Annotated in this window: 63 protein-coding genes, 1 pseudogene and 1 riboswitch (2 of these 65 cut by a window edge); of the genes and pseudogenes, 54 read left to right on the forward strand and 10 right to left on the reverse strand. The window is 35.5% G+C overall.

The genetic code is table 11. The annotated features are described in order from the left end of the window. From CD112_RS04975 to CD112_RS05015, 9 genes are all read left to right on the forward strand, one after another. Positions 1 to 706, forward strand: partial view of an ABC transporter ATP-binding protein gene (locus CD112_RS04975; protein ID WP_103363950.1) — the 3' end only. It extends 1,025 nt beyond the left edge of the window; 706 of the gene's 1,731 nt are visible here — the last part of the coding sequence; its start codon lies off the left edge, out of view; it ends in the stop codon at positions 704 to 706. Positions 707 to 1,010: 304 nt separating this feature from the next. Further along, on the forward strand, positions 1,011 to 2,240 hold the full coding sequence (locus tag CD112_RS04980; RefSeq protein ID WP_061054882.1) for a NupC/NupG family nucleoside CNT transporter: 1,230 nt from the start codon (positions 1,011 to 1,013) through the stop codon (positions 2,238 to 2,240). 411 nt (positions 2,241 to 2,651) lie between these two features. Continuing rightward, a complete protein-coding gene (locus tag CD112_RS04985; RefSeq protein WP_002481429.1) occupies positions 2,652 to 3,488 on the forward strand; it encodes a YitT family protein in 837 nt (278 codons plus the stop codon). A 293-nt stretch (positions 3,489 to 3,781) separates the two neighbouring features. Beyond that, positions 3,782 to 4,588, forward strand: coding sequence for an ABC transporter ATP-binding protein (locus tag CD112_RS04990; protein WP_023015441.1), 807 nt, complete (start codon positions 3,782 to 3,784; stop codon positions 4,586 to 4,588). A 10-nt stretch (positions 4,589 to 4,598) separates the two neighbouring features. Then, a complete protein-coding gene (locus CD112_RS04995; protein ID WP_061054881.1) occupies positions 4,599 to 5,597 on the forward strand; it encodes a FecCD family ABC transporter permease in 999 nt (332 codons plus the stop codon). Then, complete coding sequence (locus tag CD112_RS05000; RefSeq protein ID WP_061054880.1) at positions 5,594 to 6,610, forward strand: FecCD family ABC transporter permease; 1,017 nt, start codon at positions 5,594 to 5,596, stop codon at positions 6,608 to 6,610. Before CD112_RS04995 ends, CD112_RS05000 begins: the two co-directional genes overlap by 4 nt. 115 nt (positions 6,611 to 6,725) lie before the next feature. Beyond that, positions 6,726 to 7,226, forward strand: a complete 501-nt coding sequence (locus CD112_RS05005) for a hypothetical protein (RefSeq protein WP_002481433.1) — start codon at positions 6,726 to 6,728, stop codon at positions 7,224 to 7,226. Positions 7,227 to 7,552: 326 nt separating this feature from the next. Continuing rightward, positions 7,553 to 8,620, forward strand: a complete 1,068-nt coding sequence (locus tag CD112_RS05010) for a YkvI family membrane protein (protein ID WP_023015440.1) — start codon at positions 7,553 to 7,555, stop codon at positions 8,618 to 8,620. A gap of 228 nt (positions 8,621 to 8,848) precedes the next feature. After that, positions 8,849 to 9,877, forward strand: a complete 1,029-nt coding sequence (locus CD112_RS05015; RefSeq protein ID WP_103363951.1) for an alpha/beta hydrolase — start codon at positions 8,849 to 8,851, stop codon at positions 9,875 to 9,877. 156 nt (positions 9,878 to 10,033) lie between these two features. Here CD112_RS05015 and CD112_RS05020 read toward each other — a convergent pair whose 3' ends face one another. After that, positions 10,034 to 10,540: a GNAT family N-acetyltransferase gene (locus tag CD112_RS05020; protein WP_002481436.1), complete on the reverse strand. Its 507-nt coding sequence runs from the start codon at positions 10,538 to 10,540 to the stop codon at positions 10,034 to 10,036. Positions 10,541 to 10,747: 207 nt separating this feature from the next. On the opposite strand from CD112_RS05020, the gene CD112_RS05025 reads away from it, so the two are divergent. The 6 genes from CD112_RS05025 (at position 10,748) to CD112_RS05050 (ending at position 17,231) form a co-directional block, all read left to right on the forward strand. Further along, complete coding sequence (locus CD112_RS05025; RefSeq protein ID WP_002481437.1) at positions 10,748 to 11,428, forward strand: response regulator transcription factor; 681 nt, start codon at positions 10,748 to 10,750, stop codon at positions 11,426 to 11,428. Next, on the forward strand, positions 11,415 to 12,458 hold the full coding sequence (locus tag CD112_RS05030; protein WP_002481438.1) for a sensor histidine kinase: 1,044 nt from the start codon (positions 11,415 to 11,417) through the stop codon (positions 12,456 to 12,458). The genes CD112_RS05025 and CD112_RS05030 overlap by 14 nt, the downstream gene beginning before the upstream one ends. A 90-nt stretch (positions 12,459 to 12,548) precedes the next feature. Beyond that, on the forward strand, positions 12,549 to 13,310 hold the full coding sequence (locus tag CD112_RS05035) for an ABC transporter ATP-binding protein (protein ID WP_002481439.1): 762 nt from the start codon (positions 12,549 to 12,551) through the stop codon (positions 13,308 to 13,310). Next, positions 13,300 to 15,198: an FtsX-like permease family protein gene (locus tag CD112_RS05040; RefSeq protein ID WP_103363952.1), complete on the forward strand. Its 1,899-nt coding sequence runs from the start codon at positions 13,300 to 13,302 to the stop codon at positions 15,196 to 15,198. The genes CD112_RS05035 and CD112_RS05040 overlap by 11 nt, the downstream gene beginning before the upstream one ends. Before the next feature lie 394 nt (positions 15,199 to 15,592). Next, on the forward strand, positions 15,593 to 16,210 hold the full coding sequence (locus CD112_RS05045) for a DUF47 domain-containing protein (protein ID WP_002481441.1): 618 nt from the start codon (positions 15,593 to 15,595) through the stop codon (positions 16,208 to 16,210). Between the two features lie 13 nt (positions 16,211 to 16,223). Next, positions 16,224 to 17,231: an inorganic phosphate transporter gene (locus CD112_RS05050; protein ID WP_002481442.1), complete on the forward strand. Its 1,008-nt coding sequence runs from the start codon at positions 16,224 to 16,226 to the stop codon at positions 17,229 to 17,231. A 216-nt stretch (positions 17,232 to 17,447) separates the two neighbouring features. Here the strand turns inward: CD112_RS05050 and CD112_RS05055 are convergent, their stop codons facing one another. Further along, the gene (locus CD112_RS05055) at positions 17,448 to 18,242 is read right to left on the reverse strand and encodes a CHAP domain-containing protein (RefSeq protein ID WP_061054879.1); all 795 of its coding nucleotides are present in this window, start codon (positions 18,240 to 18,242) and stop codon (positions 17,448 to 17,450) included. Positions 18,243 to 18,600: 358 nt separating this feature from the next. On the opposite strand from CD112_RS05055, the gene CD112_RS05060 reads away from it, so the two are divergent. From CD112_RS05060 to CD112_RS05165, 22 genes and pseudogenes are all read left to right on the forward strand, one after another. Further along, positions 18,601 to 19,248: a Bax inhibitor-1/YccA family protein gene (locus CD112_RS05060; protein WP_051035999.1), complete on the forward strand. Its 648-nt coding sequence runs from the start codon at positions 18,601 to 18,603 to the stop codon at positions 19,246 to 19,248. Between the two features lie 277 nt (positions 19,249 to 19,525). Next, positions 19,526 to 21,700, forward strand: coding sequence for a helix-turn-helix domain-containing protein (locus CD112_RS05065; protein WP_002481445.1), 2,175 nt, complete (start codon positions 19,526 to 19,528; stop codon positions 21,698 to 21,700). A 155-nt stretch (positions 21,701 to 21,855) separates the two neighbouring features. Then, a complete protein-coding gene (locus tag CD112_RS05070) occupies positions 21,856 to 22,212 on the forward strand; it encodes a transcriptional regulator, SarA/Rot family (RefSeq protein ID WP_002481446.1) in 357 nt (118 codons plus the stop codon). A gap of 195 nt (positions 22,213 to 22,407) precedes the next feature. After that, positions 22,408 to 23,124 carry a YebC/PmpR family DNA-binding transcriptional regulator gene (locus CD112_RS05075; protein WP_002481447.1) on the forward strand — a complete coding sequence of 239 codons (717 nt, stop codon included), beginning with the start codon at positions 22,408 to 22,410 and terminating at the stop codon, positions 23,122 to 23,124. A gap of 3 nt (positions 23,125 to 23,127) precedes the next feature. Then, complete coding sequence (locus CD112_RS05080) at positions 23,128 to 23,619, forward strand: cupin domain-containing protein (protein ID WP_002481448.1); 492 nt, start codon at positions 23,128 to 23,130, stop codon at positions 23,617 to 23,619. 384 nt (positions 23,620 to 24,003) lie between these two features. Next, on the forward strand, positions 24,004 to 24,483 hold the full coding sequence (locus CD112_RS05085; RefSeq protein ID WP_002481449.1) for a hypothetical protein: 480 nt from the start codon (positions 24,004 to 24,006) through the stop codon (positions 24,481 to 24,483). A gap of 30 nt (positions 24,484 to 24,513) precedes the next feature. After that, on the forward strand, positions 24,514 to 24,966 hold the full coding sequence (locus tag CD112_RS05090; protein ID WP_002481450.1) for a hypothetical protein: 453 nt from the start codon (positions 24,514 to 24,516) through the stop codon (positions 24,964 to 24,966). 391 nt (positions 24,967 to 25,357) lie between these two features. Further along, entirely contained in the window at positions 25,358 to 25,846 is a 489-nt protein-coding gene (gene gvpQ / locus CD112_RS05095; protein ID WP_002481451.1) for a gas vesicle protein GvpQ, read from the forward strand. 60 nt (positions 25,847 to 25,906) lie between these two features. Then, positions 25,907 to 26,257, forward strand: coding sequence for a gas vesicle protein GvpJ (gene gvpJ / locus CD112_RS13760; protein WP_002481452.1), 351 nt, complete (start codon positions 25,907 to 25,909; stop codon positions 26,255 to 26,257). Positions 26,258 to 26,332: 75 nt separating this feature from the next. Further along, positions 26,333 to 26,602 (forward strand): gas vesicle protein GvpO, encoded by a 270-nt coding sequence (gene gvpO, locus CD112_RS05105; protein ID WP_002481453.1) that lies wholly within the window; start codon positions 26,333 to 26,335, stop codon positions 26,600 to 26,602. Positions 26,603 to 26,659: 57 nt separating this feature from the next. Continuing rightward, positions 26,660 to 27,424: a GvpL/GvpF family gas vesicle protein gene (locus CD112_RS05110; protein WP_070724559.1), complete on the forward strand. Its 765-nt coding sequence runs from the start codon at positions 26,660 to 26,662 to the stop codon at positions 27,422 to 27,424. Position 27,425: 1 nt separating this feature from the next. Beyond that, the gene (locus tag CD112_RS05115) at positions 27,426 to 27,662 is read left to right on the forward strand and encodes a gas vesicle protein GvpG (RefSeq protein ID WP_103363953.1); all 237 of its coding nucleotides are present in this window, start codon (positions 27,426 to 27,428) and stop codon (positions 27,660 to 27,662) included. 21 nt (positions 27,663 to 27,683) lie between these two features. After that, positions 27,684 to 28,493: a GvpL/GvpF family gas vesicle protein gene (locus CD112_RS05120; RefSeq protein ID WP_002481456.1), complete on the forward strand. Its 810-nt coding sequence runs from the start codon at positions 27,684 to 27,686 to the stop codon at positions 28,491 to 28,493. A gap of 17 nt (positions 28,494 to 28,510) precedes the next feature. Beyond that, positions 28,511 to 28,774, forward strand: a complete 264-nt coding sequence (locus CD112_RS05125; protein ID WP_002481457.1) for a gas vesicle protein — start codon at positions 28,511 to 28,513, stop codon at positions 28,772 to 28,774. Next, positions 28,758 to 29,042 carry a gas vesicle protein K gene (locus CD112_RS05130; RefSeq protein ID WP_231911548.1) on the forward strand — a complete coding sequence of 95 codons (285 nt, stop codon included), beginning with the start codon at positions 28,758 to 28,760 and terminating at the stop codon, positions 29,040 to 29,042. The genes CD112_RS05125 and CD112_RS05130 overlap by 17 nt, the downstream gene beginning before the upstream one ends. 40 nt (positions 29,043 to 29,082) lie before the next feature. Beyond that, positions 29,083 to 29,403, forward strand: a pseudogene (locus CD112_RS05135) (gas vesicle protein); the annotation flags it as partial. A gap of 91 nt (positions 29,404 to 29,494) precedes the next feature. Further along, positions 29,495 to 31,630: a YtxH domain-containing protein gene (locus CD112_RS05140; RefSeq protein ID WP_002481460.1), complete on the forward strand. Its 2,136-nt coding sequence runs from the start codon at positions 29,495 to 29,497 to the stop codon at positions 31,628 to 31,630. A 21-nt stretch (positions 31,631 to 31,651) separates the two neighbouring features. Beyond that, positions 31,652 to 32,038 (forward strand): gas vesicle accessory protein GvpU, encoded by a 387-nt coding sequence (gene gvpU / locus CD112_RS05145; RefSeq protein WP_002481461.1) that lies wholly within the window; start codon positions 31,652 to 31,654, stop codon positions 32,036 to 32,038. Between the two features lie 237 nt (positions 32,039 to 32,275). After that, positions 32,276 to 32,848, forward strand: a complete 573-nt coding sequence (locus tag CD112_RS05150; RefSeq protein WP_002481462.1) for a ribonuclease FAU-1 family protein — start codon at positions 32,276 to 32,278, stop codon at positions 32,846 to 32,848. A gap of 132 nt (positions 32,849 to 32,980) precedes the next feature. Beyond that, the gene (locus tag CD112_RS05155; protein WP_023015426.1) at positions 32,981 to 33,850 is read left to right on the forward strand and encodes a LysR family transcriptional regulator; all 870 of its coding nucleotides are present in this window, start codon (positions 32,981 to 32,983) and stop codon (positions 33,848 to 33,850) included. A 185-nt stretch (positions 33,851 to 34,035) separates the two neighbouring features. Continuing rightward, positions 34,036 to 35,232, forward strand: coding sequence for a sugar efflux transporter (locus tag CD112_RS05160; protein ID WP_002481464.1), 1,197 nt, complete (start codon positions 34,036 to 34,038; stop codon positions 35,230 to 35,232). Between the two features lie 14 nt (positions 35,233 to 35,246). Further along, the gene (locus tag CD112_RS05165; protein ID WP_002481465.1) at positions 35,247 to 35,735 is read left to right on the forward strand and encodes a DUF456 domain-containing protein; all 489 of its coding nucleotides are present in this window, start codon (positions 35,247 to 35,249) and stop codon (positions 35,733 to 35,735) included. A gap of 77 nt (positions 35,736 to 35,812) precedes the next feature. On the opposite strand, the gene CD112_RS05170 is transcribed toward CD112_RS05165, so the two are convergent. After that, positions 35,813 to 36,499, reverse strand: a complete 687-nt coding sequence (locus CD112_RS05170) for a DUF1129 family protein (protein ID WP_103363954.1) — start codon at positions 36,497 to 36,499, stop codon at positions 35,813 to 35,815. 204 nt (positions 36,500 to 36,703) lie between these two features. Here CD112_RS05170 and CD112_RS05175 point away from each other — a divergent pair, with 204 nt between their 5' ends. From CD112_RS05175 to CD112_RS05185, 3 genes are all read left to right on the forward strand, one after another. Then, positions 36,704 to 37,084, forward strand: coding sequence for an SA0632 family lipoprotein (locus tag CD112_RS05175; protein ID WP_002481467.1), 381 nt, complete (start codon positions 36,704 to 36,706; stop codon positions 37,082 to 37,084). A gap of 71 nt (positions 37,085 to 37,155) precedes the next feature. Continuing rightward, entirely contained in the window at positions 37,156 to 37,467 is a 312-nt protein-coding gene (locus CD112_RS05180) for a hypothetical protein (RefSeq protein ID WP_023015425.1), read from the forward strand. A gap of 178 nt (positions 37,468 to 37,645) precedes the next feature. Next, on the forward strand, positions 37,646 to 38,191 hold the full coding sequence (locus CD112_RS05185) for a GNAT family N-acetyltransferase (RefSeq protein WP_002481469.1): 546 nt from the start codon (positions 37,646 to 37,648) through the stop codon (positions 38,189 to 38,191). Between the two features lie 74 nt (positions 38,192 to 38,265). On the opposite strand, the gene CD112_RS05190 is transcribed toward CD112_RS05185, so the two are convergent. The 4 genes from CD112_RS05190 to CD112_RS05205 form a co-directional block, all read right to left on the reverse strand. Then, on the reverse strand, positions 38,266 to 38,841 hold the full coding sequence (locus tag CD112_RS05190; protein WP_002481470.1) for an LOG family protein: 576 nt from the start codon (positions 38,839 to 38,841) through the stop codon (positions 38,266 to 38,268). Positions 38,842 to 38,853: 12 nt separating this feature from the next. Then, complete coding sequence (locus tag CD112_RS05195) at positions 38,854 to 39,306, reverse strand: YaiI/YqxD family protein (protein ID WP_002481471.1); 453 nt, start codon at positions 39,304 to 39,306, stop codon at positions 38,854 to 38,856. After that, positions 39,307 to 40,008 (reverse strand): hypothetical protein, encoded by a 702-nt coding sequence (locus tag CD112_RS05200; protein WP_061054871.1) that lies wholly within the window; start codon positions 40,006 to 40,008, stop codon positions 39,307 to 39,309. Positions 40,009 to 40,174: 166 nt separating this feature from the next. Further along, positions 40,175 to 41,074 (reverse strand): undecaprenyl-diphosphate phosphatase, encoded by a 900-nt coding sequence (locus tag CD112_RS05205; protein ID WP_002481473.1) that lies wholly within the window; start codon positions 41,072 to 41,074, stop codon positions 40,175 to 40,177. 419 nt (positions 41,075 to 41,493) lie between these two features. Here CD112_RS05205 and CD112_RS05210 point away from each other — a divergent pair, with 419 nt between their 5' ends. Both CD112_RS05210 and cydC read left to right on the forward strand, forming a co-directional pair. Then, positions 41,494 to 43,134 (forward strand): ABC transporter ATP-binding protein/permease, encoded by a 1,641-nt coding sequence (locus CD112_RS05210; protein WP_061054870.1) that lies wholly within the window; start codon positions 41,494 to 41,496, stop codon positions 43,132 to 43,134. Beyond that, complete coding sequence (gene cydC / locus CD112_RS05215) at positions 43,131 to 44,798, forward strand: thiol reductant ABC exporter subunit CydC (RefSeq protein ID WP_061054869.1); 1,668 nt, start codon at positions 43,131 to 43,133, stop codon at positions 44,796 to 44,798. The genes CD112_RS05210 and cydC overlap by 4 nt, the downstream gene beginning before the upstream one ends. Before the next feature lie 180 nt (positions 44,799 to 44,978). Here cydC and CD112_RS05220 read toward each other — a convergent pair whose 3' ends face one another. Then, positions 44,979 to 45,419: a MarR family winged helix-turn-helix transcriptional regulator gene (locus CD112_RS05220; protein ID WP_023015420.1), complete on the reverse strand. Its 441-nt coding sequence runs from the start codon at positions 45,417 to 45,419 to the stop codon at positions 44,979 to 44,981. Between the two features lie 248 nt (positions 45,420 to 45,667). On the opposite strand from CD112_RS05220, the gene CD112_RS05225 reads away from it, so the two are divergent. The 5 genes from CD112_RS05225 to CD112_RS05245 all read left to right on the forward strand — a co-directional run bounded on the left by CD112_RS05225 (position 45,668) and on the right by CD112_RS05245 (position 50,961). Further along, the gene (locus tag CD112_RS05225; protein ID WP_103363955.1) at positions 45,668 to 46,597 is read left to right on the forward strand and encodes a CobW family GTP-binding protein; all 930 of its coding nucleotides are present in this window, start codon (positions 45,668 to 45,670) and stop codon (positions 46,595 to 46,597) included. Positions 46,598 to 46,793: 196 nt separating this feature from the next. Beyond that, positions 46,794 to 47,702: an aldo/keto reductase gene (locus tag CD112_RS05230; RefSeq protein ID WP_103363956.1), complete on the forward strand. Its 909-nt coding sequence runs from the start codon at positions 46,794 to 46,796 to the stop codon at positions 47,700 to 47,702. Positions 47,703 to 47,727: 25 nt separating this feature from the next. Beyond that, complete coding sequence (locus tag CD112_RS05235) at positions 47,728 to 48,015, forward strand: hypothetical protein (RefSeq protein ID WP_002481480.1); 288 nt, start codon at positions 47,728 to 47,730, stop codon at positions 48,013 to 48,015. A 190-nt stretch (positions 48,016 to 48,205) separates the two neighbouring features. Beyond that, positions 48,206 to 49,144 carry a malate dehydrogenase gene (gene mdh / locus CD112_RS05240; protein ID WP_002481481.1) on the forward strand — a complete coding sequence of 313 codons (939 nt, stop codon included), beginning with the start codon at positions 48,206 to 48,208 and terminating at the stop codon, positions 49,142 to 49,144. Positions 49,145 to 49,425: 281 nt separating this feature from the next. Then, positions 49,426 to 50,961 (forward strand): SLC13 family permease, encoded by a 1,536-nt coding sequence (locus CD112_RS05245; protein ID WP_103363957.1) that lies wholly within the window; start codon positions 49,426 to 49,428, stop codon positions 50,959 to 50,961. Between the two features lie 76 nt (positions 50,962 to 51,037). On the opposite strand, the gene CD112_RS05250 is transcribed toward CD112_RS05245, so the two are convergent. Both CD112_RS05250 and CD112_RS05255 read right to left on the reverse strand, forming a co-directional pair. Then, entirely contained in the window at positions 51,038 to 51,313 is a 276-nt protein-coding gene (locus CD112_RS05250) for a hypothetical protein (RefSeq protein ID WP_023015416.1), read from the reverse strand. Then, complete coding sequence (locus tag CD112_RS05255) at positions 51,310 to 51,927, reverse strand: DUF1361 domain-containing protein (protein WP_070625983.1); 618 nt, start codon at positions 51,925 to 51,927, stop codon at positions 51,310 to 51,312. Before CD112_RS05255 ends, CD112_RS05250 begins: the two co-directional genes overlap by 4 nt. A gap of 286 nt (positions 51,928 to 52,213) precedes the next feature. Here CD112_RS05255 and norA point away from each other — a divergent pair, with 286 nt between their 5' ends. The 7 genes from norA to pfkB all read left to right on the forward strand — a co-directional run. Further along, the gene (norA, locus tag CD112_RS05260; protein WP_023015415.1) at positions 52,214 to 53,383 is read left to right on the forward strand and encodes a multidrug efflux MFS transporter NorA; all 1,170 of its coding nucleotides are present in this window, start codon (positions 52,214 to 52,216) and stop codon (positions 53,381 to 53,383) included. Between the two features lie 133 nt (positions 53,384 to 53,516). Continuing rightward, positions 53,517 to 53,622, forward strand: a riboswitch (SAM riboswitch). Between the two features lie 94 nt (positions 53,623 to 53,716). Then, on the forward strand, positions 53,717 to 54,493 hold the full coding sequence (locus CD112_RS05265) for a MetQ/NlpA family ABC transporter substrate-binding protein (protein ID WP_103363958.1): 777 nt from the start codon (positions 53,717 to 53,719) through the stop codon (positions 54,491 to 54,493). A gap of 51 nt (positions 54,494 to 54,544) precedes the next feature. Then, positions 54,545 to 55,498 carry a lactate/malate family dehydrogenase gene (locus tag CD112_RS05270; RefSeq protein WP_057510189.1) on the forward strand — a complete coding sequence of 318 codons (954 nt, stop codon included), beginning with the start codon at positions 54,545 to 54,547 and terminating at the stop codon, positions 55,496 to 55,498. Positions 55,499 to 55,841: 343 nt separating this feature from the next. Further along, entirely contained in the window at positions 55,842 to 56,183 is a 342-nt protein-coding gene (locus CD112_RS05275; protein ID WP_002481488.1) for a hypothetical protein, read from the forward strand. A gap of 93 nt (positions 56,184 to 56,276) precedes the next feature. After that, complete coding sequence (gene ybaK, locus CD112_RS05280; RefSeq protein WP_002481489.1) at positions 56,277 to 56,765, forward strand: Cys-tRNA(Pro) deacylase; 489 nt, start codon at positions 56,277 to 56,279, stop codon at positions 56,763 to 56,765. Between the two features lie 130 nt (positions 56,766 to 56,895). Beyond that, entirely contained in the window at positions 56,896 to 57,654 is a 759-nt protein-coding gene (locus tag CD112_RS05285) for a DeoR/GlpR family DNA-binding transcription regulator (protein ID WP_023015413.1), read from the forward strand. Positions 57,655 to 57,658: 4 nt separating this feature from the next. Further along, on the forward strand, positions 57,659 to 57,671 hold the 5' end (the start) of the coding sequence (gene pfkB, locus CD112_RS05290; RefSeq protein ID WP_023015412.1) for a 1-phosphofructokinase. 902 nt of this gene lie beyond the right edge of the window; only the first 13 of its 915 coding nucleotides appear in the window; its start codon is at positions 57,659 to 57,661; the stop codon falls past the right edge of the window.

Below are 57,671 nucleotides of genomic sequence, written 5' to 3' on the forward strand. Positions count from 1 at the left end.
TTCATTTGGTTATGATACAAAAGAAGTCTTACATGATTTGAATTTTGATATTCCAAAGGGTAAAGTAACTGCATTTGTAGGGCCATCAGGATCAGGAAAAAGTACGATTTTCAATTTAATAGAACGAATGTATGACGTGACACACGGAGACATCCTTTATAATGATGTTTCTATCTATCAATTACCGCTATCGGATTGGCGTAATAAAATTGGTTATGTCATGCAGTCTAATGCGATGATGAGCGGTACAATTCGAGATAATATCTTATATGGTATCAACCGAAAAGTGACAGATGCTGAATTAATGCAGTATACACAATTAGCGAACTGTCACGAATTCATTACAGATTTTGATGAGGGATACGATACCTTAGTCGGTGAACGCGGATTGAAACTTTCTGGTGGTCAACGTCAGCGTATTGATATTGCGCGCAGCTTTGTGAAAAATCCTGATATTTTATTATTAGATGAAGCGACCGCAAATTTAGATAGTGAAAGTGAAAGAAAAATTCAAGAATCATTAGAAACATTAATGAAGGAACGTACAACTGTGGTAATCGCACACCGTCTTTCTACCATTATGAAAGCTGATCAAATTATCTTCTTAGATGGTGGACGTGTGACGGGTATTGGTAAGCATCATGAGTTAATGCAGTCGCATGAAAAGTATAAAGAATTTGTGATGACACAAAAACTGACAGATTAATGATAAAGGTTGAGACAAGAAGAAAAGTCTCAACCTTATTTTTATAACAAAAGAGATATATAGACGAATTATGACAATCATATTTATTGCAAGAATTTTTGTTTCATTTCTCAAAAATCTAATTCAAAGGTAACAACCAACATGATATACTAAAAAAGCACTTAAATTTTTTACAATTTGTAAATACGAAATATCTCAAGTAACAGGCGGACATTGTAAGGATTATAGGGAATTCAATCGGGAGGTTATGATTCTGTCAGTGTAGACTTGTACATAATAAAATAATAGAAATGGCGGGTGTAAAATGTATTTACTTATCAACATTGTTGGTTTGATTGTATTTTTAGGTATTGCAGTGCTCTTCTCTAGAAATAGAAAAGCGATCCAATGGAAATCAATTGGTATCTTAGTCATTGTAAACTTATTCTTAGCATGGTTCTTTGTCTTCTTCCCATGGGGAAATATGGCAGTTTCTAAAATGGCTGATGGTATTGCATGGTTGATTGAATCAGCGAACGCTGGGACTGGCTTTGCGTTCAACAGTTTTGTAGAAACAAAACAAATGGATATGGCGGTTGCAGCCTTATTCCCAATTTTACTCGTAGTACCTTTATTCGATATTTTAATGTACTTTAATATTTTACCGAAAATTATCGGTGGGATTGGTTGGGCGTTAGCTAAAATTACACGTCAACCAAAATTCGAATCATTCTTCGGTATCGAAATGATGTTCTTAGGGAACACAGAAGCATTAGCTGTTTCAAGTGAACAGTTAAAACGTATGAATGAAATGCGTGTACTAACAATTGCGATGATGTCTATGAGTTCAGTATCTGGTGCAATTGTCGGTGCGTATGTAACGATGATTCCAGGCGAACTTGTGTTAACAGCAATTCCATTAAATATTATCAATGCGATTATTGTTACTTCTATCTTAAACCCAGTGACAGTTGAAGAACGTGAAGATGTGATTTACCACATCCAACAAGAAGGTGTAGAACGTCAACCGTTCTTCTCATTCCTTGGAGACTCAGTTATCAACGCTGGTAAATTAGTATTGATTATTATCGCATTCGTAATCAGTTTCGTAGCATTAGCGGACTTAATTGACCGTTTACTTCACGTACTTTCAGGTACAGTAATTGGTTGGTTCAATGTGAAATTCAGCTTTGGCTTAGACCAAATTTTAGGTGTCATCATGGTGCCTTTCTCATTATTACTTGGTCTACCTTGGAGCGAAGCATGGCCAGTTGCGCAACAAATGGCTAAGAAGATTGTCACAAACGAATTCGTAGTCATGGGACAAATTTCTGATGCGGTTAAATCATATGATCCGCATAGACGTGCAGTTATTTCTACTTTCTTAGTATCATTTGCGAACTTCTCAACAATCGGTATGATTATCGGGACATTAAAAGGTATTGTTGATAAGAAAACATCTGATTTCGTTTCGAAATATGTACCTATGATGTTATTGTCTGGTATTTTAGTTTCATTACTAACAGCAGCATTCGTAGGATTATTCGCTTGGTAAGCGTATAGATAGAAGCATTGTATTCGGTAGTTGTTATTGAATATGATGCTTTTCTTTTTTAAGCAAAATGAAAACAGGTGAATGAATGTGGGGAGACACAAACATTACCTGCTTTCAACGGGAAATGAATTTGATGCACGTAATCAGTAAGGACTAGGTACTGATGGTGCATTCGAGCGAAAATTTTGCTTGTTTATTGTAAACAACACAAAGGAGATAACTTCCTTAATCTCTTGATTAAGGAAGTTGAAATTTATTATAGCAAAGCTTCAACACAAAGTAAACAAAATTTTCAGAATAATTAATTTAATATTAATAAACACTGTGATTCAGGGGTTTCACATTGTTGGTTAAGAGCGCCTGTGCTAGTATTTATCTTATCTACACAATTTAATAAGGGGGCGATTGGATTTGAAACGAAGAACGTGGCGTGACCTCGCACTCGTAGTATTTGGTTCATTTATGTTCTCTGCAGGGGTCAATACATTCATTATTTCCGCACAATTAGGGGAAGGCGGCGTAACGGGACTATCCATTGTATTTTATTATGCTTTTCACATTTCGCCAGCTATCACCAACTTTGTGATGAATGCGATTTTAATTGCGATTGGTTATAAGTTCTTAAGTAAGCGAAGTACGTATTTAACCATTCTTGCAACAGTGTTAATTTCAGTCTTTTTAGGACTGACTGAATCTTGGCATGTTGAAACTGGCAACATTATTGTGAATGCCATTTTTGGGGGTGCTTCAGTCGGATTAGGTATTGGCGTTATTGTACTTGCTGGGGGAACGACAGCAGGTACAACGATTTTAGCGCGTTTAGCACATAAATACTTAGACGTCAGCACATCTTACGCGTTGCTATTTTTCGACTTAATCGTTGTGGCGATTTCATTTACTGTGATTCCAGTCAATAAGTTATTGGTAACGATTATTTCACTTTATATTGGTACGAAAGTTATGGAATTCGTTATTGAAGGTTTAAATACGAAGAAGGCGATGACTGTAATTTCAAGCCGACCTGATGAAGTGGCGAAAGTTATTGACCAAAAAATCGGACGAGGGGTTACGATTATAGATGGTCGCGGTTATTACTCAAAAGAAGACAAAGAAATTTTATATGTGGTTATCAGTAAAACACAAGTTTCAAAAGCGAAACGCTTAATTCGAAAAATTGATGAGAATGCCTTTTTAGTCATCCACGATGTGCGTGATGTGTATGGTAATGGCTTCTTAGTAGATGAATAAAGGATGAGAAATCGAGGCGATAGTCTCGATTTCTTGCGTTTTAGTACATAAGAATTGTTAGGAAATCGCTCCAAAAAATGTTATAATATAGCCTATGATAATGATTATCAATTACAAGACTGTAGTTGATAAAAGTATGAAAGCTTTCACGATAATCTTTACAGGTCGTAATTATAAATAAATGCAATGAGATAAGAAATAGAAATAAATTCTGCGGCAGACCTTGAAAAGAGACAGGTGTTTCGGCAACTGTATTTAAGGTTCATGTCGTATCCAATGGAGGATGAAGTATATTGGCAAATCGTTTAAATGGTCAGCACGTAACAATCGGATATGGGGATCATGTGATTGTTGATAACCTAGATGTAGAAATCCCTGACGGCAAAGTTACGTCTATTATCGGACCTAACGGTTGCGGTAAATCAACATTACTAAAAGCATTATCTCGTCTTTTATCCGTTAAAGGCGGAGAAATCACATTAGATGGTAAAAATATTCATACACAATCTACGAAAGAAATTGCGAAGAAAATCGCCATTTTACCACAATCACCAGATGTAGCAGATGGTTTGACAGCAGGCGAATTGGTTTCATACGGCAGATTTCCACACCAAAAAGGTTTTGGCCGCTTAAGCGCTGAAGATAAAGCTGAAATCGATTGGGCGCTTAAAGTAACAGGTACGTATGATTTTAAACACAGAGCTATTAATGATTTAAGTGGCGGTCAAAGACAACGTGTATGGATTGCGATGGCTTTAGCACAAAAAACAGATATTATTTTCTTAGACGAGCCAACAACGTATTTAGATATCAGTCACCAATTAGAAATTCTTGAATTAGTTCAAGAATTGAACCGTGAACAAGGTTGTACCATTGTAATGGTGTTACATGATATCAACCAAGCGATTCGTTTCTCAGATCATCTGATTGCGATGAAAGCAGGCGAAATTGTTTCAAGCGGTGAAACACAAGAAGTCTTAACGAAAGATATTTTAGAAAGATGTTTCAATATAGATGCAGAATTAAGTACAGATCCACGTACAGGTAAACCGATGTTAGTCACATATGATTTATTGTGTAAACATTATTCGAAAGTATGAGGCACGGTAAATGAGTGATAAAGAGAAGTATCCCAGATTTATATTGTTATTACTTTTATCATGTGTGATGTTAGGGACAATGTTGGTGCTCTCCATTTTATATGGAGATGCGCCCATTCGTCTTGGGACGATTTATGAAGCGGTTTTCCATTATAACCCTATGAATGAACAGCACAACATTATCAGTGAAATTAGAATACCTAGAGACTTAGGTGCAATACTTGTAGGTATGGCGCTTGCGGTGGCTGGGGCAGTTGTTCAAGGTGTGACTAAAAATGGTTTGGCAGACCCAAGCTTAATCGGCTTGAATGCTGGTGCCAGTTTTATGCTCGCTTTAACATATGCCTTTGTACCGCAAGCTTCTTTTAGTTTATTGATGCTTGCAGGATTTATCGGTTCAATATTAGGCGGTACAATCGTATTGATGATGGGCCGTTCTAGAACTGATGGGTTCAATCCTATCCGTATTATTTTAGCAGGTGCTGCTGTCAGTGCATTCTTGACGGCTTTAAGCCAAGGCATTGCATTAACTTTTAAATTGAATCAAGACATCAATTTTTGGAGCATGGGCGGTGTTTCTGGCACAACTTGGGTTCAATTGAAATGGAGTACCCCTGTTATTTTAGTGACGATCGTTTTGTTAATCTTACTAAGTCGACAATTAACAATTTTAAACTTAGGAGAAAGCTTAGCTAAAGGCTTAGGCCAAAATGTGCGCGTCATTCGTACAATCAGCTTAATACTAACGATGCTGTTAGCAGGTGTTGCTGTAGCAATGGTCGGACAAATTGCCTTTGTCGGTTTAATCGTGCCACATATTGTACGCTTTTTAATTGGTACGGATTATGCGAAAGTGATTCCGTTAACTGCTGTTTTAGGCGCATTTTTAGTTCTTTTAGCAGATACCGTCGCACGTATGTTAGGAGATGCTCCAGTCGGTGCGATTGTTTCCTTTATTGGCGTGCCTTACTTTATCTATTTAATTAGAAAAGGAGGTCGCTCAATATGATAGAAGATAAATTACGAAGACGTCAGTGGCTGGCTTTATTAATAACTAGTGTCCTTTTGTTTGCGGCCTGTGTTTGGAGTATCACTTCAGGCGAATATCAAATGTCTGTCGGCACGTTCTTTAAAACTTTATTTGGTTTAGGTGACTATACGGACAGTTTGATTCTACTAGATTTTAGACTGCCGAGAATGTTAGTAACGATTCTGGCAGGTGCTGCATTAAGTTTAAGCGGTGCGATGATGCAGAGTGTAACCAATAATCCACTAGCTGAACCTGGTATTTTAGGTATTAATGCAGGAAGCGGCTTCTTTATCGCACTCTTTATTGTCATCGGACAAGTGAGTGCAGATAGCTTTATCTATGTTTTGCCAATACTGAGTATAACTGGCGGTATTTTAACTGCATTAATTATTTTCTACTTCAGTTATTCTAAAGAACGCGGTATGACTCCAGCTAGTATGGTCTTAGTCGGTGTCGGTTTATCTGCCGCACTCTCTGGCGGTTCGCTGACATTGATGTCTAAATTTGATAAAGACCAAGCAGAGTTTATGGCAACATGGCTTGCGGGTAATATATGGGGTGATGAATGGCCGTTTGTCATCGCATTATTACCATGGTTGATTGTCATCATACCGTTCTTGTTTATGAAAGCAAATACATTAAATATCTTGAATACCAATGACTTATTAGCACAAGGCTTAGGTGTAAATGTCAGACGAGATCGTATGATTATTTTACTGGCTGCTGTTGCTTTATCATCAGCAGCTGTAGCGGTGAGCGGTGCTATCAGTTTTATTGGTTTAATGGGACCGCATATTGCGAAAACGATTGTGGGACCAAGACATCAACTCTTTATGCCTTTAGCAATAGTTATTGGCTCGTTCTTACTAGTATTCTCGGATACAGTTGGTCAAGTGATTTTACAACCATCAGGTATTCCAGCTGGTATTGTCGTTGCGTTAATCGGTGCACCTTATTTCTTGTATTTAATGTATCGTACACGTTCATTGTAATTTAACGTAATGAAATATTGTTATACGTTATAGTAATTGATGTGAAATCCAAAAAAATATGGTAAACTAATACTAATTGTAGATAAAATCTGTTCAACAATAGGAGGACATTGGCATGAAAGATTTAATCAAGCGACATGTCTTAAACGGCGAATTTGAATCTGTGAAACGATTAATGTCCGAATCAGATTTTATGGAATTTGAAGAACATTACATTTCAAGTGCGCATGAAGCAGAAAGTGTTATGTTTTATACGTGTATCTTAGATATGATCAAAGATGGAGAAACAGCTGAAATGCATGATTTAGCATTCTTACTCCTTGTTTATCCATTAAGTGACTTAGAAGGTGCATTGGATTCTGCTTACTATCATGCAGAAGCTTCCATAAAACTCACTGAGGGCAAAGAAGTGAAGAGTTTACTACAAATGTTGTTGCTCCATGCAATTCCTGAACCTGTTATTTCTGATAAAAAAGCTTTCGATATTTCTAAACAGATCTTGAAATTAGATCCTAATAATAACGTAGCCCGTAATATCCTTAAACAGACAGCGAAACGAATGGATAACGTGGTGGTCAGCATTGATGAACTGAACCAAAATCGTGATGCAAAATAATGAATTTAAAATGAATTAAAGGGTATCTCACATGAGGTATCCTTTTTGTTTTGCACAAAAGTGATATTTATCCATAAGTTTTACTAATGGGTATGTTTACAAAGTTTAATGAGTAATTCTATCAAATTGAGGGTAATTTATTGTTGTGTTTGGGTAATTACACTTAACGGCTATTGCGCAATTGAGTGTTTTATTGTTACTATATACTTTTCATGGAATAAGTAATGGCCTTTTTCAGAAAAAGACAGAAACATAAGCTATGGATAGTAAGTATTAACGTTGGCAAGCATTGTTTTTAATTACACGAGGAGGTATTCAACGTTATTATGACGTTTAATAAAGAAACAGTAAAAATTGGCTTTGCCTATGTCGGTGTAGTCGTCGGCGCAGGTTTTTCAACAGGCCAAGAAGTTATGCAATTCTTCACTGAATATGGTCTATGGGCTTATATCGGTGTTTTAATTTCAGGTATTATCTTAGGATTCATCGGAAGACAGGTCGCAAAGATAGGGACAGCTTTCGATGCTGAAAACCACGAATCAACTTTGGCATATTTATTTGGAAAATACGTTGGACGGATCGTCGACTATATACTGGTCTTCTTCTTATTCGGAATTTCTGTCACAATGATTGCAGGGGCAGGTTCTGCATTCCATGAAAGTTATGGCATCCCTACATGGTTAGGTTCACTGATTATGGTAATTGCTATTTATATTACATTACTTATGGACTTCAATAAGATTGTCCGCGCACTTGGTGTGGTAACACCTTTCTTAATCATCTTAGTGATTGTGATTGCAGGTGTTTACCTATTTAAAGGTCAAGTGCCATTTAATCAAATTAATGCAGAAATGCCTAAGACAAGTCCGCTTTGGGGCATTATCATGGGAACAGTTTACGGCGGTTTAGCGTTTGCGGTAGGATTTAGTACAATCGTCGCTATCGGCGGTGACGCAAGTCGTAGAAGAGTATCAGGTGCCGGTGCAATGTTCGGCGGTATCATTTATACGATTCTGTTAGCATTGATTACATTTGCATTGCAAACTGAATTCCCAGCAATCAAAGAAGCGGCTATTCCAACATTGACATTAGCGAATGGTATTCACCCAATCGTAACAATTGTATTGTCAATTGTGATGTTAGCCGTAATGTACAACACAATTTTGGGTCTGCTTTATTCATTCGCAGCAAGATTCACAACACCTTATAGCAAAAAATATCACATTTTAATCGTGATTATGATGCTTGTCGCTTACGGATTAAGTTTCGTAGGTTTCTCAAGTCTGATCAACTTCTTATACCCAACAATGGGTGTTATCGGACTTGCGATTGTTATTGGCGTGTTAGTGAAATATTTCAAACGTAAAAAAGAGAATGAACAACATATCGCATAAATTGCCCAATGTGTGACATTTACTAGATATAGCAGAAAACTTATGAATAATGAAGGTCAACTTACTGCTTGTAAGCAGTAATGATGAAAACAATAGGTATAGCGCAGCTGATTTTGCTGCGCTATTTTTCTTGATTTCACCCTTTGAGATGACTTTAAATATAAAGTACAATAAATACAAATTGGAAATTATCTTGCCGATAGAATAAAGAGAGGACTTGGTAATCAAATGAACAGTCGAAGAAAAAAATGGCTGGCAATCGGTGCGATTATCTTCGTGTTATTAGGCATCGCTGTCGGTGTTGGTATAAAACTTTATATGGACTATCAACATAAACAAAATATGAAACCTAAAGTCGCGATTAACAATAATAATGTAAAGGTCTTTAATAATATTACATATAGTAAAGCATTCCCGAAGAGTCAGCTTGATATCATCACACCAGCAGAATTAGATAAAGATGTGAAATTACCAGTGATTTTTTGGATGCATGGCGGCGGCTTTATTGCGGGTGATAAACAATATAAAAATCCATTGTTGGCAAAAATTGCAGAACAAGGCTATATTGTAGTGAATATTAACTATGCTTTAGCGCCACAGTACAAATATCCGACCCCTTTAATTCAAATGGATCAAGCTGTAAAATTCATTAAAAAGAATCCGCATGAATTGCCGATTGATTTTACGCAAGTGGTGTTCGGCGGCGACTCAGCAGGTGCACAGTTATCCAGTCAATTTACTGCGATTCAAACAGATGAACAGTTAAGAAAAGATATGCACTTTAAACAACGTTTCAAACCGAAAAATATTCGTGCAGCTATCTTTTTCGGTGGTTTCTATAACATGAATACAGTCAGAGAAACAGAGTTCCCACGTATTCAACTCTTTATGAGAAGTTATACTGGTACAGAAGAGTGGGAAAGTGAATTCAGAGATTTATCTGAAATGTCGACAGTGGAACATGTCACAAAAGATTATCCACCGACTTTTTTATCTGTTGGGGATGCAGATCTATTCTTCAGTCAAAATCAAGAATTTGCACGGGTCTTAGAAGAAGACGGTACATCAGTCGATACATTCTTTTTTGATGGGTCACACCATTTAAGACATCAGTATCAATTCCATTTAAACTTACCAGAATCAAAAGAAAATCTAGTCTCTGTACAACGTTTCTTAAGTAGAAATACAAGCTCAACAACGATTAAAAATCCAGATGAGCAATTTGAACCGATTCAATTAAATCCTTATAAGGATTAGTATGTTAACAACAGATCATATTTTAAAAGAAGTATCACAAAGTAATTGGCTTTGTAGATACTTCTTTTTGTTATAAGATAATAAGTGGGTTATATGTAAAATAGAAAATGAAAGTAATAAAAAACCTGATATGTTTGTGACATATCAGGAGAAATATTAGTGCAATAGTTTAGCCATAACGTATTCACTATAGTATTTATTATCTATTTTGAGTTTATCGCGCATTTCGCCTTCAATTTGATAGCCTGCTGATTTGAATAAATCTACAGCATGCTCATTTTGAGGGACAACTAATGCTTCTAAACGACGAATATCGTGATTGTATGCCCATGCATCCACTGCATTTAATAATGATTGCCCAACACCTTTGCTGCGGTATTGTGCGCGAATGCCAAGACGCACGCGTGTTTCGTGGCGTGTACGTTCATATTCGCGAGATGTGACAATCGCAAAACCAATCAACTTACCGTCGATTTCTGCAAGATAAATAGTATTCGATGGAGAAGTGATAAAATGTTCAAGCTGTTGTAATGCGCTTGAAAGAGATGGCACATATTCGCCAGGGCTATACAGCATATAGCTAGATTCATCATAGATATCTTTTAATAAAGCAATATATGCATCTGCATCATTGATACTTATTTCTCTAATCGTATGTTCCATAGACACCCTCCATAATATAAGGTAGTATTACACTGAGTATAGCGTAAATGACGATTGTCTGCATCGTTTTTAGTTTCATTTTACTTTAAAATGATAGAACGCAATGATTGTTAGAGAATCGCACAAAGATAAGTGTAAAATAAAAGTTGTGAAATGTAAATGAAACAGTTTTGAAATAATTTCGAAATAAAAACAATAGGTGATAACATGAAAATTTTATTGGTAGAAGATGACAAGTCCTTATTTGAACAATTAAAAAAAGAACTAGAACATTGGGATTTGCAAGTGTCTGGTATTGATGATTTTAATCAAGTTATGGAAGCATTTGAACAGGAACAACCAGAAATTATTATCATGGATGTAGAGTTGCCGAAATATGACGGGTTTTATTGGTGTCGTGAAATACGTAATCAATCGAATGTACCTATCTTATTTTTATCAGCGAGAGATAATCCAATGGATCAAGTTATGAGTATGGAACTAGGGGCAGATGATTTTATGCAGAAGCCTTTCTATACTAATGTCTTAATCGCGAAGCTTAAAGCCATATATCGCCGTGTATATCAATTCAATCTAGAGGAGCAACGTATGTTGTCATGGGGCGATGTCCAAGTGGACCTTGGTAAAGGCGTATTAGAGAGAGGAAATGAAACCGCACATCTTTCTAAAACTGAAATGCTTATTCTAGAGATTTTATTAAAACATCGTAATCAAATTGTCAGTCGTGATGAGATCATTACGGCGTTATGGGATGATGAAGCGTTTGTGAGTGATAATACGTTGACGGTTAATATCAATCGACTACGTAAAAAGTTAGCAGACTTTGGATTAACTAATGCGATTGAAACACGGGTCGGCAAAGGATATTTAGCACATGACAATATTTAAACGTATCTCAAATTACTTAGTCTCTCGTTTGAATTGGTTGGCGTTGATTGTTGGCTTTCAAATATTTTTAGTGATTTTAGCTGTACTAGATCAAAATTTATCTGTTGAATCTATGCTTTATGTCATTTTATGTAATGTTATCTTCACATTGGTGTTCCTCATTTTTTCTTACAACTATGAAACTTCGTTCAACAAAAAATTGTCTGAAATGAAAGAGGTTGAGGAGTTGAAGCATAAAGAAGCGGCCAATACTCCGATGGAAGAAGAAGTCTTACAATATTTATATCTGATGATTCAAAGACAAAAACAAATTGTATCTAGGCAATCTGTGCAATTAAAAGAAAATGAACAAAGCCTTACGGAATTTGTGCATGAAATTAAAACACCTTTAACCGCATTGAAATTAATCATTGATCAAGAAGAAGATATGACTCGTCGACAAGCTTTATTGTTTGAATGGTCACGCATGAATGAAATGTTAGACCAACAATTGTATTTATCACGATTAAGCCAAAAGCACCAAGATTTATATTTTGAAGGCGTTTCATTAAAACGTATGGTGATTGAAGAAATTCAGTTAACACGTAATATTTGTAGACAGCGCGGTATTGGGTTCGATATAGATTTTAATGAAGAAGATAATGTCTTTACAGATATGAAATGGTGCAAGATGATGATTCGCCAAGTCCTTTCAAATGCGGTGAAATACAGTCAAGCGGGTACAGAGATACAAATCATCACTAAAGAAGTCGAAGGACATATTGTGCTTGAAATCAAAGATACAGGACGCGGAATTGCTTCTCAAGATATGCCGCGTATATTTGAACGTGGTTTTACGTCAACACAATACCGCCACGAGACAACTTCTTCAGGTTTAGGTTTATATTTAGTGGATCAAATCAAACAGCCATTACATATACAAGTATCGGTTGATTCTATTGCAGAAGAAGGGACAACAGTCTCTTTTATCTTCCCTAAACAGAACGAAATGTTAGAACGTATGTCTGAAGTGACAAAATCGTCACTTTAAACATGCGTTTTGTAATATCAAATCAACGACCATAAAATCACTTATGCGTACACTATAAATACAAGAGTTAAGAAAAAAGGAGCGCAAAAAATGGAAATTCTAACAGTATCCAATTTAACAAAAGTATTTGGAAATAAGCATGTGGCGCATGAAGTGCTGAAAGGCATCTCGTTTAAAGTTGAAAAAGGTGAATTCATTTCAATTATGGGACCGTCTGGTTCTGGTAAAACGACATTATTGAATATGTTAAGCTCCATTGATTATATAACACAAGGTTCAGTGGAACTTAACGGACATCAATTGCAGAAATTAAGTAACAAAGCACTGTCAGAAGTGCGTAAAAAAGAAATCGGCTTTATTTTCCAAGATTATAATTTATTAGACACGTTGACAGTTAAGGAAAATATTATGTTGCCGTTATCTATTCAAAAGTTATCCAAAAAAGAAGTGGATGCACGATTTGATGAAGTGACAGAAACATTAGGTATCAGAGATTTAGCAAATAAATATCCATCTGAAGTTTCAGGTGGTCAGAAACAAAGAGTTTCTGCAGCCCGTGCATTTATCACACGTCCAGCAATTATCTTCGCAGATGAACCAACAGGGGCGTTAGATTCTAAAAGTGCACAAGATTTATTAAGACGTTTGAAAAATATGAATGAACGCTTTGATACGACTATTTTAATGGTGACACATGATCCGGCAGCAGCCAGTTATTCAAACCGTGTCATCATGTTGAAAGATGGTCAAATACATTCTGAGCTATACCAAGGTGAACGTTCTAAACAAGCGTTCTATAAGGAAATCATTCAAGCACAAAGCGTCTTGGGCGGTGTGTCTTATGACGTTTAGACATATTGTATTAAAGAACTTAAGACAAAACATCAGACATTATGGTTTATATCTTTTTTCTCTCATAATGAGTATTTCCTTGTACTTTAGCTTTGTGACATTAAAATATACAGAAACAATCAATAATAGTGAATCTTCGAAATTAATTCAAAAAGGCGCGAGTTTAGGTAGTGTTGTACTGTTCATTATCATTATAATCTTTTTAATGTATGTGAATCAGCTCTTCATTAAACAAAGAGATAAAGAACTTGGACTCTATCAATTAATCGGATTAACGAAAGTAAATGTAGTTCGTATGTCGATGTTAGAGCAATTTGCGATATTTGTTGTCACAGGTCTTGTCGGCATAGTTGTCGGCTTAGTAGGGTCTAGAATTTTATTATTGATTGTGACGAAATTAATGCAAATGAATGAAACGGTACATCTGCATTTCAGCTTAAAAGCAGTAGGCGCAACGGCATTGATGTTAGTAATTGCGTACATCTTAGTTATTGTTCAAAACGCAATCTTTATCAAACGACGTTCCATTTTAGGATTAATGCAAACTCGTCGTACGGCTGATGTGAAATCAAATAAAATTACAGTACTTGAAGCAATCAGTGGTATTGTAGGGCTTGCGATGATTATTTCAGGATATGTTATGGCGGTTGATACAAAGCTTTTAGCGAATATGGCTATTCCGTTTTTAATTTTATTCCTGACAATTGTCGGTGCTTATTTATTCTTTAGAAGTACGGTATCTTTATTATTCAAGACGTTGAAGAAAAGAAAAAAAGGCCAAGTTTCAATTAATGATGTCATTTTCACGTCATCTATTATGCATCGTATGAAAAAGAATGCCTTATCATTAACTATTATTGCGGTCATTTCTGCGATTACAGTAACTGTCCTTTGTTTTAGTGCCATACAAATGAAGATGGAAAAAGTGCAACTCAATATGTTTTCGCCATATGATGTGACATTACAATCGAAACATGATGTGGATTTATATGAAAAAGCATTAAAAAAACATCATATCGATTATGACTTAAATTATAAAGAGTTGTTGATGGTACAGTCTCAGAAGAATAATTTATTTAAGAAAAATGTCGGCTACGAGATAGGTATTCGCGTCACAAGTGAAAAATATGTCGACAATGCAGGGCTCTCTGATCATACCGCAAAACTTTCGCACCCTTTTGGAACAGGTATGCTCTTAAAACCGATTACTAATGATTCTTATGTAGCATTTCAAGATAAACAAGGACAACAACTCTTCCGTGTGAAAGTACAAGACACTGAACTTGATACACGTTTCAGCTTGCTTACGTTACGTGGCGGTGTGTTGGTAATCGTCAATGATGAAGACTATCGTTTATTGAAAGAGAAAGGGGAAATAGATAAAGATGACCTTTCTACGCAATATGGCTTTACTATTACAGATAAATCTCAAATGAAAGAAGCTTCGAAAGCATTGGATGAAGTTGATCCAGTTTATGAGACAAAAGAAGAAATAGCTAAGGATAATAGAGAAAATAATGGTATGTTCTTATTCATATCATCATTCTTAGGTATTGCTTTCTTAATTGCGGCAGGTTGTATTATCTACATTAAACAAATGGATGAAACAACAGATGAAATCGGTAACTTTAAAATATTGAGAAAGCTAGGTTATACACAAAATGACATGCGTCACGGTTTAAAACTTAAAATCATGTTCAACTTTGGTTTGCCATTGATAGTAGGTTTGGCACATGCATACTTTGCATCATGGGCATTCTTGAATTTGATGGGATCTGATGATCATTCTCCAGTCTTTATCGTAATGGGAGTTTATACATTAATTTATGCATCATTTGCGATTATTGCTTATATACACACAAAACGTACTATAAAACAGTCAATATAGTATAGAATAGTAAACTTACTTCGAAAACTTGAAATAATGAGTTTTCGGAGTATTTTTTTGGATTGGAATGTGTAAGAATGGTGAAGTTAGGTAAAATTTTTAGAGAGGAAGTATTTACTTTTCGCTTAGGATTGTGGAAATTTTGAAAACTTAGCGAAGTAATCGGACATTACAATTATGTTCAATTGTTAAGATTTTGTAAATAGAATTGTAGTGTTGTAAATTTTGTGCTATTTTCTTTTTAGGAAGGTAAAATTTATTTGAAGCTAGTGTGAAGATGGTATACATATTAGTTTCAAAAGTATCACACGATTACTTTTTACAATTATATACTTTTGAGTTCAAATTTATGAAATGTGATTGGGAAGCAATCGCTGAAAATGGAGGATTTTCAATGTTTAACAAGAAAAAGGATAAGTTCATGGTTAAATTGGAGGAAATGGTATTCAATTTAGATCGCGCAGCAATTGAGTTCGGGAAAATGGACTTTAACACACACCTAGATTTAAAAGCTTATTCTGATAATATCAAAACGTATGAGTCACACGGTGACGAATTAATGCACCAAGTAATCTCAGACTTGAACCAAACGTTCATTACCCCAATCGAGCGTGAGGATATTTTATCTTTATGTAACGCTATTGATGATGTTTTAGACGCAATGGAAGAAACATCAGCAATGTTCGAAATGTATTCAATCGAGTATTCAGATGAATACATGGCTGAATTTGTAGATAATATTCAAAAAGCAGTAGCTGAAATGAAATTAGCTATCGGCTTATTAGTAGAAAAGAAACTTTCTCACATGCGTATTCATTCAATTAATATTAAAGAGTTTGAAACAAATTGTGACGGTATTTTAAGACAATCAATTAAACATATCTTCAATAGTGAAACAGACCCAATCACATTGATTAAAATTAAAGACATATATGAAAGCTTAGAAAACATTGCAGATAAATGCCAAGCAGTCGCAAATAATTTCGAAACAATTATCATGAAAAATAGCTAAGGAGTAATATAAAATGGATTATATTATAATTATCACTGTAGCTATCGTTATTTTTTCATTGGTGTTCGACTTTATTAATGGTTTCCACGATACAGCGAATGCGGTAGCTACTGCAGTGTCGACAAGAGCACTGACACCAAAACGCGCAATCTTTTTAGCAGCGATTATGAACTTTATCGGTGCATTAACATTTACAGGTGTAGCAGGGACAATTACAAAAGACATTGTGGATCCATTTAAATTGCAAAATGGATTAGTCGTGGTATTAGCGGCTATTTTCGCAGCGATATTCTGGAACTTGTTAACATGGTACTTCGGTATTCCAAGTTCTTCATCACATGCCTTAATCGGTTCGATTGCAGGTGCAGCGGTTGCATCTCAAGGTTCATTTTCAGTGTTGCATTTCCAAGGCTTCACTAAAATTATTATTGTGTTGATTGTATCGCCATTGATTGCCTTTTGTGTAGGTTTCATTATGTATAGTATTGTTAAAGTCGTATTTAAAAATGCGAATTTAACAAAAGCTAACCGCAACTTTAGAATATTCCAGATTTTCACAGCATCATTACAATCATTCTCACATGGTACAAACGATGCGCAAAAATCAATGGGTATCATTACACTAGCTTTAATTGTTGCGAACTTACAAGATGGTAACAATGTTGAACCGCAATTATGGGTTAAAGTAGCCTGTGCTGCCGCTATGGGTCTAGGTACAGCAGTAGGTGGTTGGAAAATCATCAAAACTGTCGGCGGTAACATTATGAAGATTCGCCCAGCTAACGGGGCTGCTGCAGATTTATCTTCAGCATTAACAATTTTCGTCGCATCTTCATTACATTTCCCATTATCAACAACACACGTTGTATCTTCATCTATCCTTGGTGTAGGGGCATCTAACCGCATCAAAGGAGTGAAATGGAATACAGCTCAACGTATGATTGTAACTTGGGTAATTACATTACCAATTTCAGCATTCGTCGCAGCAATGATTTACTGGATTATGAATATTTTCTTATAATCATTCTCAATCATTGAGACATAAACATAGAGAACATTAAATAGAAAGCGGATCATTTTCTGATTTTGAAAATGATCCGCTTTTTTGCGGTAAATCGGGCTTAGAACTATATAAAAGCTATTGAGGCGCTCAGTTTGATTAGCATGTTACATCATCTATTGGTTTCCAAATTTAAGCCAAAATAAAAAGACGATGCGTCATCGCCTTTTTAGATTATTAATGAATGTAGTTATAGCTAGAAGCCATTGAAGCAGGAATTGTACGGTAGTCGACAATGCCTGGAGGTGTATTGTAGTTCATTTCAGAAATTAAAATGCTGCCATCACCATTCACTTGTTCTACATATGCAACATGACCGATTGGTCCTTCATAGTTCTGCATAATTGAACCAGCTGCAGGTGTGTTGTTTACTGTGTAACCGTCAGCTTGTGCATTGTTTGCCCAATGATCTGCGTTCCACCAGTATGTACTGATTGGTTGGCCTGTTTCAGCACGACGATTGAATACATGCCAAGTACATTGTCCCCAGTCATATAAGTTAGCATGATTAAATGTCGGTGATTGGTTCGTTGCAGGTGTAGCTGTAGGTGTACCGCCTGAACCACCAGCTGCGCCAGAAATTTTTAATTGTTGGCCAGGGTGAATTAAATAACCATTCAAGCCGTTAGCTGACATGATTGCCTCAGCAGATGTACCATATTGATTTGCGATGATATTTAATGATTCACCAGCTTGCACTGTATGTGTGCCACCAGAAATGTTAACAGTCGCCCCTGTATTTGAACTTTGACTGCTGCCATTTACTGTAATGACTTGGCCAGGGAACACCATATTATTTGATAAATTGTTATCTTGTTTAATGCTTTCGATAGAAGTGCCGTATTCTTGTGCAATAGACCAAAGTGATTCACCAGCTTGTACTGTATGCTGTGTCGATGCATCAGCATCTTGTTGAGTAAGCGCTAAGGCTGCACCTGTTGCAACTGAAAATGTAACTGCTAACTTTTTCAAATGAGATTCCTCCTCTAATAAGTTTGGTTCAGTAATTATACATTCGTTTTATATTTGCTATGTAATACGAATATCAATCATTATTTCTATACTTCCACATCTTATCAAAAATATGCGGAGATTTGTCGGTTGTTACGTGCTTGTAATAATTTTTAATAAAACCTGAATTGTCTAAAATTCAGAAAACACTAGACAATATAGGGTTTATTGAAGGAAAATTTGGATTTTGATAATACTAATGTAATGTTTGTAATGAAAAATGACAATACACTAAAGCGCTTTGAAGATTTATAGTTGCTAAATCAGAAAGTGGAAATCAGAATACACTCTATGAAATAATAATTAACAAATAGTTTCAATGAAGGAGTTGAACAACTTGGTAAACGCAACACATACTACCTCTAAATCGAGTGCTTATGCGAAGGTTTGGCTTTACTTTATGTACTTTTGGCTTATTTTTGGTATTGGTACATATTTTGGCCAGTATCTGCCTGATGCTTGGAGAAGACCACTCTCTATCGGTTTGACGGTATTAATTTTGATTTCGTTATTTGTGAATCGATCACGTAAATTCGGCTTTTTAATATCTAATATATATGCTGTAGCAATTGGGTTATTAGCTTATGCTGCATTTACGACATACATGCAGAATTTAGGTCCAGAGTTATTTTATAAAAACGTAGCACTTGCAGTAGGTGCCTTTATTGCGTTTGGTGTCATTGGATACTTTTTCGTGCAGAATGCATCAAGTATCGGCAAATATCTATTTGTAGTATTAATCGCGTTAATTGTGGCCACTTTAATTGGTTTCTTTGTGCAAAACCCGATTTTTTATACTGTTATCAATGTTGTAGCAGTTGGTTTATTCTTGCTGTATACATTGTATGACTTTAACAGATTGAAACGAGGACAATTTGCACCAAGTGAAATGGGCTTTAATTTATTTGTGAACTTATTGAATATTATTATTAATATCTTAAGTTTAGCTAATCGTTTTAGAGATTAATATCATCAAGAATAGGACTGGAACAAAGAAAAACAATGTTCCAGTCCTTCATTATATTATACAATCTAGTTATCATTGATAAGAATAGTACGATATAATCATACGTTACGTAATTTGAAACAACATAAAAATACTATTAAATTTTAAAATTTGTGTCTAATTGCGTTGTGTGCTAAATTTGTAGAGTATAGTCCTAGAGAAATTACAGGAAGGAATAAAATAAAGAGAGATGTATCATTACGACTTAAAACAGCTTATTTTATTAAAGGTTATATAAATGAGAAGTAGTATTATCGATTTATACGCAGCTGAAAATTTGCCAGCCAATCGTTGTTATGATGGAGTGTTATTACTTTGGCCAGTAAACGATACAGCAGAAATCCAAAGGTCCGCTCAAGTTGAAACAGTAAATAACACGGTTTGTCTCATCAACCATAATGAAGTTTTTCAAGTTTCGAAAAACAAAAAGATGATGATGGTTTATGTTGCGAGTGATTGGTTCCTTGAGAAGGATTTCGCTTTTTTTAATTATTGCTTTAATATTCAAATGGTTCAGTCGAACAGTAAAATTGAAAAAGCAATGTTGATCTTATTGGAAAAGTATCTTGAAGAAACCTTAACAGAAGAACTGATTAAAAAATGTATTAGTGAGATATGCGACATTTTAATTGAAGAGGCGAGTGTTGAAATCAAACATACGTCACACCAGTTAATTGCATCGCTAGATTATAGAGAAAAGAAAATCGTAGATTATATCAACGAACATATTGGAGAGAAACTGACTTTAGAGACAGTAGCTAAAGAAGTTTATATTTCTCCGACAACACTCTCTTCTTCCTTTTATAAAATATTTAATATGGGTTTCAGAAATTATATTGAAACATTACGAATTGGACTTTCTATAGAAATGTTAGTAACGACTGACCGAAAAATTTTGGATATCTCTGAAGAAGTAGGTTTCAGTAATTTCAGTGGTTATTATCGGAAATTTAAACGTCATTTAGATACCACGCCTAATGACTACAGACATAAATCTAAGCTGAGTAAAGACCTTTGTTATTTAGTAAAGGATCAAGATTCTGAAGTCAGTGAACAAGGTAAAAAAGTATATTTAAAGAAAATCAAAGACATACTGAAGAACTGGACAGAAGATAAAGAGAACATTATTTATGTAGATAATAATAATCCCATCTATTCTCCTACACGTCCGTTTGTGATGACGATTCAAATTCGCACGCTTGAAGAATTGAAGGAAGTGATGGTTTATCACAGGCATCAAGAAATCTTTGATTTCGATGATGAAGTGATGTTCTTAATCCATCCAAGTATACCAACGATTCATCAACATTTTAGCACGAGTGAACTAGTTGCTATGCTTGATACTATCTATCAAAGCAATGCGAGAGTAGCTTTTGAACTTGAATCAAAAGAAGATATTGATTATGTGAAACATGAATTATTACAGTCACGTGCATTTACAGATCATCAAGCCTATGCAGATCTTAAAAAGGATACATCTAAGATTTCGATAACATTTAGTTTGCAGAATCAATCATTGAAAGACATCTATATACAAAAAATGAGAATTAAAGAAATTGGGTTTAATGTTAATTTTAACCTAGATGTTACTAAATTGTTTAATGATCCTGAAAAATTTAAAGCATTAGAACTCCCAATTAAACGAGTGAATTTTGATTATTTCTTTATTGATAATGAAAAGTTGAAACATCCTTATTTGGAAAAATCTTATAAAAAAATGCCGATGAAACAACTAGTCAATTTGAATGCGCTGCAGTCAGTTATGAAACAAGTTCATTTAGAAGAACGTAAATATATACTGCTTAATGTTCCGAATAGGAAATTATTGAATGAAGATATGAGTCTCTTAGATAGCACACCATTAATGATGTATATGTTTATGCGCTTTTATAGTATTTTATCTGGAATCGGCGTGGATTTATATCAACGTACTGATACGAATATCGCATTTCTTTTTGATACAAATGGTTTCAAGACCACACTGTATTTTTTATATAGACAACTGTCTGGATTTGAGACGTTTTATTTCTATGAAGATGATGCTTGTCTCATGACACGTGGGGATGAACATTACAGTATTATCGTCTATGACTGGCGTATTATTGAAAATGAAATACATGAAGGTAATCAAAGTTGTCATCGTTTCTATATCGGTTTTAAAGATAAAAGTTTAAGAGACAATTATTTGGTAACACGTGAAGTAACAGATTATAAACACGGTAATATCAAGGAGATTATTTCACCCAATATCATGCCTACATTTAAATGGCCAAAAGATTTAAAACGTAAGATAAAAAACGCCAATAATCCAAAGTTTGATGTATTTGAACACAACTTTAACAATGGCACATTGAGTGTTGATGTTGAATATAATTCATTGCAATTGATTTCTTTATATAAAACAACGAAATAGATTGAAGTTTATAAAAGGTAATTGTATTTTATACAATTCAATTTGTCGTACTTAGGAAAATTGCAAAGACAATGTGGGGAAACACTAAAGACTTTTAGAGTTTTAATATTCATACTTAATGTATTATATCGATATAAAATCTGGAGGCGTATACTTTGAAAAAAAGTAACTTAGAGAAATTGCTCAATGAATACAAAAAATTTATGGATTTGACACGTTTCATTGAAGAAACATATAAAATCAACATGAATGACTTTGTAATACTTAATTGTGTTCATGAGAATTGCACCGAAGAAAAGATGTTAATGCAGCCCTTTTTAAAGATTGCAACAGATTCATTTGAAATTAGCCGAACTAAAGTTTTGGCATCCATTCGTAAACTAGTCAATCAAGACCGTGTCAGCAAAGTCCGTTCTGAGTCTGACGAACGTAAGGTTTATATTTATATGGATGATAAAAACATAGAAAAACTTGATCAAATGCTTAAAGACATTGATAAGTTTTTAGGTTGATAATACATCTGAACACCCCATACTAGAGAGATATAATATTGTGGATGAACAGCCCGGTTTTTGGGCTGTTTTTTTATGAGGATTCAAAGTAATTATGCACAAAAGGGGAACTTGGTTTTCAATAACTATATATTAAGCGTGAAATCATGTATAATAGTTGATGTTAAAAATTGAGAGCGAAAGCGAGATGGAAGTATGGGACGTAAATGGAATAACATCAAAGAGAAAAAAGCCCAAAAAGATAAAAATACAAGTCGTATTTATGCGAAATTCGGTAAAGAAATTTATGTAGCTGCGAAATCTGGTGAACCTGATCCAGAATCGAACCAAGCATTACGTTTAGTGCTTGAACGTGCAAAAACGTATAATGTACCGAAAAACATCATCGACCGAGCGATTGACAAAGCAAAAGGTAATGATGATGAAAACTACGATGAATTACGTTATGAAGGGTTTGGTCCTAGCGGTTCAATGCTGATTGTTGATGCATTGACTAATAATGTTAACCGTACTGCATCAGATGTACGTGCTGCTTTCGGTAAAAATGGCGGTAACATGGGTGTATCAGGTTCAGTATCATATATGTTCACACATACAGGTACTTTCGCATTTGAAGGCAAATCTGCAGATGAAATCTTAGAAGTTTTAATGGAAAAAGATTTAGATGTGCGAGATGTTGTCGAAGACGGTGATTTAACTATCGTTTATGCTGAACCAGATCAATTTGCACAAGTACAAGAAGCTTTAAAAGAAAGCGGCGTTGAAGAATTCGAAGTTGCTGAATTTGAAATGTTACCTCAAAACGACATCCAATTATCAGATGAAGACAAAGCAACTTTAGAAGGCTTAATCGATGCGTTAGAAGATTTAGAAGATGTTCAAAACGTTTATCATAACGTGGACTTGGATTAAGTAATGGAACATTCTGTATCGGAATGGGTGCGCCAATTAGATTTATTACCGCATCCAGAAGGCGGCTATTATAAAGAAATTATTAAAGCTGAACGCCAAGAAGAAGGACAAGCACGTCCAGCTTATACGAGTATTTATTTTTTATTAACAGATGATAATATCTCACATTTTCATCGTATAGATGCAGATGAAATTTGGTATTACCACTATGGTAACACTTTAACAGTGCATATGATTTATCCTAATGGCCAATATGAAGCGGTAGACCTTGGACCCGATAAAACAAAGGGTGAAGTGCTACAACACGTTGTGCCTGCAGGTACAATTTTTGCATCTTCGATTAAAGATGAAAAAGGCTATGCGCTGGTTGGATGTATGTGCCAACCAGGTTTCATGTTTGAGCATTTTGAAATGTTTGATCAAGCGGAACTTAAAAAAGCTTATCCTCATTTGATTGAAGTGATTGAACACTATGCACTAGAAACTATTGATTGATTTTAAAATTGAATCTATGTTTTACCAGGCACTTGCTTTAGATTTTGGGAACGAGCCCAAGCTAAAACAAGTGCTTTTTTTGTATCTCGAAATATTTTAACTATAGCAGAAATTTATATTAGGGTAACACCTAGAATTTAATACGTCTTACGAATCAGCTATTTAATCTATTCGCATTGATGAAGTTTAAATGTTTAAAGCGAATATTGGAGAGGATTTTATTGGTAAATAGTTTTTATCTTACAGGCTAATTCTCAATCGATAAAAATAAAATACAAAATACGTTTTACCTAAAAAGTATAAATGAATACGAAAATGATTTGTTTGTAAATTAGAGTTGAGGGTAAAAACAATAATACCAATTAAAGAGAGAGGGGTGTTATCGTGAGCAGGTATAAAAAGGGCGTAAATATTAAAAAGAAGAAAAACAAGGGCAATAAAAACATTCATGTCGCTGATGCTATTGTAGGCGGTGTGTTCGGCGCAACTTTCGGCTGGTTCTATAGACGAGAAGGCACTCAAAATATGATTCACCGTGTAAAAGAATCAGAGTTATTCCAAAATATTGCTTCAGATGTTTATGAAATTACTGAAGAAAATATTAAAGCCTACATCGCGATGAATATTGAAAATAAAACCCGCGATTTTTTTCAAAAGCCCGATGAAGAGGACGAAGACGAAGAATATTATGAAGATGATGAAGAATTTGAAGAAGCATACGTAGAAGATGAAGACGATGCTTACGATGATGAAGACGAAGAAGAGTTAGATGAAGAAGAATATTACGAAGCATTATTAGAAGAAAATGAACAGCTTAAAGAAGCTATCAGTCGTTTAGAAGATCGCTTTGAAGAGTTACTGTAAAAACATTAAGAAAGTAGAGGGGAAAACAGTATGAGCAAACAAATTAAAAACCAGACAGAAAAAACTAAAAAGTTACAACCTAAGAAGAAAAAATGGACATCTAGTCCCGTATACCGCACAGTGGCTGGGGGAGCAGTCGGTGCAGGTCTTGGTTATGTCTTAAAACCTAAGCAAGATAAAAAAGCACTTTATACTAAAAAGAATGCTTCAAATGCATCATTAAAAGATAAAGCTTCTGATTTAAAAGACTCTATCTTTGGTGATGATAAGAAGAAAAAAGGCAAAAAAGGTAAGAAAAATGCTAGGTTATTCAGTAAAAATACTAAAGGTAAAAAACGTAAAAAGAAACCAAATAAGAAACAGTTTCAGTTATTGAAATCCGAAAATGAAACATTGCAACAACGTTTACAATTTTTAGAAGATAAATTAGATCAATATACAACATCGAAAAAACGTAAGAAATCTCTTTTCCGTAAAAAATAAACTTTGGTTAAACGTTCAATCGAAAAGGTGCACAGTTAAAAAAACTGGCACCTTTTTTAACTAGTAATACAAGCACTTTCAAAACCTCAAGATGTTAAACGTCAATACAATGATTGTAATGTAGATTAAGAGAATGTTTCAAAAGTTGTAATTGTGTTTGAGTTTAAATTCAAAGTGGTACTGTAATTAACATGAAAGAAAATAGATTTTACAACTAAATCGAATATTCAACTAAAAACAATAAATAATTTAAAGGTATTCAGACATCCTTTGAATCAAACGATAAGAATGTACAGAAAAACATCTTAGACATCTTTATTTATTTTATTTATTGATAAGTCAAAGGTGGTTTCTATCAAAAAAGAAAATATCAATTTAAAGGAGGTCTACAATGCCTAATAAAATGGTGAAAAAAGCTGCTGGTGCAGTGGCAAAAAAAGCAATTGAAAAGACTCCTGACGAAATTGAAGATAAAGCAAAAGATAAATTAAAAGATAAAGCACACGAGATGATGGAAGAGAAAATAACAGAAGGCGTTCAAGATAAAGCAGATCAAGCAGCAGGCAAATTACAACAAGTGAAAGAGAAAAACCAAGAAGTTGTGCCTGAAGTTGCAGATAAAGCAACAGACAAAATGCAAGGCGCCCTGTTAAAGACACGTGATAAATTAGGACAAGTCAAAGAAGCTGGGGAAGCATTCCAAGAAAAAATCAACAAAGATGAGTCCGGCAACAGCAAGAAAAAAATCAAAGGTGTTCAAGACATCAAAAGTGTTCAAAATATCAAAGGTATTTCTAACATTAAAAGCTACAACGACATTAAACATGCCTCAGACATTAAGGGAGTAGAAGATAATAAATCAACATTGATTGACAACTAAAAGAAACATTAAAAGTTTAACGAATGAAAACAATATCAATTTGAGAGGGGATTGAACATTATGAGTTCAGTACAAAGAAGTGCAGATACGTCTAGTTTAGCAGAAGTAATCGACAGAATTTTAGATAAAGGTATCGTTATTGATGCTTACGTTAGAGTTTCAGTAGTAGGTATCGAAATCTTAACTATCGAAGCAAGAATCGTAATTGCCAGCGTAGATACTTGGTTAAGATATGCAGAAGCTGTAGGCTTACTGCGTGATGAAGTTGAAGAAGAAGGCTTACCAGGCCAACAACAAGAACAACTTTCAGGAGATACGAACCAACAGCAACAAATTTCTCAACAAAGTGAACCAGAAGAAGCAGAAACAAAAGAAGCAGACGACAAGAAAAAATCAAAATATAGTGTTTAATTTTTAAATTAAAAGGGAGGCGGCGACGGAATGTTGTCGTCATCTCTTACTATATAAGATTGATGGAGGATAATTATGACGATCAAAGAACTTATGAGTAAAATTAGAGAATTCTTCAATGAAAATGTAGCACCGCCTTTCAAAATTACTTCAATCGAAGAACGTGAAGGCGATGAATCAGGTTGGACTGCGACAGTTGAAGTGATTGAAGAGAAAGAATATATGAAACGTTACGCGAAAGATGAAATGCTTGGCACGTATAGCGTTGTATTAGATAAAGATGGCGAAGTCACTTCATTTAAACGTGAAGGTATTCGTTACAGAAGTAAAGTAGACGGTAGTTAATTAATAAACGCTTTAATTAAAGGACACTAATACTAGGTACTCAAAGGAGATAAGCTTATGGCACAAGAAGAAACAGGGATTTATATATTTTGTGGAACACAGACAGATCAAAACGACGATTTCGGAACTGTTGAAGTAGAAGGTGAAAATCGTGAGTTGTTCACAATCAGATATAAAGATGCAGCTATTGTTGCTGCAGAAGTTCCGATGAAGATTTATGCACCGAAGAAAGATAATTTAATGATGCACCAAAATGTTGTGGCGACTGTTATGAAAGAAAAAGATGCAGTGATTCCTATCAGTTTCGGTAACGTATTTAAGTCTAAAGACGATGTTAAAGCTTTACTTGAAAAATTGTACCCGCAATTTGAAACGTTATTCCCTGAAATCAAAGGAAAATTTGAATTAGGACTAAAAGTCATTGGCAAACAAGAGTGGTTAGAGTCAGTAGTGAATGACGACCCTAAATTACAGGAAATGGCAAAATCAGTACGCAGCAAATCAGAAGATGCAGGCTACTATGAACGTATTCAACTGGGTTCTGCGACACAAGATGTTTTCAAGCAATTATCTAATAAAATAGAAGCGGATATTTATGAACCGCTCGCAGAGTTGAGTGCATCTGCTAAATCGAATGAACCTCAAAGCGAGAAAATGCTATTAAATGCAGCATTTTTAGTTGATGAGAAAAATGATCAAGCCTTTGATGATTTAGTAAATAAACTCTATGAAAAATGGGAAGACAAAGTAGAGTTCAAGTACACAGGTCCATGGGCCGCTTACAACTTTGTGAATATCCGTCTTAATATCGAGGGATCATAAAATGATAGTATATGGCTCACTTAAGTTATTGAAAAAAATTGCAGAACAAGTCAAAGATGAAGCGGACAAAGAACTTTATGACCTTCCGACAATTGAAAAGAAATTAATTCAATTACAAATGCAAGAAGAACTAGGTGAGATACCAGAAGACGAATACAAGGAAAAAGAAGAACAATTATTAGCACGTTATGAAACGGCTAAACAAAAAGAAATTGATGAAGCAGAAGCAATGATATAACAAAAGGAAGATGAATAGCGAATGGAAAACTTGTTATATTTATATGCACTTGTTCCAGAAGCGGAACTAGAAAACCAAGACCTTCCTTCCCTAACTGGTTTTGATGGTGAAGGCAGCTTATATACAGTTCCTGTTGATGATAAAATCACAGCAATTGTATGTGATTTAGATGGGAATGAATATTCAGAAGAAGTAATCGAAGATAAAATCGATAATGATATGGAATGGCTACAGAAGAAAGCTGTTCATCATCATGAAACGATTGAAACACTTTATCAAAACTTTACTTTAGTTCCATTGAAGTTCTGTACGATTTACAAAACAAAAGACAGTTTGAAATCAACAATTCAAGGTTATAGCGAAAAAATTACTGCCACTTTCAATTTCCTAGAAGATAAAGAAGAATGGACAGTTAAAATTTATACAAACGATAAGAAACTTCGCAAAGAAGTCAGCAAAAATAACAAAGCTGTTGAAGAAAAACGTGAAGAAATCAAAGACTTGCCACGCGGCCGTCGTTTCTTTGCGGAAAAGAAAATTGACAGCATCGTTGATAAAGAGTTAGAAAATGAAAAAGACCGAGTCAGCGAAGACTTACATCAAAACCTCAAAGCATTAGCTGTTGATTTCTCAATTAAAAAGAATTGGGGCAGAGATGTAACAGGTTTAGAAGAAGAAATGGTATATAACAGTGTCTATCTTGTACCTAATGAAAAGGTAAATGATTTTCTTGAAGTCATTGATGACACTAAAAATGAATTACCTGAAGAAGGATGGCATATAGAAGTCGCTGGACCTTGGCCTGCCTACCATTTTTCTAGCTTTAACTAATATGGAGGTGGATAGAGATGCCGTCGACAAGAGAAACTATAGAAAACAAAGAAGTCGGTCTCATTGATATTTTAGATGTCATTCTCGATAAAGGTGTTGCGATCAGAGGAGATTTAATCATTTCGATTGCCAATATAGACTTAGTCTATTTAGACTTACGTGTTTTGATTTCTTCAGTAGAAACATTAGTACAGTCTTCTATGGGCAATCGTCGACATGATATTACTTCCGAAGCATTTGATGAACAAAGGAGGGAACTTCTAGATGCCACAGATGAATAATAATAGCTCACGTATCAACTTAGGCCAAGATAATGCAGAAGATGGATTAGCGCAATTAGTAATGACAGTAATTGAGTTATTGAGAAAAATTGTAGAACGCCATGCCATCAGACGTGTAGAAGGCGGAACACTGACTGACGAACAAATCGAAGAGTTAGGTGTTGCCTTAATGGATTTAGAAGAAAAAATGGAAGAACTGAAAGACGTATTTGGACTAGACGATGAAGATTTAAACATCGACTTAGGTCCTTTAGGAAGACTTATGTAACAGTTCGTTATGAATTTGATTAAGGGAGTGAGAATAAGTTATGGCAAATGAACAACTGCCTCCTGCTTCAAACGGTTCTAGTAACTTAGTAGATGTATTAGAGAAAGTATTAGATAAAGGTGTCGTAATCGCCGGAGATATCAGAGTCGGCATCGCAGATGTCGAATTATTGACCATCAAAATTCGTTTAATCGTAGCTTCAGTTGATAAGGCTAAAGAAATGGGCTTAGATTGGTGGGAAACAGATCCGTATCTCACATCTAGAGCTACAGACATGAAAATTGCAGAACAACAAAATGCTGAAGCTGAAAACAAAGAACTACAAAAGAAAGTTGAAGCTTTAGAAAATAAACTCAACGAACAAAATGAAGCACCTTCAACAGAGAAGTCTACAGCTAAAAATGCTTCAACCAAAAAGGCATCCGATAAGCAATTAGATGGAGAGGATAAGGATGAGTAAAAAATCTAGAAAAAAACAAAAAAAGAATCAAAAGCGTGAAATCAACTTAACCAAAACCATAGCTGGTGGATTAGTAGGGGCTTCTTTCGGTTATCTTACGGCTCCTAAGAGCCGTAAGAAAATCGTAAAAGAATTAAGTAAAATTGTATTAAAAGGGACTGCCAAAGAATTTGGTCATACAACTAAGAAAAAAATAAGCAGCTTAACACCTTCTCCTAACAATCCTTTCAAAAAAAAAGCACCCGACGAAGAAAAATCACACGACATTCAAGAAGATGAAGACAAAGAAGAAAACACAACAGTATTAGTCCAAGGTGAAGATGATCGAGAAAATGAAGAAAATCAAAACGATCAAGACAACGATGAAAATGACACTGATGAATCTGAAACAGAGGAAGTAGAAGATACAGAAGACAACGAAGAAACTGAAGAAGATGATTCAGCAGACGAAGACAGCGATAAGCCTAAAGGTAAGAAGAAAAAGAAATTCTTCGATAGATTCAAATCGCATAAATCTGATAAAGAAGAGTCAGATGATGATGAAGACTCAGAAGATGAAGAGAACGATGAACAAGATAAAAAAGCATCAAAAAAATCTAAGTCAAAAGAAGATGACACATCGAAAGATGAAGACACTGATGAATCAGAAGAAACTAGTGCGGATAAAAAAGCATCAAAAAAATCTGAGCCGGAAGATGAGACAGAATTAGTATCAGAAGATGACACATCAGAAGCAGATGAACCTGACGAATCAGAAGAAGAATCCGACGACGCAGCTGAAGAGTCCAAAGAAGACACTTCAAAAGACGAGGACGCATCAGAAGCAGATGAATCTGATCAATCAGAAGATAAATCAGACGATGAGACTGAAGAGTCCGAAGACGAAGCTGAAGATTCTAAAGAAGACACTTCAAAAGACGAAGAAGCATCAGAAGAACCTGAAGGGGATGAAAAAACTACAAAAGCATCAGCCGGAAAAACTTCTGAAAAACCAGAATCAGAAGAAGAGTCTGAACCAGAATCAGAAGATGACACTTCAGAAACAGGTGAACCTGAGGAATCAGAAGAAGAATCAGAGGGTGAGACTGAAGAGTCTAAAGACGAAGCTGAAGATTCTAAAGAAGATACTTCAAAAGATGAGGACGAGTCAAAAGAATCTGAATCAGATGATGAGGTTGAAGAGTTAGAAGACGAAGCAAAAGATTCTAAAGAAGACACTTCAAAAGACGAAGAAGCATCAGAAGAACCTGAAGCGGATGAGAAAACATCAAAAGCATCAGCTGAAAGAACTTCTGAAAAATCCGAGCCAGAAGAAGAGTCTGAATCAAAATCAGATGATGAGACATCAGAAACAGATGAATCTGATCAATCAGAAGAAGAATCAGACGATGAGGCTGAAGAGTCCAAAAATCAAGTTGAAGATTCTAAAGTTGATGACACTTCTGATGATAAAGATGAAGCTTCAGATGAGAAAAAAGAATCCGAAGAAGATAGTAAATCAGACGATGAGGAATCCAAAGACGAAGCTGAGGAAGATTCAACTGAATCAGATGAGTCTAAAAAAGCAGATAATGTAAAACCTGATTCTGAGGATTCAAAAGATGAAGAGTCTAATTCGAAAACAAAACAGCAGCCTAAGAAATCTACATCAAATAAAAAAGCTAATGATTCTAAATCAGATGATCAATCTGATGAAGATGATGAAAGCGAAAAAAATGATAGTAAAGAAAAGGCAACGGGGGAATCTAAAAACTCAAAGATGCCAACTGAACCTGAACAAACTAAAGATGAAGACAACGAGGAAGAGAAGGGTTCAAAAGAAAAAGACACTCAATTCAACCAAGTTGCCAGAGCAAAACTCAAAGGCTTGAAAACATCAACGGCAAGCCTGTTCAAAAAGGATGATAGTGATGACGAACAATCAGAAGAAATTGAAGAAAATGAAAGACAAGAAACTAAAACAAATCAACAAGATGAAAAAGAATCTGAAGAAAAACTTCAAGAAGAACAAGAAGAAACCTCTTCTAGGCAAAAAGAAAAAACACAGACCACTAAGAAGCAAGAAGAAACGTCTGAAGAAAAAGCTGGAACGTGGATAGAAAGTCATGATGACACAGGTGACAGATAATTAAACGAGAGGAATGATATAATGAGTAACAAACAAACATCTAAAGATGATATTCTTGAATCATTTGTAAAAGCCGCAAACGAAGACGACTTTACTCTAGATATTTCGTTATTAGTCGACGGTGCCATTGTGACTGGTACATTGATTTCAGCGAAAGAATACTTTAAAACATTAAGCAAATCATTTAAAGGCGGCAATGCAACGTCTAAACAATTTAGCGAAGACTTAGATGAAGCTGGTGACTATGCCGCTGAAAGTGATAACGATGAAATCAATTATATTCACTTAAAAGATACAAGTATCTTTATCAGTGAGAATAAACCTACACCTTCAAGTGGTAAGTTGATTTGGAGAGGTAAATTAAGCGAAGTAAACAGTTTCTTTTTAGGAAAAATTAAAAGTAATTAAAACTTAATATAAGCACTGAATAAATAGTGTGATATAAAACAAGGGGCCGTACTTATCAGCTGAAAGTACGGTCCTTTCTATTGTTGTAAGCTATTTCTGTTTTACTTACAGGACTCCATTGTTATGTGTACAACTTGTAAAAAGAGCTTTTAATTTGTGTAATACTTTTAATAATATCAAACATTGAGTGACATGTATGTGACAGTTTTATATAATAATGTCAAGGAGTTGGTGACAGTGAAAGTAAAATACATCGACAAACGTCACTGGCGTCGTCTGATTGAAAGAGATTATACTGAAGTTAAGGTGAATAATAATAAATTCAAAGGAATCATTGGCTTAATCACAATGAAGAAAGTAAAGGAACCTTTAAAAGTTTCTGTCGTCGGTAAAACCATGATAGTCGCAGATGATAACTATCAATGGCTTCAAATTGTACCGGATAAGAAACGTTACAGTATAACAGTGATGCTAGATGAAAAAGGCAACCCACTTGAATATTATTTCGATATCAATATTAAAAATATCACGCAAAAAGGTAAAGCACGCACAGTAGATTTATGCTTAGATGTTATTGTATTGCCTAATGGAGAATATGAGTTGGTTGACGAGGATGATTTATTACGAGCATTAGAAACAAAACAAATTTCGAAGAAACAATATCACGAAGCATACATCATTGCACATCAGTTAATGATGAAGATTGATCATGATTTTCCAAGTATGCAAGAAAATATCATGTATTGCTATAATAAGATTAAACATAAGTATTTAAACGATAAACATACGACGCATCATCACCGAGGATAACAGTCAGGAGAACCCAGCACACAGTGTGAAAGAGTGTTTGTATGAAAGGTACCATGCTGTCGCTGTCATAAGACTGCCGCATGGTTTTTATTTCATAGTAGAAAAGGATTGAAGGAAGTAGGAGGATAAAACGTGAAGATTGAGGATTACCGTTTGTTAATCACGTTAGATGAAACACGTACATTGCGTAAAGCAGCTGAAATTCTTTATATTTCTCAACCTGCTGTAACACAACGATTAAAGGCCATAGAAAGTGCCTTCGGCGTTGATATTTTTATTCGTACTAAGAAGCAGTTGATCACTACAACTGAAGGTGCAATGGTTATTGAACATGCGCGCGACATGTTGAAGCGCGAGCGTTTATTTTTTGATAAAATGCAAGCACATATGGGCGAAGTAAATGGCACTATCTCTATAGGGTGCTCTTCTTTAATCGGCCAAACTTTATTACCCCAAATACTTAGTCACTATAACGATCAATACCCCAATGTTGAAATTCAAGTAAAAGTAGGTTCTACTGATCATATAAAAGCGCATCATCGTGATTATCACGTGATGATTATCCGTGGAAGCAAGATTTTGAATTTGAACAATCAGCATTTGTTTAATGATAAACATTATTTTATTTATCCTAAGGGTCAAAGAGATAAAGCACCAGAACTGCCGTTTATTGAGTTTCAAGCTGATCCGATTTATATTAACCAGATTAAAGAATGGTATGGTCGTAATTTAGGACGTGATTATCATGCGATGATATCCGTAGACCAAGTTGCGACTTGTAAAGAAATGTTAGTCGGCGGTGTAGGTGTAACTGTATTACCAGAAATTATGGTAAAAGATTTAGACACAGAACGCTTTGACTTTGAGCAAGTTGATATAGAAACACATCCGTTAGTGCGTTCAACCTATCTAAGTTACGATTCTAGTATGTTGCAATTGCCACAAGTGGAATCATTTGTAGAATTAGTCGTAAATGATATTGCGAAAGCTCCGCAGAATTAACTGATGTGTAAATAAGACATCCTAGCTAGGGTGTCTTTTTCTCTTGTGTGAAGATTTCTATATAGAAACGCCGCTTTTTGAAATTATATGCTGTTTTAATGGAAATCTTTGTACATCTATTCCAAAAGGTAAGAAAATTGATTAAACTAGAGATTATCTAAATAAGTTTTAAGAGAGGTTAGACTATGTTTGCAGCGTTACTGCACATTAAAAATTATAAATTATTCGTAGTTAATATGATGCTGGTCGGTATGGGGATTGCGATTACGATTCCTTATCTTGTTTTATTTGCGACAAATGAACTTGGTATGACAACTACTCAGTTCGGTGTCTTATTAGCACTAGCCGCAATCAGTCAGTTTACTGTTAATACCATTGTGGCACGTTTTTCTGACAGAGGGAATGTAAACCGTAAAGTCTTAATTATCGGTGCGCTGTTTATGGGCGCAATGAGTTTCGGTATTTACTTCTATGTTCATACAATCTGGCTGTATATTGCGTTATATGCTTTGTTCCAAGGTTTGTTCGCACCTGCAATGCCTCAACTTTATGCTTCAGCTCGTGAATCTATTAATGCATCCTCTTCACGCGGTCGTGCAAAATTTGCTAATACAGTATTACGTTCTATGTTCTCGTTCGGATTCTTATTTGGTCCGTTAATCGGAGCTTTGTTAAATAAAAGTATGGGCTATGCCGGTTTGTTCGGCGGTACAGTAGTTATTTTATTATTTACACTGTTACTTCAAGTCTTCTTCTTTAAAGAAGTGAAAACAAATCGCCCAATTGAAGAAGGGACACATATCGAGCGTAAAGCCCCAAGTATGTTGACACACAAGAAGTTAATCGTACCATTTGTTGCATTTATCTTACTGCATATTGGACAGTGGATGTACACGCTTAATATGCCTCTATTTGTGACGAATTATCTTCATGAGAGTGAAGACTATGTCGGAGTGCTTGCGAGCTTGTGTGCAGGCTTAGAAGTGCCATTTATGATTATCCTAGGTGTTTTGTCTGCGAAACTTGAAACAAGAACCTTATTGATATTCGGCGCATTGTTTGGTGCACTCTTCTTCTTCAGTATCGGAGTGTTTGATAACATTTATATGATGATGCTTGGACAAGTCTTTTTAGCAATGTTTTTAGCGGTATTATTAGGGATTGGTATCAGTTACTTCCAAGACATCCTGCCTGATTTCCCGGGTTATTCTTCAACACTCTTTGCGAATGCGCTTGTAATAGGTCAACTATGTGGGAATTTACTTGGCGGTGTGATGAGTCAAATCGTAGGATTAGGGAATGTATTCTATGTATCCGCTGCTTCTTTAGCATTAGGAATGATTTTAATCTTCTTTACGAAAGAGCAGAAATTTATTGAATAAGAAAGAGGTTTACCATGCTAGCAACAATTTTATGGCTATTGATTATTGCGTGTTTCGTTACCGCATTTATTGGTTTGATTAAACCTGTTATCCCATCAATGCCAATGATGTGGATTGGATTTTTAATTTATCAAATCGGTTTTCATAACGGAAAATTATCTTGGGTCTTTTATATCTCAATGATTATTTTAACAATCTTTATTTTTGTGGCTGATCTGATGATGAGCCAATACTTCACTAGACGCTTTGGCGGTTCTAAAGCAGGGGAAATCACAGCTTTAATCGGTGTGATTGTCGGTTGTTTTGTTTTCCCGCCATTCGGTATTATTTTAGTTCCGTTAATCGCAGTGTTTATTGTAGAAATGGTATTAAGACGTGACCCAATGACTGCACTTAAAGCCAGTTTTGGTTCAGTTGTCGGCTTTTTAGCAAGCACTGCAGCTCAAGCCATGGTCATGATCATTATGGTCATTTGGTTCTTCTTAGCAATTTTAATTAACTAAATTATTGAGAAATAGTGCAAACACTAACAGCCTCAAAAGCAAAGATAATCCTGCTTTTGAGGCTGTTTTTTAATTTATCATAAATAAGTATTGCTGTTTTTCTTCACAAAATGATGGTCGACATAAAACGCAATTGGCGTGATGATGAATGAGACAATAATAAATGTCCAATTACCAATATGGATGGACGGACCAAATGTAGGATAAGATTGCGGGATATATAAGACATAAAATAACAGCGCAATTAAGCCGAAAATAACCGCATAAGTTAAAAGCCAAACCCAGTTAGACTTATTGAAAGCTTGTATTTGTACCGTTTTAAAAATCCACCATACGAATAAAAAGATGATAAATAATCCCATTAATACGATGATTGGGAATGTGAAATAATAGATAGGTTTTTCACCTATGAAGAAGCCTATAAATCCTTTAAAGAACGCAAAAATACCAAGTAAAAACAAAATGTGATGCCAAATATATTTGAAAATATTTTGTACCGTTTCGTTTTTTAGTTTTTTAATCGTTTCTTTCGCATGCGCACGAGGATTATGATCAAAGAAATCCATGGCTAACATACCCTGGTTTTCTGATTTTAGCAGTTCTTTTAAAATACGATTCAACATTAATTCAGAATCATGAGGGTTGACGCGTAAATCAGCACGAATATAAGTCATATAGCTTTCGAAAATTTCGCGGTCTGTATTATTAAGATGCAACGCTTTTACGTTATTTTCGCGCATCAATTGTTCTGTAGATTTAGCCATTGCTTTTGCCCTCCGATTCATATTATACAATCAAGCATATTATGACTAAATTGCGCGCATAAATCAATGATTGAAGCAATATCTCGCTTTCTTTTTTTAGTGTATGCGTGGAAACTATGAGCGAAGCCGGATACATGGTAAAATATACATAGCAAATTGACGTTACATAGGCGTTGGATTCATGGTAAAAGGAGTTAAAGATACATGAAAAAAGTGATGATGGTGCTGTTAGCTTCAACTTTAATGTTAAGTGCTTGCGGTAAAAGTGACGAGAAGACAGCGCTTGAGAATGATATCAAACAACTAGAGAAAGAAAACAAACAGTTGAAAGATAAAAAAGAGAAGTTGGAAAAAGAACAAAAATCAGTGAAAGAACGTGTAGATAAGTTAGAAGATGAAGTGAAAGATAAAGTTGCGACAGAAAGAGCAAAACAACAATCTGAAGCAGAAGACAAAGCTAAAAAAGAACAAGAAGCTAAAGATAAAAAGGAAAAAGCAGCTAAAACGTCATCTAACACAACAAAAGAAAGTGATCAAAAATCACACACACCGCATTCTGACAAGAAAGAAAACAAACCGTCTTAAGCGTTTGTTTGAAAAGTCAGAAGGGTATTAAATAGGTAATGGATAAACGAACTAAAGGAGTCGATTGAATCATGTACGAACAACAATTTTTTGAATTAGAAGGTAATAAGATGACTTTAAGAGAAGTCGGCAAAGCCATCGAAAAAATTACAGGCTACCAACATGATGCGCCTTCAGCACAAGTAAGACGCAGAGTTGCGCAAAAGCCTAATTTTGAATCAGATACAGATACATTTGAAGCAACTTATAAATTAAGTCATTTAGGCGATTTTGTTGACGTAGTATTTACAGCACCTAAAAGCGAACGTGATCGTTTACAAGAAGTGCCTGTAACTGTTCAATTAATCAGTTATAATACGCGTTCTGAATTTCCTCAAGCATAATCGCAACTATAAGTAATTTCGACAATCTTATAAAGTATACAAAAAGGCGCTTATAAGTGAAGTCATATCGCTTTGCATTACTATCATGATTAGAGAACACTTTACTAAAGTGCTTTTTTGTATATCGATTTTTTAGATAGAGTACAAGAGATTGAATGGGTGTACGAGGTGGAATCAAATGAGTGTATATTTGGAAACACAACGTTTAAAGTTAAGAGATTGGGAAGATAAAGATTTATTGCCATTTCAAAAAATGAATGCGAATCGACAAGTTCGCAGATTCTTCCCAAGTATATTAAGCTATCGCCGTTCTGAATTGGATATGCAGGCGATGCAGAAACAACTGAAACAATCAGGCATTGGTTTATTTGCGGTAGAATTGAAAGAAAGCGGAGAATGGATTGGCTTTATCGGATTGAATTATCTCCCTAAACGCAGTCAGTATCCATTTAAAGATCTGCCTTTCTTTGAAATTGGATGGCGTTTGATACCTGAGGTTTGGGACAATGGTATCGCAACAGAAGGGGCAAAAGCAGTGCTTGAATATGCCAAAGAAAAAGGTATCGAAGAAGTTTATAGTCTAACAGCCAAAACAAATATGGCTTCAAGAAGAGTGATGGAAAAAATCGGTATGACATATTTAGAAGACTATGAATTACCGAATGTGTCAGCAGCTCATCCATTAAAAACACAAGTCAGATATTATAAAAAGCTGAATGAATAAAGCGAGAAACTCAAGGTGACGTTTCTCGCTTTTTGTTTTGAATGAACATAAGTATGTTATTTAATTTAGAAGTGTTAATCATAAGTACGTGTACCGACAGAACGATAGTGTTCTAAACCGTCGAATAAATCATCTAAGTTATCATAAAGCGGAGCTAAGCCGCGATATTTATCATCAATGAAACCAGCTTCAATCATAGATTCAATGAGTTGTTGAAGCGGTTCGAAAAAGTTGTTGATATTAAAAACTGCCATCGGTTTATCGTGGATACCGATTTGTGCCCAACTATATGTTTCAAAGAACTCTTCAAGTGAACCAGCGCCGCCAGGTGCTAAGATAAATGCATCGGCTAATTCACTCATTTTAGCTTTGCGACCATGAAGAGAGTCGACTAATACTAAATCTGTTAAGCGTTGACTCGTAATTTCTTTATCATCTAAGCTTTTCGGCATCACACCAATCGCTTCTCCACCGTTATCTAAGACGCCATTAGAAATTGCGCCCATTACACCGACAGAGCCGGCACCGTAGACTAAAGTATAACCATTTTCTGCCATGTATTTACCTAAAGCATAGCCTTGCTCCATATAAACTTTATCTTTCCCTCTGCTTGCGCCGCAAAATACTGCAATACGTTTTAATTTACTCATAAATGTCATCTCCTAAGAAGAAATCTGATTGATTACACGTTTAAATGCTTGCTCAAAATGATTGCGTGTCTCTTCTGAGAACTTTTTCGGACCTTTATGACGTCCTCCTTGACGTCTGGTTTGTGCATTCAAATAACGTTGTTCGAGTAAGGAATTAATATTCTTATCACTATATAGCATACCATTATGATGCATCACGTACTGTATTTTATTAATCAATAGGTTAGCTAAACCATAATCTTGTGTGACTACAATGTCATTTGGCTTGGCTAATTGAACAATTTTATAATCCACTTGATCAGGACCATCATCGACGTAAACGACACGAACATGGTCAGGATAATCTCGCATTGAAAAGTGTGCATAACTACGTACCAACACAACAAAAATGCCTGTCCCTTCAGTCAATTGAATAATTGAATCTGTAACGGGACAAGCATCACCATCAATAATGACTTGTGTCATTTAGAGATTCGGCTTATTTTCATGTTTTTGAATCTCTGCGATGCGTTCTTCTTCGTTGGCACGTCTAGCTTCTTCTTCAGCTTTTAAACGTTGTTCAATGCGAACTTCCAAAATACGATTCATGTCATAAGCTTCATCTTTATTTTCTTGTTCAAGTTCTTCACCTTTATTGTGAAGTTGTTTGTCAGATTGACCGCCTGGTACAAGTCCGACTTTTTTCTCGTATTTCTGAGCGTCTTTTAATTCTTTCACGAGACGTTTACGAGTTGCTTCTGAATCTTTATCTTCTTTTTTATGGCGTTTTTCAATGTTTTTCTCTAATTTCTTCGCCATTTTTTCAGCTTCTTTAGCGTTTTGTTTTTCTAATTTGTCACCTTTAGCTTTGATGCGTTCTGGGTCATTGGCTTTCGCTTCTTTTTTAGCTTGGCGTTTTTCTTCGATTTCTTGTTTCTTCTCGCTTACATATTGTTTAAGGTCAGAAGATTTATTAGAAACCGCTGACGCAGCTTTAGAAGATTTATCTGATACACCGCTCGCAAATTGTGAAGACTTGTCAGAAACACTTTGTCTTAAACCTGCGGTTTTATCATTCAATTTTTGTACATCAGGATGATCTTTGATGCGTTTTCTTTCCACAATTAAAGGTACAAGAATGATAGGTAATACCGTTAACAATGTTCTAATTAATCGTTTCTTCTCCATTTGAATGGCCTCCATTTATTAGTATATAACATTTAAATACCCCGACTGATTAGGGGATAAACGAATACCCTTGTATCATACATAACTTTTTCCATCGATTAAAGCATCAGTAATTGAAGGCATGAAAAAAACCAGCATTGAAATTCAATGCTGGTGAGTGTATCAATTAAATGCCTTTTCCGATTCCGAATCCGAAATAAAGGATTGCGATAAAGATAACTAAAATAATACGGTAAATCGCAAAAGGTACCAATTTAATACGGTTAATTAAGTTTAAGAATAAGCGGATAGATAATAATCCGAATAAGAATGCGGCAATAAAGCCGATTAAGTAAAACGGAATGTGATTTAAATGAATATATTCCATATGTTTTACCAATGATAAACCACTTGCGGCTAACATAACTGGTACAGCCATAATAAATGTGAAGTCAGAGGCAGCTTTATAGTTTAATTTCATTAATACCCCAGTTGAAATTGTTGAACCGCTTCGACTGAACCCTGGCCACATCGCAACCGCTTGTGATAAACCAATAATAAATGCTTGAACATAAGTAATTTGATCAAGGTGCTCACGGTGTGCATAACGACGGCTGAACTTTTGTGCGAAAATCATATAGAACGCACCTAATAAAAGTCCAATCATAACAGTCGGCACACTGAATAAGTATGTTTCGATTAAATCATCGAATAATAAACCTAAAACACCAGCAGGAATCATCCCTACTAAAACGTGCCAAATCGTTAGACGTTTGTGTTTAGATTGAGCCGTTCTGCTTAAAGTTTCTCCTTCAGTATGTTCCGTAGATGGTGCAGTATGTTTATACTTTCCAAGGCGGAACATTTCAAAATAACGGTTTCTAAATACCCACGCTGCCGCAAATACAGAACCTAACTGTATGACGATCTTAAAGGTGAATGCGGATTCTGATCCTAAGAAGCTCGTCGATTTCAGCCAGATGTCGTCTACAAGAATCATATGTCCTGTTGAGGATACAGGCGCAAATTCTGTCAAACCTTCGACAATCCCCAAAATCAGCGCTTTGAGTAATTCTAACAATAACATAGTGTACCTTCCTTATTTCAAAATATATTTTGTATGAATGTATGTAAATACCAGTTGAAACAACTTTTATGATAGCACATAAAAAAATCTTTGTGCTACTAATTCTCGTAGTAAATTGAAAGATAAGACTTAAGATGTAGGTCTTTCAAAAATTATGACAAAACTTTGAAGGTTAATTTCTTATTTGAAATTAATTTTGAGTCGAATAAATTGAAAATTCTACTTATATGTTTTAAGTTGAAGATAAGACATTTTTGACACAAATGACTATTAAGGACATAAGACGTCCTGATATCTATTAATTAAAGATGAAACGATAGTAAAGTGGGTGGGACAAGTATGCATGACATACATACGTGTTCCACCTTTATTGTGTCAAAATTAATCGATGCCTGATTAAATAAAAAGGGTGAAAAAAGATGAAACATTTAATGCGTTACGCACTGAAATACAAGCAATACCCCATCGTCATGGGTATCATTTGTGCACTATTAGCTGTGATTGTAGTCGTACAAAATGTGACCATTGCGAAAGTGTTAGATAAAATGCTGATTCAGAATTCGCATCATTACCATATTTCAACGTTATTGATGATTTTATTGGCCTCTTTAATATTACGTGCAGTATTGAATATGTCCAATCAATGGATGGGGACAGAACTCGCATATAAAGTGAAAGGCACACTGCGTCGTCGTATGGTAGATCATCACACGAGACAACCTGTCGGTGCTCAAATGAGTGTGATGACTGAAAGCATTGATGGAATTACGCCATTTTATCAAGATTACTTACCTCAAGTGTTTAAAGCAGTACTTGTACCTGTAGTGATTATTATTGCGATGTGTTTTATTCATTTGAATACTGCGATTATTATGATGGTGACAGCGCCTTTTATTCCTGTGTTCTATATCATTTTCGGATTAAAAACACGTGATGAATCTAAGGAACAAATGACTTATTTAACACAATTCAGCCAGCGCTTCTTAAACTTAGCGCAAGGCTTAGTCACTTTAAAATTATTCAACCGTTCTAAACAAGCTGAACAAGCTATTTATCAAGAAAGCACACGCTTTAGAGATTTAACAATGAATATTTTACGTAGCGCCTTTTTATCTGGGTTGCTATTGGAATTTATCAGTTTGTTAGGTATTGGCTTAGTTGCGCTAGAAGCAGGACTTGGTTTGGTGCTCTTTCATAATCTTACTTTCGAAACAGCTGCGATTGCGATTATTTTAGCACCAGAGTTCTACAACTCTATTAAAGACCTTGGTCAAGCATTCCATACTGGTAAACAAAGCGAAGGAGCAGCAGATGTCGTATTCGATGCGCTTGATCAAGAAATGGATGACGCTACTTTAACCAAACAACACGTCAATCCTAAACAAGAGGCGTTGATTCAGTTGGAACATGTATCTTATCGTTATCCAGAAGCAGATAGAGCAGCAGTTAAAGATGTGAGCTTTAATATTTATGAAGGCGAACAGATTGCCTTAGTCGGTCCAAGCGGTGCAGGGAAGACGACACTTTCTGAATTGATTTTACAGCACAGACAACCGACAGATGGCTATGTTTCTTTTCAATTCGAACACTTAAAAATGGGTGTGTTAAGTCAACAACCTTATATTTTCAATGCGACAATTAAAGAAAATGTCTCAATGTTTGAAGCGGTTGAGGATGAAAAGGTGATTGAGGTGTTAGCAGCGGTTGGTTTAATGGAAAAAATCAATCAATTGCCTCAAGGTATTGAAACGTATATCGGAGAAGGCGGCGAGATGTTATCAGGCGGGCAAATGCGTCGTATTGAATTATCGCGTGTATTGTTAGCACAACCAGAATTGGTTGTTTTTGATGAGCCAGCCACAGGTTTAGATGTTTGGACAGAGCGTACGATTCAAGAAGCACTGAATACTTATTTTAAAGAAAGTACCGTTATTATGATTGCACACCGTGAAAGTACAATTCGTATGGCACAACGTCGTATTTATATGGAAGGTGGCCATATGATTACAGATGATCAAGTCATTTCCACGCAAAGAGACAAAGGACGTGATAGACAATGAAACGACGCGGCATTCAATTTAAGTTAGATAAAGATTTAGCTTTAGCGATATTGTTTGGAGTTATCGGTAGTTTAGTCGCAATCGGTATGTTCTTTTTAAGTGGTTTAATGATTGCGCAAGCTGCGAAAAATGTACCGTTATATGGTTTGATTGTCTTAGTGGTCAGCGTGAAAATGTTTGGGATTATCCGTGCGATTATGCGTTATTTTGAACGTTTATACTCACATCGAACAACTTTCACGATGTTAAGAGACGTCAGAACACAATTCTTCAAAGGCTTGATTCAAGTTGTACCGGATATTTATCGTAAATTTAAATCCAGTGATTTGATTGCACGAATGGTATCACGCGTAGAAGCGTTACAGAATATTTATTTACGCGTTTATTATCCGCCTGTGGTTATTGGTATCACGGCAGCTATTACGATATTAACCTTGTGGTTCTTTTCTTGGATGCATGCCGTCTTATTATTAGTCAGTATGTTAATTTCATTAGGTGTCTTACCTTGGATTTCTGCGAAGCGTGCACAATTATTGAACGCACGAGCAGCTCAAGATGAATCATCATTTTTAAGCCGCTTCTACGACTATAAAGAAGGCTATGAAGAACTAGCACGATTCAAACAATTAAAACCCTATCATCAATCTGTACTTAAGGCACTCTCTAAATACAGCCATCAACAACGTAATGAACAACGTTTCTTAACGCTTTATGAATTTATGTTAGATTTAGTTTCTATGTTGGCCTTGTTCTTTTGTGTTTGGTTAGGTGTCATACAAGTTCAAAATGGACAATTAGATGTCATCTATTTAACAAGTATTGTATTGATGTTGTTGACGTTATTTGAACAAGCAGTAACGATGAGTAATGTGGCTTACTTTAAAGCAGATACAGACCAAGCATTAGTAGAAATTGAAGAGGTCTTGCAAGAAGTGCCAGAAACACCTGAAAGTTCAAAACAAGTGAATAATACGCAGATACTAGCAGTTGATGATGTGACTTTCCAATATGAACATCAAGTTACAAAGGTATTAGAACACATTCAATTAGATATCCAGCCTGGTGAAAAGCTTGCGATTATCGGACCTTCAGGTTCAGGTAAGAGTACTTTACTGCAAGTGCTGGCTGGTTTATATCAAACAACACAAGGTTCTGTTACTTATCAAGGTCAATCAGTATATGAGATGTCTGAAGCGTCTAAAGCAGAGACGCTTAATGTCTTATTGCAGCACCAACAACTCTTTGATGGTACAGTGCGTGATAATTTATTATCAGATTACAGTGATAATGAAATGCGTGCTGTCTTAGATGACTTAGGTTTAGCGTATATTGATTTAGACTATGAAATTACCATGAGTGGGGAAGGGCTATCAGGTGGAGAATTGCAGCGGATTTGTCTTGCGAGATTATTCTTAAGAACAGCACCTGTTTGGCTGATAGACGAACCGACACGTGCATTAGATTGGCATAATAGTCATCGTGTGATGCAACGTCTCTTTAATGAAAGTGAGACGCTTATTGTCGCAACGCATGATTTAGAATTGTTACCTCAATTTGATCGCATTATCGTCATGATTGAAGGTCAAATTATTGAAAGTGGCACTTATGACAGTTTGCTTCAACAACATGGTGCACTTTATGACATGGTGACTTTAAACCGATAAGACTATGTATTTACTCAAAAGATAAGCGCACTAAATCCAATGCTGAGAAGTAAAATGAAGAAATAGAAAAAGCGGTTGAGACCTCTATGACAGAAGTCTCAACCGCTTTGTTTTTGCTTTATTTAAAAGTGAAAAAACTAAAAATGCAAGTTATCACTCTAATTTTAATGGCATTCGAAATTATGAGTTTTGCTTAGTTAAAGAATCAATCAGTTTATCTAATAAACGATTCAATTCTTTTTCTTCTTTTTTGTTTAATCCTGAGATATCGCCTAAGTGGTTACAAGCACCGCCTAGATCTTCTTCGATTGCTTCGCTCTTTTCAGTTAAGTGAACAAACACTTCACGTTGATCGACTTCAGAACGCTCTCTTTTGATTAAATCTACTTGTTCCATTCTTTTTAAAAGTGGGGATACTGTACCAGTATCTAATGCAAGTTCAGTAACGACTTTCTTCACATTAACTGGTGATTCTTCCCATAAAATTGTTAATACTAAAAACTGCGGGTAAGTTAATTTGTACTTCTTAAAAACGTTATTTGAATAGTAGCGATTTACTTGTCTTTGAGCGTTGTACAAACTAAAGCATAAACGTCCGCCTAAATTAAGTTTTTCAGTCATAAGTTCTCCTCCAGACATTCTATCCGTTATATTTTTCTGTGTACCGGAATTCGTTCCGTCTTGTTGTGAAAGTTTGAGCAGTGACAAAAATGGAAATTTTATCTATTTTGTCGACTCCTCACAAGCCATGTTAAAATTAAAGCATGCATTGATTTTAGAAGATATCTTGCATTAAATCAAGTTGTAACATAATATAATATGTCCATTAATGATTGTACCATTAAGTCCTTTAGAAATGAGTGTTAAAAATGGAACGAAATAATAATAGTAAATTATCTATTTGTATTGTAACAGGTTTTCTAGGAAGCGGTAAAACGTCTTTCCTTAAATATTATACTGAGCAATTATTAAAAAGAGATGAGAAAATCACTGTAATTATGAACGAATTTGGTGATTTCGATGTCGATAGTAAAATTTTAGGAGATAAAGTTCAAACGATTTCCTTGCAGAACGGATGTGTCTGTTGTGATTTACAACAAGACCTTATCGCGCAACTATCAGCAATAATCAATCAAAACCAATCACAATTCGTCATTATTGAAGCCACAGGGATTGCTCATCCACTTCAACTCATCCAAGCTTGCTATGATCCACTGCTTACTGATTATGTGAATCCGCCGCTTGTGGTCGGTTTAGTTGATGCACCTAGATTTTTACATCGTGCGGATTATTCTGAATCAACGCAAGCATTGATGGAAGAACAGCTTGCAGTCAGTCAAACGCTGATTGTCAATAAGACAGATTTAATCAGCCAAGATGAGCAGCAAGTGCTGATCGAAGCTTTAAAACAAATCAATTCGAATGATGCCATCTATTTTACAACCTATGGTCAAGTCAATATTGATGAATTGCAGGCGTTAGAGCCACTCAATATGAAGCCAAAACACCAACATTTACATCACCATGGTATCAGCTCAATTGCGTATACCTTTACTTCGCCTATAGATAGACAAATGTTTTACCAGTTTATCTTACGTTTGCCAGACAACGTCTATCGTTTGAAAGGTTATGTAAGATTCAGAGATGCACCAGAAACAACGTATTTATTCCAATTCGCCAATGGGCTGCCAGATTACGAGCCGATTCAAGATGAGGTGCAAAATACTATTGTATTGATTGGTGAACAACTCGATAAAGAGCGTTTACGCAATCAATTAGATGCATTGCAGTTCACTTGAAAATTGACGTGCATATCAAGGTAACACTATAATGAATACAACGTTTAATAGTACAAGGAATTTGTAGGGAATACAATACTAAAATATTTTAATCCATTATGCATCCCTACTACACTATAGTGAACCTCATTTTTAAATTTAGCAAGCGCTAACATAAGTTGTAATAAAAATGAAATGAGTGAGAGGGGTAAACGCAATGGATCGTGTTAAAATCAATCGTAACGTAACTTATTCAAAGATGATTCAAGGTTTTTGGAGATTAAATGATTGGCAGATAACAACCCAAGACTTAAACCGTTATTTGCACCAGTTAGTCGAATTAGGTGTAACGACAATGGACCATGCAGATATTTATGGTGATTATCGTTGTGAACAGTTATTCGGAGAAGCATTGGCTTTGTCACCTGAACTCAGAGACCAAATTGAATTAGTTTCGAAATGCGGTATTATCTTGCCGACCGATCAATTCGCGCAATTTGATGGCCATCGTTACGATTTAAGCAAACAACATATTGTAGAAGCGGTGAACCGTTCATTGCAGAATCTAAAAACAGACGTACTTGATACGTTGTTGATTCATCGTCCATCTCCGCTCATGGATCCAAATGAAGTCAGAGATGCGCTTGATGTTTTAGTAGAAGCAGGTAAAATTAAATCATTCGGTGTTTCTAACTTTAATAACACACAGTATGATTTGCTGAACCAAGGTATTAAATCACATAAACTGCATATCGCAGTGAATCAACTAGAAGTTTCACCGTATCATGCAGCACCTATTTATGATGGAACAATTGATCATATGTATCGAGATGATGTTAAGATTATGGCATGGAGTCCGCTTGCAGGCGGTAAATTACTGAATGTAGAAGATGCTAAATCTAAACGTGTCATGTCTATTATCAGCCCACTTGCTTATAAATATAATGTGGCTCCAGCCAGTATTGTCACAGCGTGGTTGGTGAAACATCCAGCTACGATAATGCCAATCATGGGTACAAGTCAAATTGAACGTATGCAAGATGCGGTAAAAGGGTTAGAACTGACTTTAACAGATCAAGAATGGTTTGATATTTATGTTGCAGTCTTAGGTCAAGACATCCCTTGATAAGTGAAATAAAGGAGAATAAGAAATGAATTCAGAAGAACAATCACGTGCGCGCATGCGCTTTGAACGTAACCTTATCGTCTTTCCATATATTATTTTTGCGATTATCGTCTTTTTCTTTACAACGATTTTTTCAGCACCAACTGTTGTACTGACATTATTCGGTATTTTCTTTATCTATAACGCAGTGTTATTATTCGTTGCGTTTATTAAGCATTACACACGTACGATGATTTTATTATTAGTGTTAACAATCTTCGTCGGTCTCATGTTTACCATCTCAGCAACTGCGCAATTTGCGGGCAGATACTAAGCAATTAAATAAGTAAAATAACTCCCTCTATAAGTGTTTTTCAACACTCTATATAGAGGGAGTTTTGTATTGTCATAAAGAATTCAAAAGAAATGAAAACGTTTTCTTTATTAATAGGACTAGCTTTGATATTCTTAAAGTAAATAAGAATGTATAAAGAAAAATAAATTCGTATTGAGGGGGATTCAAGATGGGGAAAAGAAAAGTCGCAATTATTGGTGCAGGTCATACAGGTGCAACCTTAGCATTTATGTTAGCTGAAAAAACTTTAGCAGATGTGGTGTTATTAGATAAACCTGAAAATGAAAAGCCAGCACGCGGCAAAGCGTTGGATATTTCGGAAAGTGGACCGATTTTCAATTTCAACAACAAAATTAAAGGGACATCTGATTATCAAGATATTACTGGTTCAGATATTGTGGTGATCACTGCAGGTGTCGCACGTAAACCTGGAATGAGTCGTGATGATTTGATTCAAATTAATGAATCGGTAATGGCACAAGTGACAGAGGGTATTAAAACTTATGCGCCGGACAGCACGATTATCGTGTTGACGAATCCTGTGGATGCGATGACATATGCAGTATATAAATTGTCAGGTTTCCCTAAAAATCGTGTGTTAGGGCAATCGGGTATTTTAGATACAGCACGTTATCGTACATTTATCGCAGAAGCATTAGATGTTGCGCGTACGGACGTTTCAGGATTAGTACTAGGTGGCCACGGAGATACAATGGTACCGTTATTAAGTACGACTACAGTAGGCGGCGTGCCAATCACTGAACTATTGGAACAAGATAAAATCGATGCGATTGTGGACCGTACGCGTAAAGGCGGAGCTGAAATTGTCGGCTTGCTTGGCAACGGTTCAGCTTATTATGCGCCAGCCGCTGCGATTTTTGAAATGGCTGCAGCGATACTTAAAGACGAAAGACGTGTATTACCTGCAATTACGTATTTAGAAGGCGAATATGGCTTTAATGATATTTGTTTAGGTGTTCCGACATTAATCGGTGAAAATGGTGTCGAACAAGTCATTGAAACAAAACTTTCTGATGATGAAAAAGCACAGTTAAAAGCTTCAGCAGATGCGGTAGAAGAAGTAAAAAGTGCTTTAAAGTATTCATAAACTATGTGGTAAAGTAAATTATTATATATTGGAACAGGAGACGGACGATTCTAATGCGTTCGTCTCTTTTTTGTACTTTCTCGTTTTATTGTGAAAAAATCTACAAATTTTCGAATAACCCTCTTTTTGTAACCGCATTCTTGTTATAATGGACTTGAAAATGATTAAATATTTCGAAAAATGGTGAACGCATGTATGGGACTGGATAAGCGTACCGTCTTTTCAAATATTTAAAATACGTACTTCTTGAGTACACTAAGCAAATAAGGGAGGAAATCAATATGGCAAGAAAGGAAGCATCAGTAAAATCTGACAAGAAGCAAAAGGGTGTGAAGCCGCTATGGATTATCATCAGCTTTATCGTATTGATAGCGATTGTGTTGATACCAGTGAGCGGGATTCCGGTAATGGCTAAAATGTCACTTGCGATTTTAGCCTTTGCGGTCATTATGTGGGTGACGGAAGCGGTCTCTTATCCAGTATCCTCAACGATGATTGTAGCTTTGATCATACTATTATTAGGATTTAGTCCTGTACAAGATTTAGCAGAAAAACTAGGGAACCCTAAAGCAAATGGTGCCGCTTTACATGGTGCGGATTTATTCGGAACAGGCAATGCTTTGAAGTTAGCATTCAGTGGTTTCTCAACTTCAGCAGTTGCTTTAGTAGCAGCAGCGCTATTCTTAGCAGCTGCCATGCAGATTACTAATTTGCATAAACGTTTAGCATTATTGGTCTTATCGATTGTGGGTAATAAGACTAATCGCATTGTGGCGGGTGCAATTATAGTATCTATTATTTTAGCGTTCTTCGTACCATCTGCGACAGCGCGTGCCGGTGCAGTTGTACCTATTTTGTTAGGGATGATTGCGGCGTTTAAAGCTTCTAAAGAAAGTAAGCTTGCAGGTTTATTAATTATCACTGCAGTACAAGCAGTATCTATTTGGAACATCGGTATTAAGACAGCAGCGGCTCAAAATATCGTTGCGGTCAACTTTATCAACCAAAGTTTTGGTCATGATATTTCATGGGGACAATGGTTCTTATATGCAGCACCTTGGTCTATTTTAATGTCAATTGCACTTTACTTCATTATGTTGAAAGTTATGCCGCCAGAACAAAAAGAAGTGAAGGGCGGTAAAGAATTAATTCAGAAAGAATTAAATAAATTAGGCCCAGTGTCACCACGTGAGTGGCGTTTGATTGTGATTTCTGTTTTATTATTATTATTCTGGTCAACTGAGAAAATATTACATCCGATTGATTCATCTTCAATCACTTTAGTTGCGATGGCAATTATGTTAACACCTAAAATTGGTGTGATGAGTTGGAAAGAAGCGGAGAAACATATTCCATGGGGAACAATTATTGTCTTTGGTATTGGTATCTCACTCGGAAACGTATTATTAAATACTGGCGGTGCGCAGTGGTTAAGTGATAAGACGTTCGGTTTAATGGGCTTACAACATTTACCATTGATTGCGACAATCGCATTGATTACTTTATTTAATATCTTAATTCATTTAGGTTTCGCAAGTGCAACAAGTTTATCTTCTGCTTTGATTCCAGTTTTTATTTCTTTAACAGCAACATTACATTTAGGCGATCAAAGCATCGGCTTTGTGTTGATCCAACAATTTGTAATTAGTTTCGGTTTCTTATTACCAGTAAGTGCACCACAAAACATGTTAGCTTATGGTTCAGGTACATTTACAGTTAAAGACTTCTTGAAAGCAGGTATTCCATTAACAGTAGTAGGTTATGTCTTGATTATGATCTTCAGTTTCACATACTGGAAATGGTTAGGTTTAATATAAAATCATAATGAATTCAAAAAGACGATGGCATCAAGTCCATCGTCTTTTCTTTAGAAATAACATGTAGGTTTTAGTATTACCATACAAAGAAACACACATAAAGCGCTATATATTCTACGAACGTTAAAAGATACATATATTTCAAACGTAGTTTTACATTGAAAGGTACTTCCCAATTCGGATACTTTTGTTCAAAATAAGCGATTTGAAGCAAGTAGATACCGATACCTAATGGCAGCAGCATTAAACCGATACTGACAAGAAATGAAAAACCAATCTCATGGATAAAGTGTCCGATAATCAATTGGATAACTATCAGTACCGCAATAAAAACAAGAAGTTGCATTGTCATTTTGCCATGCGCACTCCTTTCACCATGATCAATATCATTGCTTGTAGCAAGGTCATAACGAATAAGAAGAAAAGACCTTTCGCGTCTAAGAATTGAACAACATCTCTGATAATAGAAAGTGGTTGAGTGACTAAGTAGACACTATGGAATCTCAAGAATCGTCCCATCGCAATTCCTAAACTATTCGCAAACATTAAGCCAATGACGATAATGTAATTGAATAAAGGTTTATTGGTTAAATGGAATAACTCAATGTTAATCAAAATATAACAATAAACTGCAAAACAGACGCCACCGACTAAGAAGGTAAAGTACAACCATTCTATAGGTCTGACCCCTTCCATAATCGTAAATGCAAATTGGTTAAGATGGATAAGGTCTGTCACCATATAAAAGGTATTCGGGAAGATTAAGACAAAGATTGCTGCGAAAACAATAAATAGCGGCCATTCGAAACGTCGCTTCGGTATAAATAGCTTAAGTAACCAAACGAGTTCAAAAGGAATATATGCTAAGAATAAGTTTAATGCCATGAATTGGTAAAATTTATTTAAAGGCAATGTCAGCAGCATTAATATCACAAATAATATGCGTGCAATATAACGTGATTGCATTTCAAAGTCCTCTCTTTAAACATCCCTGTTAATGGATGGATTATCTGAAAACAACAATACTCGTGTTTCAGACGTATTTAGATGAATATATTACAGGTTTTCAGCCTAGATATCAATTAAAAGTATAGCATTTAAAAGACACGTTAAGCATAGAAAAAAGAAATGAGGGAAGAATTAGACTAAAATAATTCAATATTATTTGATTGAGCCGCAGAATAACTATGGTGTATAATAGGTAGTCACGAAAAATTTGACTGAATCAAACAACGCAATAAAGGAGGAAATCATGAGTAAGCAATTAATCACCTTATATTTTAATATTTTTCTAGTCTTCTTAGGTATCGGATTAGTTGTACCTGTGTTACCCGTCTATTTAAAGGACTTAGGTTTAAATGGAAGTGATTTAGGTATTCTTGTTGCGGCCTTTGCGTTAGCGCAAATGGTAATTTCGCCATTCGGAGGCAACTTAGCTGATAAATTAGGGAAGAAATTAATTATTTGTATCGGTTTAGTACTATTCGCTGTTTCTGAGTTCATCTTTGCGATGAGCAGCAACTATCCGCTTTTGATTGTTTCAAGAATTATCGGTGGTTTCAGTGCAGGTATGGTAATGCCTGGGGTTACAGGTATGATCGCAGATATCTCACGTCCTGAAGATAAAGCGAAAAACTTCGGCTATATGTCAGCAATTATTAACTCCGGCTTCATTTTAGGACCTGGCTTTGGCGGCTTTATGGCAGAGTTCTCTCACCGTTTGCCATTCTACTTCGCTGGGAGCCTAGGTGTCGTAGCATTCTTTTGTTCTTTATTCTTTATCCAAGGTGCAAAACGCGAAACGACAGATGGTTTCCATACAGTTATCGAACCGCAAGATTTAGCTAAAATTAATATCAAAGCTTTTATTACCCCGGTAATCATTACGTTCGTTTTAGCATTCGGACTTGCAGCATTTGAAACACTTTATCCATTATATACTGCAGATAAAGCACATTACGCGCCAAAAGATATTTCTATCGCGATCACAGGCGGTGGCTTAGCAGGTGCGATCTTCCAAATCTTCTTGTTCGATAAATTTATGAAGTACTTTAAAGAATTAACATTTATACAATTATCACTGCTTTATTCAGCAATTATGTTGTTTTTATTGATTGTTGCACATCATTACTGGTCAATTATGATTATCAGTTTTATAGTATTTATCGGTTTTGATATGATACGTCCAGCTATAACGAATTACTTCTCGAATATTGCGGGTAATCGTCAAGGGTTAGCAGGAGGCTTGAACTCTACCTTCACAAGTATGGGGAACTTCGCAGGCCCGCTCGTTGCAGGTACATTATATGATGTGAACTTAGAATTTCCATTGTATATGTCCGTGACAGTCATGTTATTAGGTATTGTGATTATTATGGTTGAGAAGACCATTAGAAAAAGCAGAAAGCTGAAACAAAGTTAAATTATGATATAGAAAGTGTGCTGTTGTGCTTACAACAGCATGCTTTTAATATTTATTTATCTGAAAAATTTGAAAATGACATTGACGAAATGTGTCACTGGTGGTAACCTTAATACAATTCAATCAAATAGAACTCTTATCAAGAGAGGCGGAGGGATGTGCCCGACGAAGCCCAGCAACCATCGTGTAAACGAAGTGGTGCTAATTCACAAAAAGTCATAGACTTTTGAAGATGAGAGAAAGAATGAAAGCTTTCTCTTATTTTAATGAGAAGGCTTTTTTCTTTTGGTAAGGGTGATTTGATAAATATTACATAGGGATGGTGCAGTGGAAATGAAGAAAGTAAGTAGTTTAATCGGGTTATTGGTATTACTGGTCGTACTCGCAGCGTGCGGCAAAGGTGGAGACAAGGAGAAAATCACAGTAGCAGCTTCTCCAGCTCCGCATGGTGAGGTATTAGAACATGCGAAAAAAGCTATGAAAGATAAAGGGTATGATTTAGAAGTTAAAGTCGTTAATGATTATAAAGTACCTAATAAATTATTAGATAAAGGAGACGTGGATGCGAACCTTTTCCAACACGTTCCTTATTTAAAGGCTGAAAGAAAGTCACATGGTTATAAAATTGAAGAAGTCGGTAAAGTCTTCACAACACCAATGGGTGTTTACAGTAAAAAATATAAAAACATCAAAGATATTCCAAAAGGTTCAACAATCTATGTTTCAAACAACCCCGCTGAAGAAGGACGTTTCTTATCTTTCTTCGTTAATGAAGGCTTAGTTAAAATCAAAGATGGCGTGAAAATTGAAGATGCGAAATTCGATGACATTGTTGAAAATAAAAAAGATTTAAAATTCAATAATCAACAAGGTGCAGAATTCTTACCAAAAACATATAAAAGCGGTGAAGGTGCTGCTGTTATTATGAACTCAAACTATGCGATTGATAATGGTTTAACACCTTCGAAAGATGCGATTGTGATGGAAAATGAATCATCACCATTTGCGAATATTTTAGCAGTTAAAGAAGGTCATAAAGACGATAAAAAATTCCAAGAACTCATCAAAGTATTACAGTCTAAAGACATGAAAGAATTCATTAAGAAATAATACGGTAAAGACGTAATACCATATGAAGCGAAGTAAAGGAGTCGAATGAATATGGCTAAATTAGGAATTATTGGTGTAGGACGTGTAGGCAGCCAAGTCTTAACTGATGCACAATATTTAGGGCACTTTTCAGAAATTGTCGTGATTGATACGAATGAAAACTTAGCACAAGGTGAAGTGTTGGATCATCATCACATACAAGGTTTGAATCATACACATCGCACAAAAATTCATGTAGGCGGTTATCAAGATTTAGTGGATGCGGATGTGGTGATTGTGTCAGCGAGTGCGGCTTCGACACCAGACATGAAAGATCGTACCTTACTCACTAAAGCGAATAGCGTTATTGTGAATGATGTGTTTAGACAATTATCAGCTGTGACGAAAGAAGCTATCGTCATTTTAATTTCAAATCCAGTGGATGCGATGACGTATCTTGCACATCAAGCAGGCTACCCATCTGATAAAGTGATCGGTACAGGTACCATTTTAGAGTCAGCACGTTTTCGTACTTTAATTGCTGATCACTACAATGTGGATCCTAAAGATGTAGAAGGTTTTGTATTAGGAGAACATGGTTCACATTGTGTGCCAATCTGGAGTCGCGTGCGTATTCATGGGATTGAATTACCAGAATTTGAACAATTAACGGGTCATGCGCCAATTGACCGCGGAGCGATTTCTACGGCAATTGACGAAGTCGCGTTTGATGTCTTTAAGAAAAAAGGTTGGACAAACTCAGCGATTTCAAGAGCGGCTGTTCAACTTGCACAATCGATTTTATTTGATGAACATAGTATTGAACCCGTCAGTGGATTAGTTCAAGGTGCTTATGGATTGGTCGATGGTGCATTAAGTTTATTGACACTGGTTGAAAGAAACGGTGTGAAACAGCGTTTGCCGATTGAGTTGTCTAATGAAGAACAAAAACAACTGGAAGCGGCACATAACTTCATTCAAACTGCGATTGAACAGGGCGAAGCGGCAATTCAAGCACAAGTATAACCGTCATATAAACGAGCAATCTAACATCAGGTTGCTCGTTTTATTTTTGTAATAATTCTTTGATAATCATACTCAATCGTAATATATTGTCATACAAGACGCTGCTTTGTCATTTTATGAGTATGATAAAAAGAGAATATAATTTAATTTAACTTCTGAAAGACAGTTAACACACTATTGAAAGCTCTTACACAACTCAACTTTATCTCACTACATTTCGTGTCGGTTCTGTTACATATGTTACGTATATTACATTTGTTTTAAATAGCTTACTACCTACCAAAATGTCATGTTTTTTATGTTAATATTGAAATCACGAAATAGAGGTTAAGAGGTATTAGGAATGAGAGCGTTTATTTTATGGGTGTCCGCTGCCATTCTTTCATGTTGTTTGATTTTCTTATTAGTATTAGTCACAAATGAAAATGAACTTGCGAAATTCCAAAATGGAGTATCTACATTTATGCAAAGTGACAAACAGGTCTCATCTGATCATTCAGCCTCAGACGCACCGCCAACATATCGTAAAGCGGCAGGGGGACCATCAACACAACATGCAGACGCAGCGCATAAGAGTGAAGCTGAATCTAGTTCATTATTTGTGATTTCATTAACGTCCATCACAAATGAATTAAGCCATCAATGGCTTCAGCATTTTCCAAAACAAGGCAGTTATGACAACTGAACTCACTTATAGAGTTGAAGTTATGTCAGAACGCCTTGTTTTTTTATGTCATGATTTGTGTTCGCATGCTATATTAAGAGTGAGGTGAACGCAATGAAACAGAAGAAAACAAATGCGATGCGTATTTTAGATCGCGAAGGCATCGATTATGAAATGCGTACATTTAAAATGGGTAAAGATCATATTGAAGGACAAGAAGTCGCAAAACTAATTGATGCTAATCCGGATCAAGTGTTTAAAACACTCTTATTTATTAACAATAATCACGATCCATATGTGTTTGTGATTCCAGTAGAACATCATTTAGATATGAAACATGCGGCACAAGCAGTAGATGAAAAGAAACTGCATTTGCTTCCGCTAGATGAGTTGACGAAAGTAACAGGTTATATTCGTGGCGGTTGTTCCCCAATTGGTATGAAACATCTATTTCCAACAGTGATTGACCAATCTGCGCAACAACATGAGAAAATATTTGTAAGCGGAGGTCTGCCTGGTGTCCAAATGGGTGTGAATGTTTCAGAATTAATTCAAGCAACGAAAGCAAAAGTAGCGGATGTTGCGACACATGAAGCAAATTAAGATGAGCAGTGTTGATGAGCATTTGCTCATCTTTTTTAACAGTTTATGATTGTTTTTGAATGATTTTGAAAGATTTTGATTGAAAATGATTAAGAAAGCGCTTATAATAAAGAAGAAATGAGGTGGCGATATGATAACGCAGAAACGGTTTGAACTAATCATACAACTGTTAAAAGAAAAAGAATTTTTAACACTACAAGAAATAATTGATTTAACAGGATGCAGCGCTTCGACAATTCGCCGAGATTTATCTAAGTTACAAAAAATGGGTAAATTACAACGCGTTCATGGCGGTGCCACGCTCAAAACAACAGCCTTGAGTGAACCGAAAATGTCAGAGAAGAAAGAACGTAATTTACAAGAAAAACGTGAAATCGCAAAAATCGCAGCTGCACAAATTGAAGACCGTGATTGTATTTATATTGATGCAGGGACATCGACTTATGAAATGATAGAACACATTACAGCACAAGAAATTGTCGCAGTTACTAACGGATTAACCCATGTCGAAGCATTATTACAGCGTGGAATTAAAACGTTGATTATTGGCGGAGATGTAAAAGCAAGCACATTAGCTTCTGTCGGACCGCGAGCGATTGAAACTTTGAAACATTATCATTTTGATAAAGTTTTCATCGGCATGAATGGGATGAATACAGAAGGTAAATTGACAACACCAGATGAACAAGAAGCTTATGTGAAAGAAACTGCAATGAAAGTGGGGCATCATATTTTCGTCTTGCTTGATAGTTCTAAATTCGGACCTACGTATTTTGCATGTGTCAATGTACCGAAAGATGTACCGTTTGAAATTTTGACTTCAACAAAAGCGCTAAAACGTTCAGATATGAAAGCATATCGCAACCATTATTCGATAAGAGGAGTGTAATAAAGTGATCTATACAG

The sequence above is a fragment of the Staphylococcus simulans genome (assembly GCF_002902285.1).
GTDB lineage: Bacteria > Bacillota > Bacilli > Staphylococcales > Staphylococcaceae > Staphylococcus > Staphylococcus simulans.

Bases quoted from the DNA above. Each gene is read 5' to 3' on its own strand.
- CD112_RS05110 (WP_070724559.1), top strand. From the start codon at position 26,660: ATGGCACAAGAAGAAACAGGGATTTATATATTTTGTGGAACACAGACA.
- gvpQ (WP_002481451.1), top strand. From the start codon at position 25,358: ATGCCTAATAAAATGGTGAAAAAAGCTGCTGGTGCAGTGGCAAAAAAA.
- CD112_RS05220 (WP_023015420.1), bottom strand. From the start codon at position 45,419: ATGACTGAAAAACTTAATTTAGGCGGACGTTTATGCTTTAGTTTGTAC.
- CD112_RS05075 (WP_002481447.1), top strand. From the start codon at position 22,408: ATGGGACGTAAATGGAATAACATCAAAGAGAAAAAAGCCCAAAAAGAT.
- CD112_RS05045 (WP_002481441.1), top strand. From the start codon at position 15,593: ATGTTTAACAAGAAAAAGGATAAGTTCATGGTTAAATTGGAGGAAATG.
- gvpU (WP_002481461.1), top strand. From the start codon at position 31,652: ATGAGTAACAAACAAACATCTAAAGATGATATTCTTGAATCATTTGTA.
- CD112_RS05265 (WP_103363958.1), top strand. From the start codon at position 53,717: ATGAAGAAAGTAAGTAGTTTAATCGGGTTATTGGTATTACTGGTCGTA.
- CD112_RS05120 (WP_002481456.1), top strand. From the start codon at position 27,684: ATGGAAAACTTGTTATATTTATATGCACTTGTTCCAGAAGCGGAACTA.
- CD112_RS05035 (WP_002481439.1), top strand. From the start codon at position 12,549: ATGGAAATTCTAACAGTATCCAATTTAACAAAAGTATTTGGAAATAAG.
- CD112_RS05245 (WP_103363957.1), top strand. From the start codon at position 49,426: ATGGCAAGAAAGGAAGCATCAGTAAAATCTGACAAGAAGCAAAAGGGT.
- CD112_RS05205 (WP_002481473.1), bottom strand. From the start codon at position 41,074: ATGTTATTGTTAGAATTACTCAAAGCGCTGATTTTGGGGATTGTCGAA.
- CD112_RS05190 (WP_002481470.1), bottom strand. From the start codon at position 38,841: ATGAGTAAATTAAAACGTATTGCAGTATTTTGCGGCGCAAGCAGAGGG.
- CD112_RS05065 (WP_002481445.1), top strand. From the start codon at position 19,526: ATGAGAAGTAGTATTATCGATTTATACGCAGCTGAAAATTTGCCAGCC.
- CD112_RS05250 (WP_023015416.1), bottom strand. From the start codon at position 51,313: ATGACAATGCAACTTCTTGTTTTTATTGCGGTACTGATAGTTATCCAA.
- CD112_RS05030 (WP_002481438.1), top strand. From the start codon at position 11,415: ATGACAATATTTAAACGTATCTCAAATTACTTAGTCTCTCGTTTGAAT.
- CD112_RS05270 (WP_057510189.1), top strand. From the start codon at position 54,545: ATGGCTAAATTAGGAATTATTGGTGTAGGACGTGTAGGCAGCCAAGTC.
- CD112_RS05185 (WP_002481469.1), top strand. From the start codon at position 37,646: ATGAGTGTATATTTGGAAACACAACGTTTAAAGTTAAGAGATTGGGAA.
- CD112_RS05060 (WP_051035999.1), top strand. From the start codon at position 18,601: ATGAAGGAGTTGAACAACTTGGTAAACGCAACACATACTACCTCTAAA.
- CD112_RS04995 (WP_061054881.1), top strand. From the start codon at position 4,599: ATGAGTGATAAAGAGAAGTATCCCAGATTTATATTGTTATTACTTTTA.
- CD112_RS05015 (WP_103363951.1), top strand. From the start codon at position 8,849: ATGAACAGTCGAAGAAAAAAATGGCTGGCAATCGGTGCGATTATCTTC.
- norA (WP_023015415.1), top strand. From the start codon at position 52,214: ATGAGTAAGCAATTAATCACCTTATATTTTAATATTTTTCTAGTCTTC.
- gvpJ (WP_002481452.1), top strand. From the start codon at position 25,907: ATGAGTTCAGTACAAAGAAGTGCAGATACGTCTAGTTTAGCAGAAGTA.
- CD112_RS05010 (WP_023015440.1), top strand. From the start codon at position 7,553: ATGACGTTTAATAAAGAAACAGTAAAAATTGGCTTTGCCTATGTCGGT.
- CD112_RS05140 (WP_002481460.1), top strand. From the start codon at position 29,495: ATGAGTAAAAAATCTAGAAAAAAACAAAAAAAGAATCAAAAGCGTGAA.
- CD112_RS05210 (WP_061054870.1), top strand. From the start codon at position 41,494: ATGAAACATTTAATGCGTTACGCACTGAAATACAAGCAATACCCCATC.
- CD112_RS05285 (WP_023015413.1), top strand. From the start codon at position 56,896: ATGATAACGCAGAAACGGTTTGAACTAATCATACAACTGTTAAAAGAA.
- CD112_RS05165 (WP_002481465.1), top strand. From the start codon at position 35,247: ATGCTAGCAACAATTTTATGGCTATTGATTATTGCGTGTTTCGTTACC.
- CD112_RS05090 (WP_002481450.1), top strand. From the start codon at position 24,514: ATGAGCAAACAAATTAAAAACCAGACAGAAAAAACTAAAAAGTTACAA.
- CD112_RS05130 (WP_231911548.1), top strand. From the start codon at position 28,758: ATGCCACAGATGAATAATAATAGCTCACGTATCAACTTAGGCCAAGAT.
- mdh (WP_002481481.1), top strand. From the start codon at position 48,206: ATGGGGAAAAGAAAAGTCGCAATTATTGGTGCAGGTCATACAGGTGCA.
- CD112_RS05180 (WP_023015425.1), top strand. From the start codon at position 37,156: ATGTACGAACAACAATTTTTTGAATTAGAAGGTAATAAGATGACTTTA.
- CD112_RS05255 (WP_070625983.1), bottom strand. From the start codon at position 51,927: ATGCAATCACGTTATATTGCACGCATATTATTTGTGATATTAATGCTG.
- cydC (WP_061054869.1), top strand. From the start codon at position 43,131: ATGAAACGACGCGGCATTCAATTTAAGTTAGATAAAGATTTAGCTTTA.
- CD112_RS05170 (WP_103363954.1), bottom strand. From the start codon at position 36,499: ATGGCTAAATCTACAGAACAATTGATGCGCGAAAATAACGTAAAAGCG.
- CD112_RS05025 (WP_002481437.1), top strand. From the start codon at position 10,748: ATGAAAATTTTATTGGTAGAAGATGACAAGTCCTTATTTGAACAATTA.
- CD112_RS05080 (WP_002481448.1), top strand. From the start codon at position 23,128: ATGGAACATTCTGTATCGGAATGGGTGCGCCAATTAGATTTATTACCG.
- CD112_RS05200 (WP_061054871.1), bottom strand. From the start codon at position 40,008: ATGGAGAAGAAACGATTAATTAGAACATTGTTAACGGTATTACCTATC.
- ybaK (WP_002481489.1), top strand. From the start codon at position 56,277: ATGAAACAGAAGAAAACAAATGCGATGCGTATTTTAGATCGCGAAGGC.
- CD112_RS05040 (WP_103363952.1), top strand. From the start codon at position 13,300: ATGACGTTTAGACATATTGTATTAAAGAACTTAAGACAAAACATCAGA.
- gvpO (WP_002481453.1), top strand. From the start codon at position 26,333: ATGACGATCAAAGAACTTATGAGTAAAATTAGAGAATTCTTCAATGAA.
- CD112_RS05020 (WP_002481436.1), bottom strand. From the start codon at position 10,540: ATGGAACATACGATTAGAGAAATAAGTATCAATGATGCAGATGCATAT.
- CD112_RS05115 (WP_103363953.1), top strand. From the start codon at position 27,426: ATGATAGTATATGGCTCACTTAAGTTATTGAAAAAAATTGCAGAACAA.
- CD112_RS05160 (WP_002481464.1), top strand. From the start codon at position 34,036: ATGTTTGCAGCGTTACTGCACATTAAAAATTATAAATTATTCGTAGTT.
- CD112_RS05175 (WP_002481467.1), top strand. From the start codon at position 36,704: ATGAAAAAAGTGATGATGGTGCTGTTAGCTTCAACTTTAATGTTAAGT.
- CD112_RS05195 (WP_002481471.1), bottom strand. From the start codon at position 39,306: ATGACACAAGTCATTATTGATGGTGATGCTTGTCCCGTTACAGATTCA.
- CD112_RS05275 (WP_002481488.1), top strand. From the start codon at position 55,842: ATGAGAGCGTTTATTTTATGGGTGTCCGCTGCCATTCTTTCATGTTGT.
- CD112_RS05225 (WP_103363955.1), top strand. From the start codon at position 45,668: ATGGAACGAAATAATAATAGTAAATTATCTATTTGTATTGTAACAGGT.
- CD112_RS05050 (WP_002481442.1), top strand. From the start codon at position 16,224: ATGGATTATATTATAATTATCACTGTAGCTATCGTTATTTTTTCATTG.
- CD112_RS05005 (WP_002481433.1), top strand. From the start codon at position 6,726: ATGAAAGATTTAATCAAGCGACATGTCTTAAACGGCGAATTTGAATCT.
- CD112_RS05230 (WP_103363956.1), top strand. From the start codon at position 46,794: ATGGATCGTGTTAAAATCAATCGTAACGTAACTTATTCAAAGATGATT.
- CD112_RS05000 (WP_061054880.1), top strand. From the start codon at position 5,594: ATGATAGAAGATAAATTACGAAGACGTCAGTGGCTGGCTTTATTAATA.
- CD112_RS04980 (WP_061054882.1), top strand. From the start codon at position 1,011: ATGTATTTACTTATCAACATTGTTGGTTTGATTGTATTTTTAGGTATT.
- CD112_RS05235 (WP_002481480.1), top strand. From the start codon at position 47,728: ATGAATTCAGAAGAACAATCACGTGCGCGCATGCGCTTTGAACGTAAC.
- CD112_RS05125 (WP_002481457.1), top strand. From the start codon at position 28,511: ATGCCGTCGACAAGAGAAACTATAGAAAACAAAGAAGTCGGTCTCATT.